This is a genomic window from Sphingobacterium composti, assembly GCF_009829075.1.
Lineage (GTDB): Bacteria > Bacteroidota > Bacteroidia > Sphingobacteriales > Sphingobacteriaceae > Sphingobacterium > Sphingobacterium composti.
Genome location: NZ_WUQZ01000007.1, coordinates 57672 through 115342 on the forward strand (window position 1 = coordinate 57672; position 57671 = coordinate 115342).

Sequence of the window (57671 nt, forward strand, 5' to 3'; positions counted from 1 at the left end):
AACACGACTGCTGGAGGAACTACGATAAATGACGCTATGCTACATATTATGCATCCAAATTTACCTTTTGGCGGTGTCAATAATTCTGGAATAGGACAATCTTTAGGTTTGTATGGCTTCAAATCTTTCTCTCATGAACGCGCGGTTCTGAGAGCAAACTTTTTTCCGATGAGTAAGTTCTTTTGGTATCCCTACAATAGTAAGACTAAACAAGTCCTTAATCTCATCAAAAAGATTTTCTAAAAAAAGTCCCTTGAGCCAAAGCACAAAGGGACATGAGTGTAGTTTTATAGTAATTATATTATTTTTCGTCGCCTCCAACTTTACCAATAATCATTTCTAATACTGCCACGACAATAGCAAATAAGGTAGCATTCCAAAAGCCTCCCACATCAAACTTAGACCCCAATAAGGAATCACTCAACATCACCATCAATACAGTAATAATAAAGGAAATTAATCCAAAGGTAAGCCAGTTTAGCGGGAAAGTGAATAGTCTTAAAAGTCCGCCAACTAAAGCATTAACCAAGCCTATTACTAAGCCTGTTATAATTGCCCAACCAAAACCTGCTACTTGAGCACCTGGAACTAAATACGCCGCTACTGCAACGACTAAGCCAGTAAGAAGTAAAGAAATAATGAATCTCATAATGCCAAATTTATTTAAAATCAAGTTAATTTCTAGTTTTCAAACTCAAAAGTAATGCCAAGACAAAATGTTTTAGACCATAAAAATCTACATATAAATAAATATACTATGCTTGCATAATTTTTATTTTTTTATATTTACATATACTAATTAGGGAAAATTATGAAAAAGACACTTATAACATGCTGCATACTACTGTTCGCATTTTTCGCGCAAGCGCAGTCTAACGATATATTGGGCAAATGGATGACAATCGATGATGAGTCCGGACAAGCAAAGTCTATCGTAGAAATATTTAAAAAATCCGATGGTAAATATTATGGAAAAATTGTAAAGTTGCTACAAAAACCCGAGAATGAAAACTGTGTAAACTGTAAGGATGATCGCAAGAATAAGCCTTTGTTAAGTTTGGAAATAATTCGAGGATTGAAGAAAGATGGTAAGGAATTCACTGGAGGTAATATCACTGATCCAAAAAGTGGAAAAACTTACAAATGTACGATCACACGCGATGGAGACAAATTAAATGTACGTGGATATTTAGGGTTTTCACTTATTGGGCGAACCCAAACTTGGACAATAACTAAATAAACAAAAACATCCCATATTACTGGATTAAGGTGACAAAACTATTTGTCACCTTCTTTATTTAAAATCACACAAACGATTTCACAAATTTGGAGTAGGGAATTATATTATCTTTGTAAAAGTAGTTCATACTTAATTTCATATACTATGTATAAAACATTGAAGCCTGCACTAGAAAAAGAGTTAGCAGCGATTAAAGAAGCTGGATTATATAAAGAAGAGCGTATTATCACCACGCCACAAGGTGCAGACATCAAAGTCAGTACTGGTCAAGAAGTAATTAATTTTTGTGCGAACAATTATCTAGGTCTTTCTTCACACCCTAAAGTAATCGAAGCTGCTAAAAAAGCAATCGACACGCATGGTTATGGCATGTCATCAGTACGCTTTATCTGTGGTACACAAGATATTCACAAAGAATTAGAAGCAAAATTGTCTAAATTCTTAGGCACAGAAGATACTATTTTGTACGCTGCTGCATTTGATGCGAATGGAGGAGTATTCGAACCTTTATTAGGTGCAGAAGATGCTATTATTTCAGATGAATTGAACCATGCCTCAATTATCGATGGTGTTCGTTTGTGTAAAGCGCAGCGCTTCCGTTACAAAAACTGTGACATGGAGGATTTAGAAGTTCAGTTGAAAGCTGCTGCTGGCGCTAGACATAGAATCATTGTGACAGATGGCGCTTTCTCTATGGATGGTTCGGTTGCTCCTTTGGACAAAATCTGTGACTTAGCTGACAAATACGAAGCATTGGTGATGATTGATGAGTCTCACTGTTCAGGTTTTATTGGCAAAACAGGTCGTGGAACACACGAATTGTTTAATGTAATTGACCGTGTAGATATCATTACTGGAACACTAGGCAAAGCTTTAGGTGGTGCTTCAGGTGGTTTTACTTCTGGTAAAAAAGAAATTATTGATATGTTGCGTCAGCGCTCTCGTCCATACTTATTTTCAAATACATTGGCTCCAGCAATCGCAGGCGCATCAGTAGCCGTATTAGATATGTTGAGTGAAACAACCGAATTACGTGATAAATTAGAATCTAATACGAAATATTTCCGCGAGAAAATGACAGAAGTTGGTTTTGATATCAAACCTGGTTTCCATCCTATCGTACCAGTAATGTTGTATGATGCCAAATTAGCGCAAGTATTCGCGGCTAAAATGCTACAAGAAGGAATCTATGTCATTGGTTTCTACTACCCTGTTGTTCCTCAAGGCAAAGCACGTATTCGTACGCAAATTTCCGCTGGACACGACATTGCACATTTGGATAAAGCTATTGCTGCATTTACCAAAGTTGGTAAAGAATTAGGTGTGATTAATTAAGACATAATATTGATTTAAATCACATAAGAATGCTTTTTTCGATATTTCTATCTTAACTATTTGAAAATGAAATTGAAAAGATGAAAAAATAATATTGAAAATACTAAAATTTGAGGTCCAAAATAATTATCTTTGCACCTCAAATTTTATATATAATACATTATCGCTCAATGCAAAAAATCAGAAATATCGCGATTATCGCACACGTTGACCACGGTAAAACTACCCTAGTCGATAAAATCTTACACTTTACAAATCAATTCAGAGAAAATGAAAATTCAGGAGAATTAATCCTGGACAACAATGATTTGGAGCGTGAGCGTGGTATTACAATCGTTTCTAAAAACGTATCCGTTAAATACAAAGACGTTAAAATCAATATTATCGACACCCCTGGTCACGCCGATTTCGGTGGTGAAGTAGAACGTGTATTGAAAATGGCTGACGGAGTTGTACTTTTAGTAGATGCTTTCGAAGGTCCAATGCCTCAAACTCGTTTCGTAACAGGTAAAGCTTTAGCATTAGGTATCAAACCTATCGTAGTGGTAAACAAAGTTGATAAAGAAAACTGTCGTCCTGACGAAGTTTACGAAAATGTATTTGACTTATTCTTCAACTTAGGTGCTACTGAAGAACAATTAGACTTCCCAGTATTGTACGGTTCATCTAAACAAGGATGGATGTCTAAAGATTGGAAAAACCCTTCTGAAGATTTCACTCCATTATTAGAAGCTATCGTAGAACATATCCCTGCACCTAAAGTATCAGAAGGTACTTTACAGATGCAAGTTACTTCATTAGACTACTCTACATTTGTAGGCCGTATCGCTATCGGTCGTGTAGCACGTGGAACAATTAAAGAAAACCAACCTGTTTCGTTAATGAAACGTGATGGCAAAATTGTAAAATCTCGTGTTAAAGAATTGCAAGTATTCGAAGGTTTAGGTCGTATCAAAGTGTCAGAAGTACACGCAGGTGATATCACTGCAGTGGTGGGAATCGAAGGTTTTGATATTGGTGATACTATCGCTGATTTTGAAAATCCAGAACAATTAGAAGTTATCAGCATTGATGAGCCAACAATGAACATGCTGTTCACCATCAATAACTCTCCTTTCTTTGGTAAAGAGGGTAAATTGGTAACATCTCGTAATATTTATGACCGTTTACAAAAAGAATTAGAGAAAAACTTAGCATTACGTGTAGTGCCTACAGAATCTCCTGATGCTTGGTTAGTATATGGTCGTGGTATCCTTCACTTGTCCGTATTAATCGAGACTATGCGTCGCGAAGGTTACGAATTGCAAGTAGGTCAACCTCAAGTAATCTTAAAAGAAATCGACGGTCAAAAATGTGAACCTATCGAAGAATTGGTAGTTGATGTACCGGGTGATGTAGCTGGTAAGGTTATTGAATTAGTAACACAACGTAAAGGGGAGTTATTAATCATGGAATCTAAAGGCGAAATGCAACACTTAGAATTCTCTATCCCTTCACGTGGTATCATCGGTTTACGTAACAACGTATTGACAGCTACAGCAGGTGAAGCTGTAATGGCACACCGTCTAAAAGGTTACGAGCCTTGGAAAGGAACTATTCCAGGTCGTTTACATGGTGTATTGATTTCTTTAGATACAGGTTCTACAACAGCTTATTCTATTGATAAATTACAAGACCGTGGTAAATTCTTCGTTGATCCAGGAGTGGAAGTTTACGAAGGACAGATCTTGGGTGAGCACATCCGTGATAACGATTTAACAATCAATGTTACAAAAGGTAAGCAATTGACAAATATGCGTGCATCTGGTTCAGATGATAACACTCGTATCGCTCCAGCTATTAAGTTCTCTTTGGAAGAGTGTATGGAATACATTCAAGCTGACGAATATATCGAGGTTACTCCTCAATCTATGCGTTTGCGTAAGATATACTTAACAGAAAATGAGCGTAAAGTAAATGCTAAAAAATTCCAATAATATTGGAATGTATATAAAAGATAAAGCCTCGAATCAATGATTCGAGGCTTTATCTTTTATATCCTTCCGTCATTGGGAGGGACGAAGCAATCTAAACAATAGAGAAACATTAGCTTTCAACAAAATTTAGATATCTCCTCCCTACGGTCGATATGGTGTGTATAATTTAGTAGGCACTACTTACTAATTTCCTCAGCAGCCCAATATGTATCCTCTTCTGCTTTGTATATCTTGAATTGGACATCATATCCCTCAGGAACATAAATCACAATCGGTAATTTACCGTTATAACGCACAATTTCGGGTTGAGCCGTTACGAAAAGATTCCTCTTCTCCGCATCAGGACAACCCATCATCGTAGAAGTTACTTGACCATTTGTTTTGAACACATAATAGTTGTATCCCCAACCTTGTAGATCTTTAGTCTCCAAAGTACCTTGCAAATTAAAGAAGTTACAGCCATCTACTTCCATCCATTTGCCTACCGAAAATTCTATCTTCTTTTTATTATCCTTATCTGAGTGGGGGACTTCAATTACTACTTTTTTATATCCTGCCTCAGGCTTTGGAAATATAGATAGATCTTGTTTTGTAATCACTTGCTGCGCCATTACTTGAACTGTGAATGTGATAAATGCCACTAATAAGCCTAAAAATTTAATTCTATTCTGTTTCATAATTTCTTTCTTTTATTATAAGACGATAACAAAAGACAAAAGATTACAGTGGGCGCCCAAAATTAGTTGTTTTTAACATTATTTAACAAGTGCACTTAATTTCTTGTTACTCACCGCAGGAAATCTATACTTTGTCTACCAGCAATTTTTATTAATTTCGCTTAATGGCAAAATCAAAATCAGCATATTTCTGTCAATCCTGCGGCAATGAATCTCCGAAATGGTTGGGACAATGTCCTTCATGCAAACAGTGGAATACTTTTGTGGAAGAAATCGTCGCTCCAGCATCTTCACGCGTACCCGAATGGAGAAGTACCACGATCAGTTCATCTTCCAAAAGACAGAATAAGGCAGCCATTATTCATGAAATAGTCTATGCCGAAGAACAGCGCATCATTACGCCTGATAAAGAACTGAATCGTGTATTAGGAGGAGGAATTGTTCCTGGATCGCTCGTGTTAATTGGTGGCGAACCTGGAATAGGCAAGTCCACATTGATGTTGCAATTAGCGCTTTCTATACCGCAAATAAAGGTTTTGTACATTTCTGGAGAAGAAAGCGAACAGCAAATTAAAATGCGTGCTGAACGACTTTCACAACAGTCAAAAGCTAACTGTTACATCTTAACAGAAACTTCTACGCAAAATATATTCAAACAAGCAGAATCCGTTGAGCCGAACTTAGTCGTCATTGATTCTATCCAAACGTTACATTCGCAACAAATAGAATCTGCGCCAGGCTCTGTGTCACAAGTTCGTGAATGTACGGCTGAACTGTTACGTTATGCTAAAGAAAGTAATGTGCCTGTTTTTATTGTTGGACACATCACCAAAGATGGTTCGATAGCAGGACCAAAAGTCTTGGAACATATGGTGGATACGGTTCTTCAATTTGAAGGCGATCGTCATCACGTGTACCGCATCTTACGTGCCGTGAAGAACAGATTTGGTTCTTCGTCTGAACTTGGCATTTACGAAATGCAAGGTTCGGGATTACGCGAAGTTTCGAATCCTTCGGAAATCATGATTTCCCAACGCGAAGAACCGACAAGTGGTGTAGCAATTGCCACGATGTTAGAAGGTATTCGTCCTTTGATGATTGAAGTACAGGCTTTGGTCGGAAATTCAGCATTTGGCACACCACAACGTAGTTCTACAGGTTTTGACACCAAAAGATTGAACATGCTTTTAGCCGTTTTGGAAAAACGTTTTGGCTTTCGTTTGAGTGCACAAGATGTGTTTTTAAATATTACAGGAGGTTTACGTGTAGAAGATCCAGCGATAGATTTGGCTGTCATCGCAGCTATTATCTCTTCACAACAAGATATCGCTTTGCCAACAAATATTACTTTTGCGGGTGAAGTAGGATTATCTGGTGAAATACGTGCAGTAAACCGCATTGAGCAACGTATCGCAGAAGCCGAGAAATTGGGTTTTGAAGGAATTTTTATTCCAAAACACAATACCAAAGGACTCGACGCGAAGAAATACAATATCGCAATCCGACCAGTAGCAAAATTAGAAGATATCTTTAGGGCATTGTTTGGGTAAAAGAAAAGTGCATTTAATTAAATGCACTTTTCTTTTAATAACAGCTTGTCTTTACCTCAACACCTCTTCCAATTTCTTTTTCAAATCATCGCCGTGCAAATTGCGAGCAATAATAATTCCGTTAGGATCGACTAAGACATTTTGTGGAATAGCTTTGATACCGTAGACTCCTGCAGCGCCATTATTCCAATGTTGTAGATCAGATATATGCTTCCAAGTCAATTTATCATCTTCAATGGCTTTCTTCCACGCATTAATATCCTTGTCAAATGACACGCCTAGAATCTCAAAATTCTTGTGTTTAAAATCATTGTAAATCGCTACCAATTTTGGATTCTCTTCACGACATGGTGGACACCATGATGCCCAAAAATCCACCAATACATATTGACCTTTCAAATCTTGGAGCGAATAAACGTTTCCTGCAGGGTCAAATTGTGTAATACCAGGCGCTTTTTTTCCTACAGATGAATTTTCCAATGCTTTCAAGTACCTATCAAAAATCTTTCCTTGAGTGGATTTTCGAACTTTTTTATCCAGCTTTTTAAAATATGTACGCATTTCCTTATAATCCGGATTGTACGTATCTAGACGTTGAATAAGTTGAAGCACATTTGGATCTTTTGGATTTTCCAATATCTGCTTTATCTTTTCTTCCTTAGTCTGTGCAAATAATAATACAGGGAAAATAAATGCGAATATTAATAGTATTTTTTTCATTCCAGTGAGATTTATTGTTCAAATATAAAATAATCTACTACTTTAGTATAGTAATAAAATCAAAAATGACACAAAGTTTTCAAAGCAATTTCAAATCTAAGCTACCAAACTCTACAGTAAGTATTTTTTCAAAAATGTCGCTCCTCGCACAACAGCATCAAGCGATTAACTTATCTCAGGGATTTCCTGACTTTGATATAGATCCAAAACTAACTGCACTTGTGACTAAATATATGCAGCAAGGGTTTAATCAATATGCGCCCATGCCTGGCACTATTGAACTTCGAAAAGCGATTAGCGAGAAATATAAGCATTACTATAAAATAGCTGTGGATCCTAGCGAAGAAATTACCATCACAGCTGGAGGAACAGAAGGATTGTATTCGGTGATTGGCACTTTGATACATCCGGGCGATGAGGTCATAACTTTTGAACCCGCGTATGATTCTTACAGCCCCAGCATACAATCTTTTGGGGGCAAAGTTGTTCCAATTGAACTTTGTGCCCCGAACTTTGCTATTGATTGGAATGATGTAAAAGCAAAGATTACGGAACGTACAAAACTGATTATTATTAATAATCCCAACAACCCTACTGGAAGGATCTTGTCCCAAGATGACATCAAAGCGTTGGAAAATATAATAGAAGGAACGGGCGTTTATATTCTAAGCGATGAAGTATACGAACATTTGGTCTTTGATGGTAAACAGCATATTTCTGTACTGCAATCAGATATACTTAGACAGCGCGCATTTGTGGTGGCATCATTTGGTAAAGTGCTACATGCTACGGGTTGGAAAATGGGCTATGTCATAACAAATCCATTGTTAACCTCTGAATTTCGAAAAATCCACCAGTTCAATGTATTCTCCGTCAATACACCCATACAATATGCGGTAGCGGAATACCTGGATGATCCCCTTTATTATAGCACGTTAGCTCCATTATTTGAGCAGAAGAGAGACTTTGTAATAGAAGAGCTAAAGGCTACACCATTTAAGGTATTGCCGTGTGAAGGCACCTATTTTCTATTGGTGGATTATAGTGCAATTACCCAAGAGCAAGAATTAAATTTTGCGGAGAAACTTACCATAGAAAATAAAGTAGCTACTATTCCCGTTTCTGCGTTTTACACAAACAGTTTAAACCAGAATCTTTTACGTATTTGTTTTGCTAAAAAAGAAGGTACGCTTAAGCTCGCCTTACAAAATCTACGAAATATTTAAGTACGCAACGGATTGACTTAATATATTTTTTATCAAATATTAATTATTTGCCTTTTTATTTATTAACACGGGCTTTTTATTGTTAAATTTGCAATTCACGATTTATCATATATATACACCTCATAAATGGCAAGATTAAATTTATTAGAGGAAACACGTTTTGAAAAAGTACCCGTAAAGGTATACCCAAATCAAGACGTTGCTTCGATTCAAGTTGCAAATCGTATTGCTTCTATCATCAAAGAGAAGCAAGCTAATGGCGAAACAGCTGTTTTAGGATTAGCGACAGGTGCTACTCCGATCAAAGTGTACAAGGAGTTAGTACGTCTTCACAAAGAAGAAGGATTGAGCTTCAAAAATGTAGTTACTTTCAACTTGGATGAATATTATCCAATGCAACCTACAGCTGCTCAAAGTTATGTTGTCTTCATGAACAAAAACTTATTTGATCATGTAGATATCCCTCGCGAGAATATCAATATCCCTGATGGAACATTGGCAGAAGATCAAGTTCAAGCATTCTGCGAAGCTTACGAGCAAAAGATTTCTAATTTGGGTGGATTAGATATTCAGATTTTGGGTATTGGTCGTACTGGACACATCGGTTTCAACGAACCTGGTTCTGCACCAAACTCAGGAACGCGTATCGTAACTCTGGACGATTTGACACGTCGTGATGCCTCTCATGATTTTGGAGGTAAAGAAAATGTGCCTACCAAAGCAATCACAATGGGCGTAGGTACGATCTTCAAAGCTAGAGAGATTATCTTGATGGCTTGGAATGAGAAAAAAGCTGAAATCGTTAAGAAAGCTGTTGAAGGCGAAATCTCTTCTGATATCCCTGCTACATTCTTACAACTTTCGGACAATGTAGAATTCATCTTAGATGAAGGAGCGGCTTGTTTATTGACACGCTTTGATACACCTTGGTTAGCGCATGATGTAGAATGGACTGATAGTTTAATCAAGAAAGCGGTAGTTTGGTTATCATTAAAATTGAACAAAGCAATTTTAAAATTAACGGACGACGATTATAACAACAACGGTATGGCTAGTCTTTCGACGACGAAAGGACCAGCTTACAACATCAATATCAGAATTTTCAACGAATTACAACGTACAATCACAGGTTGGCCAGGTGGTAAACCAGGTGTTGATGATTCTAATCGTCCTGAACGTGCAGAACCAGCGCGCAAAAATGCGATCTTGTTCTCTCCACACCCTGATGATGACGTAATCTCCATGGGTGGTACGTTCATTCGCTTAGCAGATCAAGGTCACAATGTACACGTTGCTTACCAAACTTCAGGTAACAATGCGGTATGGGATGATGATGCTAGAAGATTCTTAGAATTCGCAACTGATATTACAAAAGAATTAGGCGATGATACTTCTAAATTAGAATCGTTATACAATGAATCTAATGCTTATTTCGCGAAAAAACAACCTAAAGAAATCGATCCAGAAATCATCCGCAAGGTGAAAGCTTATATCCGTAAAGGTGAAGCTATCGCTGGAGCTCGTTTCGTAGGTTTACCTGACGAGAATATTCACTTCCAAGATTTGCCGTTCTACGATCGTCAAAAATTCTCGAAAGACGTTTCTTTTGAAGACGATATCCAACAAACAATGGAGTTGATGCGACAAGTAAAACCGCATCAAGTATTTGCTGCTGGTGACTTCCACGATCCACACGGTACACACAAAGTATGTTTTGATATTATCTTAGAAGCGTTGACAAGATTGCGCGCGACTGAAGAATGGGCTAAAGATTGTTGGTTGTGGTTATACCGTGGTGCTTGGTACGAATTCCCAATGCACGAAATCGAGATGGCTGTTCCTCTTTCTCCACAAGAAGTAAAACGTAAACGTTTGGCTATCTTCAAACACCAATCACAAAAAGATCTTCCTGTATTCCCAGGTGACGATCCACGTGAATTCTGGGTGCGTGCTGAAGACAGAACTACGTACACTGCTGGACTTTACCGTCAATTAGGTTTAGCAGATTACGAAGCTATCGAAGCTTTTGTAAGATGGAAATTTGACTAATAAGTCAATTATATATAGGAAAGCCGTTCAAATAATTGAACGGCTTTTTTCTTGACGCTATATTTTCTTTTGTTTTTTTCCGATTGTTAAACTTTTTATCCGATTATTTATTTTTTCATGCTTCATCCTCCTTTACATTTGCTCTAGTTTAGAATTAGTTTAAATAAAATGAAAAAGATATATTTTGCGCTCGCAGCTTCCATGACAATCGGCACCTTAGTACATGCCCAAACTACAATAAAAGGCAAACTTGTAGACAATCAAGGGAAAGAATTACCCAATATCACGATTAAAAGCGGAAACAAACTGACCCAGTCGGATAGCAAAGGTTTGTTTCAACTGTACATTCCTCAAAAAGACGCTTTTGCTATTGACCTGTCAGGTATAGGTTATCGTCGACAAACATTACAAATAAATCCTGATGGAGAAATAACAGATTTAAAGACTATTACACTTATCAAATCGGACAACGAAATCGACCAAGTAGAAGTCTTCGGATATAACACCATAAATAATAAGAAAGTTGGTGTTGCAAAATCGGGCATTGATAACAAAGACCTGCCGCAATCTGTTCAAATTATTAACAAGCAAGTAATTTCTGACCAGCAGATTAATACATTGGGCGACGCCTTAAAAAACGCAAATGGTATAGCGCTAGGTGCAAACCGTGGTGGTGTAGGAGAGAATTTCTTCGCTAGAGGTTACAGTTTAGGCGGAAATAATATCTTCAAAAATGGTATTCGTACAAACAATGGAGGACGTATTGAAGCCAGCACATTGGAATCGGTAGAAATATTGAAAGGTTCTGCTGCTCTACTTTATGGTGGCGTGACAGGTGGTGCAGTGGTAAATTTGGTAACAAAGAAGCCTCAATTTCACACGGGTGGCGAAGTATCATTCCGATATGGCTCTTGGGATACGTACAAACCGACATTGGATATCTATGGTCCTTTGTCTAATAAAGTAGCTTTTCGATTTATTGGAACTGGCGAATCAGCCAACAGTTACCGCGATGTCGTCAAATCAGAAAGAGTATATATCAATCCTTCGGTATTGTACAAAATATCTGACCGCACGGAATTAAACTTTAATTTCGATTATCTAAAATCAGATTATACTCCAGATTTTGGAATTGGTTCTGTAGAGGGCAAAATCAATGACGCCGTGGGGAGAGGAACTTTTTTAAATGTAAATGGAGCATTCAATAAGACAAATTCGACTAACGGAAACGTATCCTTCGACCATAACTTTAATGATAATTGGAAAATTTCATTAGTGGCAGGTATTCAAAATTATCTTCGTAACTATTATGGTTCGGACAGAATCCAAGCAAATGCACAAGGTCTGGCACCGCGTGCATTAAGTAGAAGTGCTACGGAGGAATTTACTAAAAACCAACAAATAAATTTGACAGGTCATTTTAATACTGGCGGTCTTCAACATCAATTATTGTTTGGTGGAGATGCTGACCAATCTTCGACTAAAGCGTATGCTTACAATATTTTTGCAAATCTGTCAAATCCTAACACACCGAGTACAGCTTATGACCAAATTGATGTTTTCAAACTCGTAGCTGGTCGTCAAGATATTCCTCTTGCAGAAAAAAACACGTGGACCAAAACTGATATTAACAGATATGGTGCGTTTGTTCAGGATTTGATTTCCTTGACAGATAAATTCAAAGTATTAGCTGGAGTAAGGTATACTTATCAACGTACTCCTTATTCGGAGAAATACACTTATAAAACAGGATTGAAAGAGGAGGCTGTAAACAAAGATGCCAAAGGCAATGAATTAGGCGCCAAAATAGATAAAGCGTGGTCACCTAAGTTTGCCTTAATCTATCAGCCAACAGCCACATCATCCATTTATGCGAGTTATACCAATAATTTTATAACAAATAGCGGGTACGACATAAACTTCCAACCGTTAGCGCCATCGTTAGTAGACCATTATGAAGCTGGTATCAAAAATGACTTTATGCATGGGAAATTATCAGCCAACCTAACTGCATATCGCATTGATAATAATAAATTTACACAAATGGCTATTGTCACTGCTAATGGAAGTGCCAATGGTGACACTAATATGAAAGAATTCACAGGCAAGACATCGTCGGAAGGTGTTGAACTAGATGTTACCGGAAGATTGTTGCCAGGATTGGAAATATTGGGTGGTTATGCGTACAATTATATGCGCTACAAAGAAACTATGGGAATCTATTCATACACCGCTGTAGATGGCAAACAAGCTGAAGCATCGGGAAGTGAAGAAGGTGTTCGTTTGGTTGGAACGACTGCACATACTGGAAATATGACAACTTTCTATACGGTACAAGAAGGTGGTTTCAAAGGTTTCAAAATTGGTGCATCAGCCTTTTATACTGGTAAAAGAAATGCAGGATGGAACAATAGCAAAATTAACGTACGTGATGGTGTAAATAGATTAATTCCTGTTGACCCATTTACAACTATTGATTTATCCTTAGGATATGAAGCCAAGAGATTCAGCATTCTAGCTAAAGTAGCCAACATTACGGACGAGTTGAGTTATTACATTCACGAGAATTACTCGGTAAACCCAATTCCTCCACGAAATTTTATAACTACTATATCCTATAAGTTTTAGAGTAAGTCAGTAAAAACATAAAGCTTCACAAAAAATGTGAAGCTTTATGTTTTATAATATGGTGATAAAACCTTCTATATCAGCTAGAACTTGCGAGGCACTATGTGCAATTAAATAGGTGTAGCGTAGAGAGTTGGGGATAAATCCAAAATACTTCTTAAATGCTGTAGTGAAATGTGTTGAATGCTTGTAACCAGTCATGCGTGCAACATCCACAACACGATATTCTCCCGAAACAATCAACTCCTTCGCATAAGTCATCTTGCGCTCGGTAATGTAAGTAGATACTGTTTTTCCGAAATATTCTTTAAAATACTTCTTTAAATACTGCTCATTCGTACCTACTTCTTTTGCCAATTCAGCAATTGTGAAATTCTTTGATACATCGGCATCAATCATTTTCTTTGCCAACATAATCTTATCGTAATGACTTTTGACGGTGATTACCTGCTGGCTTTCATTTTCCACCATCAGACCATCAATTTGATGGGCAATGATTTCTATTAAGATTGACTGAATTTTAAGCTGAATGAGTAAAGATGGTTGATGATAAAGTTCGAGCAATTGACTCTGTAACAATTGCATCCTGTTATCACTAGAAGTCAATAATCCATCTTTAAATCGTGTGTTATTCTGTTTTAGTTTTAGGTGAAATTCTTCTATATACCCTTGAGGAATGAATATTATTAAGCCAACATTATGTTCGTAAATATTTTTCCATTCAAAAATATCTCCTTCTGATACTGGATGTATGACATTCTCGCCTCCTCGAATTACAAAAGAACTGTGATTAATAAAATATGGGCATATACAATTATCATTATTTCTAAGCAAAAGAACATTTAGAAATCCATTGAGGGGCGATGAAATATGTACAGCACCTTCTTTCTTCAACAACAAATAATGCAAATCAAGATGAAATTGCTGTAGCATATTTTGCATATGCCCAACATCTTCTCTATTATTTTCCGATTGTATAATATTATCTCCCGATTGCGTCATTTTGTTATTTAGATTAAATCTACATTTGCATCGTAATATTTATTTAGACTTGTTCTAAAGAGTGTTCGAAATTACAAGATTAATCTGATATAATGAAAAATATTTTCTTGCTAATCATTTTCTTAGTTATACAAGTTGCTGCTGTAGCTCAGCAAAATCATTTTGTAAAAGGCAAAGTACATAAAGAAAATGGTCAACCTGTTTCGCATGTCACTATTAAACTAGAAGGAACTAATCTAATCGCTGTGACAGATGAAAACGGACTTTACGAATTTAAAAATGTCCCAGCTGGAAAGTATAAAGTTGTAATCTCATCTATAGAAATAGAAAGCAAAGTCTTGCAGTTGAACGTTAATAAAAACTATCCTGACCTACATATTCATATCGACGAAAAAGGAGGATTTTCTATAGATGAAGTTCGTATAGAGCGTAAAACTGCGAAGAAAGAACTAGAAACTTCAGGATTTGCGGTAGCTGTCATCGAGACTAAAGAGGCTTCTCTCCGTAATCTTACGACAAATGAATTACTAGACAGAGCTGTAGGTGTACGAGTTCGTCAAAACGGCGGTGAAGGATCACCAATCGAATACAACTTAAACGGTATGTCGGGAAGTACTATTGGCATCTTTTTGGACGGATTAGAAATATCTACATATGGCTCTTCATTCAACCTGAATAATATTCCACCTGCCATGATTGAACGTATTGAGGTATATAAAGGTGTACTTCCTTCACATTTATCAGGCAATTATATTGGTGGAGCTATCAATGTGGTGATGAAAAAAGATGCTTCTGCTAATAATATTACCGCTGCAGTTTCTTACGGCTCATTCAATACGTACCGCGCTGATATTTCGGGCATGTATCGCAATCAGAAATCAGGCTTTACAACACGCGTATCTGGATTTTATAGTCATTCGGACAATAACTACGAAATGTGGGGTAAATTCTCTAAGTACACAACATCGGGAGGAAATACACTTAGATACAACAAAACCCGAAGACCAAATGACAAATTCGAAACTGTTGGCGGACGATTTGAGTTTGGTTTTACAGATGTGAACTGGGCTGACCAATTCTTTATTGGTTACAATGTTTCTGATTCGTACAAGGATATTCCACATGGATTGACAATGACTCGTGCATATAAAGGGCGTTTCAATGAATATCAAGCACATGTTTTAAATTTAAATTATAACAAAAGGAATCTTTTTGTTGATGGTTTATCTCTGAATGTTAATGCTGCAAGAAGTTATAGAAATACTTACCTACAGGACACTGTTAGTCAAAAATACAACTGGGCTAAAGAAGGCAGTAATTCATATGAATTAGAATTAATGCTTGCTCCACCCAATAGCCAAGGCGAGGTACTTCCCTATCCGCATGAAGTAGGACGTGGCCAACAGGGAGAGGCAGTGATTTCTGATATTGACCGTACCATCACAAATATCCGTTCAAATCTATCTTACATGCTTTACTCGGGTCACAAACTTTCTTTGAACCACAAATACGAATCTACCACTAGAGATGACAAAGATTTACTAAGACCTGATAGAAGTAAGTGGATTACTCAAAATGATGTGAGTAACAATATTTTCGCTTTAAATTATGAAGCCGAAACATTTGGCGGAAAATTAAGAACTAATTTTTTTGGGAAATATGGTATATATAATACTGTTCAAAATATTCCGGTTAGCGAAGCTAATGGACAGATGATTTACAATAACAAAAAGACCACACGTGATAATAGTGGTTTTGGAGGAACAGCGTCATATGAGGCAATTAAAAATGGTTTCTTAATTGTTTCCGCTGAAAAATCTTTTATAATGCCTACTGAGCGACACATTTTTGGTTCGCCAGAAGAGAACTTATTGCCAAATGAGAATATTTTACCCGAGTTGGCAGTCAATTACAATTTAGGCGCTCGATATACTATATCAAATGTTGAGAAACATAAACTTTCCTTATATGGAAACTTCTTTTGGAGAAATGGATATGATAAAATCATACAACAGACAAGAACGGAAGAGGTATTACCAGGACGTGAAAATCAAATAGAAGATATCCAAGTCACACAGTTCGTGAATTTAGAAAAAACACAGGCTGTAGGTTTTGAAACAGAACTAAATTATATATACGATAATAAGTTAAATGCAGTTTTCAACTTATCGAAATTCAATTCCTTATTTAAAGTAAAAAATGATGATTGGGGAAATCCTCACTCGCTCTATAATTTGCAAGTACCTAATGAGCCATTTTTTACGATGAATGCAAACGTGCAATATCGTATAAATAACCTTGTACAAAAAAAATCTGTTGTAAATGTTTATTACAACATGGGCTATGTCGCGCCATTCAAAACTATTTGGTACGATTCGGATTGGTTTACAACACCAACGCAATTCACACATGATATAGGTGTGAACTATAGATTCCCTAAATCTAATGTTATAGTCAGTCTGGATAGCAAAAACATTTTCAATTCTGAAGTATACGACAACTTCGGTGTACAAAAACCAGGAAGAGCATTTTACGTAAAATTAAACTATACAATAAATAATTTTAAATAATAAACGATGAGAAATAATATATTTAGAACACTAATCTGCGGTACTGCTGTAGCTATAGGAACTCTTACTAGCTGTGAAAAAACAAATGATGATGGGCCTAATTTTATTACAGGACCAGATTTGGGTGCAAGACAATTTATAACCTTAACAGGCGCATTTCCAGATGCTAGTGGCGAAGCTGGGAATGGAGGTACGAGAGCTTTGGCTATTTCATTAGCTGATGCGGAGAACCCAAATTTTGAAGCAAATGTCTTTGCAAATGGCTATACTTTACGTTCGCAACGTACTGCACGTGTGCAAGGTTCTCCAAACGGAAACTTCTTATACAACATACAATACACAGGTGATGATGGTGGTATTTTCAACAAATATCATGTACAAGGTGGTAAAAACTTTATTGACACACGCGAAGAAGTGAATACAGAACCTATATTAGGAAGTGCTCCTCGCTGGGTAATTGCAGCAAATGGAATTGGTGTTGGGGTATATGCTTCTGCACAAGTACAAGGAAGTTCTGAAGGTGCTGGTGCTGATTTCGTAGATGTAAAAAGTACAGCAAAAATCTTAGCATTAGATTTAGATAATCCTACAATATTACGCCAAACAGAATTTACCATTCCATTGACAGAAGCGCAAACTAAAGCTGGATATCAAATTGGACGTATTGATGTTCCTGTTTTAAATGCAGCTAAAAACAAAGTACTTATAGGTTGCAACTTAACAAAGATTGATTTATCTAAGAAATCAACAGTTAATGACAATGGAGTTCAGACTTGGGCAACAAATAATTCTGGTAGAGATTTAGGAACAGCTACTTTAGTTGTTGATTATCCAAGCCTAGCTAATCCTAAATTAATTTATTCTGGTGTTAGCAAAACAAACAACCACTCCTACCGTACAATGACACAATGGATTGGTTCTAACGGTGACATTTACCAAGCCACTGCAACTGGAGGTTCTCAAATATTAAAAATTTCATCGAGCTCGAATACCTATGATGATTCGTACAACTTTGATTTAAAAATCGCATTAGGTTCATCAGCTAATATTGCAATTAGAGCTTGGAGATTAATCAAAGACGATATTGGATTGGTATTATATACAATAACAGGTACTGATGGTGGTTACTTGGCATTAGTTGATTTGAAAGCGAAGACAGCAACAAAATTGTCTACAGAACAAGAAACTAATATCGGATTCAGCGGTCGCTCAGCAAACACAGCCACTGGTATTACTGCTTTAGTAGGTACATTTGGTCAATTCCAAAACATTGGTGTTTATGGCGACAATGTATATGTTCCGATGACTCCAAATGGATTAGACGGAAATCTTTACATCATCAACTACAAAACTAAATCAATAACAAAAGGAGCAAAATTGAAAAACCAATCAGGTAGCTTCTATATTGGAGCATATTAAGAATTTCTTTTTCCTAAAGCAAACCCCTCGATGATAAGTCGAGGGGTTTGCTTATTTAGAGCACATTTATTATTCAATTAAAAAAAATTAAATGCCAGTTGTAACAATATCTCCCTATTTTCGACATATAAGCAATTATGAACAAAAACAACGAAATAGAATTTGCAAGACTCTTGGAACAACACCAAAACATCCTGCATAAAATCTGCAAACTCTACACGTATGATATTGATTCACATAAAGATCTATTTCAAGAGATGGTTATCCAAATATGGAAAGCTTATCCAAACTTCAAGGGAGAAGCAAAGTTTACCACATGGGCTTACCGCATAGGGCTGAATACAGCAATATCACTCTATAGAAGTTCAAAGCATAGGATAACAACCGTGAATTGGGATATTTCTTTAGAAAACATCACATACGAAGATTATAATTCGGAAGAAGAGCAGCAACTTCAACAGATTTACAAAGCAGTGAAACAGTTGAGCGACATCGAAAAAGCACTGATTTACATGTATCTGGAAGATAAAGATTACGCAGAAATCGCGGAGACATTGGGGATATCAGAGGTCAATGCCCGCGTAAAAATGAACCGTATCAAAACAAAAATTAAAAACATAATTGCACAACAAGGAGGTAATAAATGAACGAATTAGATTTATTAAAAACACATTGGCAAAAAGACCAAGATTATATAAAATTTAAGAAAGAAGATATTCTCGGCATGTTGCATAAAAGCTCTTCTTCTATTGTAAAATGGATATTTATTATATGCTGTTTGGAGTTATTACTTGGAATATTATTAAATGTTGCTTTTCCAACAAAACATAATCCTAACATATACTTTAAGATTAAACAGGTACTAATTGATATAATTGGATATAGTATTCCCATTTATTTCATTTATAAGTTTTTCACCTTATTTAGAAAGATAAAAAGCATAAATAACACAAAGCTTTTATTAGAAAACATTGCTGCAGTTAGAAATAATGCAGAACTATATATCAGCTATAATTTACTTTTCTATACATTTCTTATGATTATTCAATCAATAGAAAAGCTAGTTGGAAGTAATGGAAAATATTTTGGGGATGATTTCCTTACTCATGGTTGGACTTATTTGGGTATTTTGATTTTTGGTCTATTAACTGCTATAATATTTACTAGCCTAACAATTTTATTGGCAAGATTTATATTTAAATTATACTACAAAATTATTTACGGTTTTCTATTAAAAAAACTCAATAAAAATTACGAAGAATTAGTTGCTATAGAAGCTGGAGAATAACACAATAAATCAAAAGAGTAGAAATTTAACAACATGATTAAATTTCTACTCTTTTCAATTTATAAATAAGTGCCAAGACCTAATAAAAGATGCGAACTAGAATCTATTTGTAATGTACTTATATTCAGAACAAATTTATACTCAAATTAGAAAGCATCAATTATTCTTCATTTTCTTTCATTATACGAAGAAAATTAAGACCCATTATCTTAGCTGTATCGTCCTTTTGATAACCTCTTTCTAACAATGACTTTGTCAATATCGGAAGTTTAGAAACATCTTCTAAATACTGCGGTGTAGACTCAATCCCGTCGTAATCGGATCCAATGGCAACGTGATCTATACCGACTTTGCTAACCAAATAATCAATATGATCTAATAATAAATCCAATTTTGCATCAGCCTGAAACTTCAATTCTTTAGGTAGTTTGTGATACTTTCTAGAAGCAGACATTTTTTCTGTTGGCTTACCAAAATGGTTATCATAAAGTTGATGAATTCTAGATTCAAAAGCTGTATCCAAAAATCCTGAATAAAAGTTTACACCTACCACCCCTTTATTCTCTTTAAGAGCTGCCAATTGTGCATCATCTAAATTTCGTGAGTGGGGAGTTAAAGCTGCTGCATTACTATGAGAAACTAGGATAGGCTTTGTAGAAACCTCCAATACATCATAAAATGTTTTCTTACTAACATGAGATAGATCAACCATCATTCCTAGTTCATTCATTTTACGGATGATCTCTCGCCCTTTTTCAGAAAGGCCTCGTTGCTCATTAGTAGGTTTACCATCTTCTAGTGAAGCTGCTGTAGCCCAAGACAAATTATAGTTCCAGGTCAATGTTAAATATTTCGCTCCACGTTTGTGAAGCTTCACCAGATAAGGTATACTCTCCTCGATCATATTACCTCCTTCGATACCTATAACCGCAGCGATTTTACCCTTCTTTTGGAGTTTGTATATCTCATCGACAGATTTAGCAATAGCAATTTTGCCCTTATTCTTCTTAATAACTTTTTCTAAAGCATCAATCTGATCATTGGCATGCTTGAAAGCATTGGTTTTCCATTTTTTGTCATCAGACCAAACTGCAAAAACTTGAACATCAACCCCACCCTCTATCAAACGAGGAATATCAGTATGTCCAGTTGTGAGTCTATTTGAAATATCATGTCCATCAAGAATGCTAGAAATAATCACATCATTGTGTCCATCAACCACGATAATATCCTTGTGAATCATTTTATAATCTTCCTGAGCTTTGACCATGTGTACAAAAGAACACATTGCTAAGAAATTAATGACTAAATACTTTTTCATTATTTCGCTTCGTTGATGGTTTCGTATATAGCATCTTGAATACGACTACGAATATTCAGATTCAGCAATTTCGTAGATACTTGTGGATGCACACGATTAGACAAAAAGATATAAATCAACTGATGCTTTGGATCAATCCAAATACATGTACCGGTATAGCCAGTATGTCCATATACAGATGCATTAGCCAGTTTAGATGGATATTCTTTTTTAGGATCTGGATCGAAACGGTCGAATCCTAACCCTCGTCTACTTGTTTTGGATTGATTCGATGTAAACAGATCTACTGTATTTCCTTTGAAGTATTGCGCACCACCGTATTCTCCTCGATTTAGTAACAATTGCCCATATATTGCCAGATCATTTGCGGAGGCAAATAAACCTGCATGTCCAGCCACACCACCTGCCATTGCAGCTCCCTGATCGTGTACAAAACCTTCTAATAATACTTTTCTGAATGCCGTATCATGTTCCGTAGGAACAATACGAGATTTATCAAAACGCGTACGCGGATTATAACCCGCAGTTTTCATCCCAATAGGTCTATACAAGATCTGCTGTACATACTCATCCATAGGAATGCTCGTGATATGCTCCGCCACTTCTTTCATTACGTACATACTGATGTCCGAATACACATAATTGCCTGTTGGTTTGACAGCCGAATTCATCATTTGCGGCCACATTACTTCCTCATAATAGTTGTTTTTCAAGTAGGAACTATCTGCCAACTGCACTTGATGTGTAGCTGATGGAAAACGCTGTACATCACCAGCTTTTAGATTTCTATAGAAAGGTATATAAGGTGTAAATCCAGCCTCATGGAGGAGCACCGTTCTTAATGTAATATCCTTTTTATTCGTAGAACGCACATCCCACAAATAACGTCCCATTGTGCTATCCAAATGGATGGCCTTAGTCTCTTGCAATTTCATTATGACAGGAGTTGTACCTGCAATTTTGCTTATCGATGCCAAATCAAAAATATCATTGACCGTTGTTTTTTGTTTTGCTTCATAGGTGTGGTTACCATAGGCCTTTTCAAAAATAACCTGTCCATTTTTAACAGCCATGACCACCAATCCAGGAGTTGCTTGTTCGCGAATAGCTTCAGCTGCAATTGCATCAATTTTTTGTGTCATCTTTGACAAATTCAATCCAGAGCCAGCTCCTTGAGAATATTGAAGACGTGTTTGAACGGTTTTCAATTTCGTGTTACCTTCTGTAATCGCTAATCCACCAAATAAACTCATCGCCAAATTACGTTGAGCCTCATCATTGAATACTGGATAAATTAACTCCGTCAACTTCCCTCCAAATAGCGATGTAGTTTGAAGTCTACTCGATTCAGAATCTAAAAATCGACACAATACCAGATTTTTATTATTCGAAACAGCTTGATTCAACAAAGCAACATTGGTGTATGCCAGCTCAGATGCTGTACCTACTACGATAATCGTATTTGCTAACTTGCCCTGCTCATTCAATTGATTAAAGTCAATTACAGAAATGTCCGCATAACGCTCTGCCTGCTCTATAAAAGTATGATATTTTGTTTTGTCTGATACAGCAATAGCAATTTTCAACTCATCCAATTTACCAAAAGGTATGGTTTGATTTTTATTGAATAAAAGTTGAGTTTTATTAGGAATAGTTTGTTTATACTGCGCTTGTACTCCAGTTGAAAGAACAAGAAAACATAATAAGAGGCTAGGTAGTTTGAATTTTATTTTCATTATAGTATCAAGGTTTCTAACGTAAATGTAATAATAAAACGCATAAAACCGCAATAAGATTTAGTAACATATTCATTTCTTTTTTTCGAAAATTTTAATTAACTTATATTTGATTTATGCCAGAAAAAGCCAACGATAAGACCATTTTTTCGCTATTGGAAGTGACCAAGAGCATACAAAAAACATTAGCAGATCGCTATAAAAGTTTGTATTGGATCAAAGCCGAGATGAATAAACTGAATCATTATAAGCATTCAGGACATTGTTATCCAGAATTGGTCGAAAAAAAAGAGGGCAAAATTGTGGCGGAGATTCGTTCCATCCTCTGGAAATCCGACTTCGAAAGAGTCAATAATTCATTTATTAAATTGTTGAATGAACCTCTTCGTGATGGCATCACGATTTTATTTCAAGCGGGTATATCCTACGATCCGTTGCATGGATTGAGTTTGCGCATAGTCGATATTGATCCAACCTTTGTCTTGGGCGAATTAGAACGGGAGAAAAAAGAAAGTATTGAAAGACTTCAACTAGAAGGACTCTTTTATGCGAATAAATCATTACCTTTCCCCGTAATCCCAAAACGATTAGCCATCATTTCTGTAGAAACAAGTAAAGGTCTTTCTGATTTTTATAAAATAATAAACAACAATCCGTGGGGATATAAAATTGAGACAACTTTATATCCAGCACTATTGCAGGGAGATAAATCTATACCTTCTATCATCAAACAACTAGCTGTTATCGCCGAAAGAACAAAAGCGTATGATGCCGTAGCCATTATCCGTGGTGGCGGCGGCGAAGTTGGTCTTTCCTCGTATAACAATTACAATTTAGCTAAAGCAATCACAATATTTCCGATTCCAGTTTTGACAGGAATTGGACACTCGACTAATGAAACTGTCAGTGAAATGGTAGCGTACAAAAATGCTATTACTCCAAGTGAATTAGCAGATTTTTTAATTCAAAAGTTTCACAATTTCGCCATCCCTCTTGACCAATTACAAAATCAATTGATTTCCTTGTCAAAAGGAAAATTTGAAACAGAAAAGTTGAAACTTCAAGACCTTGCTCTATCGCTTTCTTGGAATAGTAAGAATAAGCTGCAGTCAGAAAAACATAATATTCAAATTCAAACACAGCGACTTCAACTATTCAGCAGACAATACCTCAAGGAGCAGTATGGTGAATTGGCAAACATATTACGCTTAATAAAAATGGCAGATCCTTCTCAACTTTTGAAAAGAGGATTCTCAATAACCCGATTAAATGGTAAAGCAGTAAATTCAATACAAGATGTGAAAGTAGGCGATATCGTCGAAACAATTTTAGTAGATGGCACAATCACGAGTCAGGTAACTTCAAAAAATAAATAATCATGGAATCAAACTACACCTATATAGACGCATTCAACGAATTGCAACAAATCGTAACGGATATCGAAACTGGCGAAATCAATGTAGATGACCTTGCTTCAAAAATCAAAAGAGCTTCAGAACTCATTGCGGTATGTAAAGCTAAACTTGTGGCATCAGAAGAAGAAGTAGACAGATTATTAATGCAACTTAACGTTGAGACAGAGGATACTCTTTCAACCGACGAAGAAGAGTAATTTTACATTCAACAAGGAATTCCGATCGAATTTGCTTCACATATTGTAAAATATTCAAATTATATTTGCTTTGCTTTATTAAATTAGAAAATTACACTAGACATGAAAAACATATTCAGTTTACTTGTATTGGCGCTTGTCATATTGCAATCCAATGCACAGAAAGAACCTGTAGAAGCGAAGAGAAGAACTGTTCCTACTGCAGAATTGCAAATTAAGATGGCTGTACAAGCAGCACCAGTAGAATTTAGAGATAGTGCTAAAGTTTACGGCTATAATAGTGAAGGTGAGTTTGTAACACTAAGAGAAGGTACAAATGGCTATATCTGTTTGGCACCTAATTATAAAATGTCGGTTTATTATGCTTATTGCTATCCAGAAAGTTTGGAGCCTTTGATGGCTCGTGGTAGAGAATTAATCGCTGAAGGTAAACGCAAAGAAAGAGATAAAATTCGTGAACAAGAATTCAAAGAAGGTAAACTTTTTATTCCGCAACAACCAACTACACTTTACGGCTACTGGGGAGAAGCTAAAGATGTAAACCCAGAGACAGGCGAAATCAAAGATGCTAAACGCAGATATGTGATTTATGTTCCTTTTGCTAAAGCGGCTGATTTAGGTCTTTCGAACAAACACAATAACCTTGGCATGCCATGGCTAATGGACGAAGGAACTTACAAAGCGCATATCATGATTACTCCCCCTTTAGAAGCACACAAACATTAAAATATCATTAGATACATAGAGTAGGAAGGTAATCATTATTTGATTACCTGACCCCTCACACCACCGTACGTGCCGTTCGGCATACGGCGGTTCATTAAACATTAACAGTTTTTTTTGGGGGACTATTATATCGGTAAGATATAGTAGTCCTTCTTTCTTTAAGAATGCATTGGTAAGCGTTCGTTTCAAGATTGGGCTATTTACCGTTCGCCACGGACCTTTACGGGTATTACCCCATTGATAAGCTTTGTTAGAAGTCACCCCTAGTTTCTTAAGCTCCTTCACACGGGTCTTGATCCGTTTCCATTGGCTCCAGTAGCAGAGTCTAACACGGCTACGTGTCCACTCGTCTAGGATTTCAAATATGCTTCGCGATTCACTTAACTTGAAGTAACTACCCCATCCTTGGTTCAATCGTCGGATTTGTATCATCCGTTTCCCCATAGACACAGGGCTTCTGCGACTAGTAATCTTACGGATTGTATCCTTGTAGATACTAATACTTTTACCGTGTACACTAATGCCTTTGCTGCCCTTCTTATGGTAAAACGTAAACCCAAGTAACCGCGTGCGCCAAGGACGAGTAACAACACTCTTTTCTAAATTTACTTTCAGTTTTAGTTCCTTTTCAATGTACTTACTAATGCTTTCCATTACACGATCCCCAGCACGTTTACTTCTAACATAAATACTACAGTCGTCTGCATAGCGAACAAAACGGTGACCACGGCTTTCCAGTTCCTTATCTAGTTTATCTATAAACAAATAAACCCGTCATATTCTGACGGGTTTATTTGTTTATGGTATATGTCTTAAATCTTATGTGAATTTCCTTTGATTCTATTTTTTGTTTTCAAAGCTTCTTTCTTAATAGCCTCCGATGATTGTGATTTCAGAATATCATCACAGGCTTTCACTATTTCATCTCTTTGATACGATAAGGTAAACCATCCCATCGCTTCCAATCCTGCAACACGAAGAGCCTCTGATTCTGAATTATCTTTTGCCAACTTAATAACATTTGGAATTACATTGTGATTTCTATACAAACGTAAGGAGTTGATAGCAGACAGACGTTCCTTTTCGACTACAGACTTATCTGTTAAGTTCTGGTTCAATTCCTCTGTTTTCTTTTGATAATATTCAACATCTTTATCCAATTTATCTGCCAAATCTTTACCCCCAAACAAAGAGTTATTTTGTCTGATCACTTCATTAATTTGCCTTTTGGCTTCCGTTGGATCCATAAATTGTAAAGCCCAACGTATACGGTAAGCTACGCGTTCAGAATGCGGATCCGACACATAAAATTGAATTAAATCCTTCACAAATTCATTAGACCCAAAATCTGTCAAATCATAAATAGCACGACGACGAATATATTCATATGAATCATTTTTAGCAGCGTGCAATACATCAATATAATCTTGATTTTCGAATTGACTCAACAGTTGAAACGCTTGCATACGCGTAGATTCAAAAGCAGAATTGAAATAATATGACTTCAATATTGGTGAAACTTCTTTTTCAGACAATAATTGTGTCAATTTATCCAGAGCCAATGCTTGTAAACTCGCGTCATTCTCTTTTAATAAAGACTTCCAGTAAGAAGATTTTTTATTCAATACAGTGGCTTCATTTAATTCTTTCGCTCTATTTGATGCAAAATAAAATGTCGGATCACCTAAAATATGAGTTTCTAAATATGCAATATGCTTTAACCAATTACCTACACGGTATCCTTGTCCCAATAATCCCATCAATTCACTCGGATATAGGTCTTGTAATACCCCAATCGAATTAGCTACCGCAGCAATATTCTGATTATCAGAAAAAGGATAATATCCCGCGATATAATTGTCCAAGTGAAATGAACCAGTTAAACAAGAATTTAGGTAAACTAATTTAGCTTGTATATTTGCATTCTTGATATCACTCATCTGTACATCCATATTGATATTATAGATTGAATCCGCCTCAATAGATGCTTGATCAAATGAATCTTCAAACCATTTGTCCGACAATCCCAAAGACTTTTGAAACCCTTCCTTTACGACTTCCAGATCACGACCATCTTCTTTTGCCGCACGCATTTTACTTCGTATATAACGAGCTACATTTTGCATAGAAGGCTGTGGACTTGACACATTAGGGTACCCACTCAATAATTGCATTCTAGCGGTACCATGTCCAGTCATATAGGCAAAATCAATTCCATCACGCTTTAATTCAGAAAGCAAATTAAACTTGATAAATTCAGCTGAACGGAAATTAAGAAACTTAATAGATCCACCAGGCTGAAACAAGTTGGGAAATTGTGTTTTCAAAGCAATTGCTTCTCCCATTACGGAGTTAACAGAATTTGAATTATATCCATGACCTACTGAAACAATCATATCATCTAGAGGGAATGATTGTGATCTCAATTTGACAATTTTAGATAGATATGTCTTAATTTTCAGCGTCATATCCTCACCATCAACAACGGGCGGTTTGATACGTGCGGAATAAATGTCCATATCAATAAATTGAGGAGATTCAGCTTTTAAGCTATAATAATGATAGGATTCACGACCTTTGGCAGTATCTTGTTTCAAATAATCGAATTGTAAATCAAAATCATCGTAATAACGGTCAGAAGGAACTGAAGAGCTATCCCATCGAAAACGTTGATTCATTTTAAATGCTGATGTCAAATACTGCGCATCACGAATCATAGGCACGGGAATATTACCCACTAGAACAACACCTTCTAAAGGTGAAGATTTGTCCAGATACAATTTATGTAGTGTTTCCCTAATTTTCTCTGGCGACGTCCAATTATCTGTGATTATATATGTTCCTAAGCCATCTTTCTCGACAACTTGTCTATAAGCTTTTAGCTCAGTTTCAGCTGCTTTATACGTTTTATCATCGACAACAATAGCAAATGTAGTTTTTGATTTTATAGTAGGTTTTTCTACCTGTTGGGCAAATGACTGCAAACTTCCAACTAGGAATAATGCTCCTAGTATCAATCTCATGTTTTTCATATGTAATGCCAAAATTATATAATTAATGTGATTATAATCTACTTAAAATGTCAATAAACCCAAGGAAAATTGCCACTCTACTCGGTCTGAGCCCGAATTAAAATACAAGGAAGTATTGTCACTTGTTAGTTTAGAATAGTTTTCAGCCAATTTTATATATAACTGCGTATTGTTTTTAGAAGACTTTTTAAAGTTATACTGTATATTGGCCCCTAATCCAAAGTAATCCGCACCTAGGTAAGCATTTGTTGGATATAATATGTTATTTGCGACAAAATTGCTAGAATAACTCTTCTCATCATATAGGAATGCGGAGTTGAATGCTTTACTAAAAAATGGCGTAAGCTCTAGTTTCAAAGCACTCATATTCTTAAAATTGAAGTATTTCTTAAAATCAATTTTATAGCTTAGCCTATCTACAGTTTGCTGACTTTCGTTTAGAGCATATTTATTGTCCCAGCCCATATATGATACACCAGCACCGAGTACCCAGCTTAATTCATCATTTTTGCTATTAATAAATGAATAATTCAATGATGAATTGGTAACTAAATTGGTGTTAAATTTCTCAGAAAACAAGGTAATATATGCTTTGGAAGTTGCGTCTTGATATTGATGAAACTCCGTGTTTTCAATATCATATTGATTCCACGAAGCCTTAACAGCATGTAGATGACCTTGGCTACCAAATTTCGATTCGGCATTCAAACCATAATGTAAGTATGCATGTTGACCAGCCTGTTGAGGATATATTGTGCCATCTATAGCATTTTCTTTATTACCTTGGATAAAACCCTCTAGAAAAAGACGATTCCCTTCTCCCTTATACACATACTGTAGCGCACCTCCATACTGATTTCCTGTGTATCTTCTTGTTAATGAACCAGAAGATATAAAAAGAGGAGAACTGCCGATGTACTCGCCAACACCTATAAGTTTATATAAATTATGAACAGTCGTTGTGTTTTTATTTTCTAAAGAAAAATCTTCTACAAAATGACTATATAAAACGTTTAGCCCAATAGCATTAATTTCATTAATCAAATAAGTCATTGATGGCGTTAATACAACAGTATTACTTGTATTTAATGGTCGTGGATCACGTTGTCTTGCTCCTGTGGCTACATTATATTTAAGTCCAATACCAAACACAAATTGTTCACGTACAATCGGAGAAGAAATTTTTCCTTCAACATTATAGTGTTGTTTGTTCCAATCACCAGCTAGAGAATCAGCTATAATATATGGATTTAATCGTAATGGATTCAACTGTGTTGTATGTTTTACATCTTTGTCCTTACCGAATGATAAATCAAACTTACCATACAATTTCCAATTATTAATGCGTTGATATCGTGCTGTAGCAAATCCTCCAAAATCACTTTTTTCTGCTATTAATGGATGCTTAAATGTCCCTTTTACGCTATTATAATAAAGATTTGATTCACCAACATTTTGTACATCATTCGTTACCAATAATGCAGCATTCGAACTTGACAGACCTACATCAGTTAATTTTATTTTATCGAAATCAAATGAGTATTGCGCTTGTGCTAAACCGACACTCGACACTGCCAAAAGACTCCAAATTATATTTTTATGTATCATTCTTAATTCCATTTACGAGGTGAAGGTGAATTGTTCACTTCAAAATCATTGGATGAATTATTCGTGTCTACGAATATTGTTCTACCATTTATCACAGATTTGACTTTTCTACGGACCGATTTTCCGCTGTAATTTGCTCCTACAGTAATCATTCCAGCGTCTATCATGATTGGCAATCTCTTGCTTGCTGCAGTAATAGCTGCTGATCCCACAGTCTCTACCCCATCTATTATATCCGTAACTGGGACAGCCTTGTATAATGTTGCAGAAGTCACACCAGGCTCACGTCGCACAGGAAGTTCTTCAAAATTAGCTGAATTGAAGATTACTAAACCGCAACCAGCTACTCCAGGCAACCAGTCAAATCCTGCTGTTCCACTTGCATACGCATGAATTAAATTTGGTACATCTGGTTCATCTGTATCTCTATTTGTATAAGGCCAATACGTTTCATAATCTGCGACACCCGGACCAAGATTCACAGGAGAATTAGGGTTGCCATTAGGATCGGACTTGTGATTGATTCCATCCATAGCCAATACCAGAGATTCGCCTGGTTCTAAATATCGAGCTTGCCCTTCATAAGGCACCATCCATACATGAGATAAATAAACAGAATCTTGGTTGTCACCTATGAAGCCATAGGCAGCAGCAGAAGCTGTTTTTGTATTGCCCATATATAGACTATCCACACGTATAGACTGATTGGAGTTATTGTATATTTCGATGAATAAATCATAAAAATACGCAGATGGCACACCTGAGTAATAATATTCACGAATCACCAAATCTCCAGTTTTACTACCGCTCAATTTTACATTGACCGATTTATTTTCAGTAATAACGACGGGTGTAACATTTGCATTGACAAAAGATTCTTGCTCATATCCAGTCAGAAGAAGAGCTTCCTCAGCGGAGTATGATTTAGATGCAATCAATGAATAAGTACCTGGTAAAACCGAAGCTGCTACACGACCATCAGCATCTGATGTCATAGTCTTTACATCTCCCGTGATATTATTTTTAAGTTGTATTGTAATATCTTGAGGTACAGAGCCAGGAATATAATTATCGGGAAACTCTAATTGAAATACGACATCCACTGTTGTTATTTCCTTAAAGTCTTTGCGACAACTACTAACTATGTATGTAATGACTATAAGACAAAGTATATGTAAAATTCTCATCTGAATAAGTATTAAAATTTAATAGTTAATTCACTACCGAAAAAAATCGGAATGTTACGTTTCTCATATTGCGTAGGGTTACGCTTACTTTGCACATATGGTCGACTATTCGTAATATTATTTACATAAAAAGAGAAACCATAGTTCATACCAAACTCCTTCGTCACCTTCGTATTGAATAACCAAAGAGGTTTCCAAGATTCTTCCTTATAATAATCATCGCTTACACTAAGATACAAGCCTGATGTTTCTGGAATTGCCGCTATTTCAGATGCAGACAGCATTCTAACACTTCCATCATTACCCTTTAGTACATCAATGACACCGTACGGACGGTTCGTGTAATTCAAATATTTATTTTTATCAGACCAAATCGTTTGTGCGGTAAGTGTGACTAATAACCGTATTTCTGGAATTTGGTGAACTGTTCTTAATGTAGTCAAGAATCGAGAATATTCTCTTCCGCGTCCTTCAAATACACCCAATTGATTATAAGGCTGATTAGCTACGCGACGCGCATATACATAAGGATTATTGTCCAAACGCTTCGTATAAGAATACGCTCCATTCAAAATAAATGAAGTACGTATAGCTTTCCATCTACCAAAGTCAAAGTCGAATTCTATGCCTTTATTTTCAATATTAACCCCATTCGTTGCACGGTTGTAGTCTACAATATATAATGAATCCTTTATATCGGCACTTAATTCCGGCTTCTGTCCAGGCAATTGATTCGCTACCGAATACATCGGCACATTAGCAAAATTATAATATGGATATAAATCAAAACCGTTATCCACTTTCTCTTTGTACAAGGTAACGGAGAACTTTTTGTAGTCTACCCCTATTTCTGCTTTCTTGGAAACAGCCATTTCCAAATCTTTATTTTCCGCAGAAAAAACTCGTGTGGTCATCAATGCCAAACGTTCGTTTGGATCTTGTTTGTAATAATTTAAACTGAAAATATCCACGAACACAGGATCAGGATATAAATAGATTAATGATGGCGCTTTTGCACTCAATCCATAACCTCCTCTAAGCGTTACATTATCGAAAATATCATAAGACGCATTTATTCGTGGAGATAGAGCTGATTTCTTGTCATCACGTCCAAGCTGAATCACATCATAACGCAAGCCGGCTAAAATATTTAGTGGCTTACCAAATAAATCCACATTCACTTTATCTTCTGCATAAAAAGCTAATTGATTTAATGCCGGTATATCACTGAACTTTCGTGGTCTATAGCCAAGACCATCATTTGTTCTCGGTTGTAAGCCTTCGCCGAATGACCTTCCTTCGCCCAAGTTTTTGTCCATGGTGTAAGAAGCACCAATCATAAATGCATGTCGCGCCTCTCCTGTGAATAGATAAAAATTATCTGAAATTTTGGCCTGAATATTTAGAGGCTTGCCCTTTAAATAAATCTGTTGCAAATAGCTAGAAGGTAAATATTCTACTTCTTTTGTCGCATCTACGATCGAATTCGATACCGCAGATATTTCTCCTCTATTAATTTGCTGCTGAAAACCATTTTGGAACCCAAGTTGACTTGACAAAACATAATTTATGCTCCTAGCAAATTTTTTATCTAAAGTCCATCTTCCATTCGTTGAAAAACGTAAGTCATAATTTTCAGCCTTATTAATTACCTGATTTATTTCTAAATCTGGATCAATTTTAGCATCATCGTAATAACCACCTAGCGCAAGCGTTGTATTCGTATATAGGTTTTTATTCGATCCAAATCTATTGGTATATTGAAATGATGTGTTAAATCGTTGATAAGACTCACTTGCAGTTCTTTGGGAACTCGCCGCATGGGTATAATCAACGTCGACAAACAAAGCTCCTTGATCTTTACCGATAGCAAAACCCTGACCTACCCACACTTGTTTCGCTGTTGGATTAAGACGAAATTTTGCTTGCAAAGGCTCAACACTTGCCTTAGTCTTCACATCAATCACTCCCGAAGTAAGCTCTCCGTATTCGACAGAAGGAATACCACGAATCACCTCAATAGATTCCACATTATCGGCTGAAATCTGTCGTAAATCTGTGCCTAAACCTGTTGAATTATTAAAACTCGACAGGGTTCCTCCCACAGATGTATTAACCGCTTGCATATCCGCATTATTAGAAAGTTGTGCTCCATTTATAATTATAGAAGTGCCAATAGATGACACCTTTCTAGCGTTAGCATCAGCAGTACCCGAAGAGGGATCACTACTTATTTGACGAATATTAGGGGAGTTCATTCTTGAGAAATCCGGATTAGTTATCGTTTGTCCTGGGAGCAATTGCAGAACTTCCGCAATACTCGTTGCTTGAAGATGTTCAATTGCCTGACGTGAGATATGTGTTGATGTAGCTCCTTTGACAGTCGATCGCTCTCCTACAACTTGCACACCATCAATATCAATAGTATTGCCTTGTAGATCTATTCGAATTGGTTGACTTAGATTGACTTTTGCTGTTTGCGACTTCATCCCAGTATATTGAACTAGAATAGAGTAATTTCCTTTTGGCAAATTATTAAAGGTAAACTCGCCTTTCGCATTTGTGGCTGTTACGATCTGTAATTCGACCAAAGTTACAGTAGCACCACTTAACGCTTTACCATCAGCATGTACCGATCCGTTTATTACAACATCTTGCTTTATAAATAAAGAATCAAAGTTGTATTTGGTTGCATTAGCCAACAACTGATTTGTATTTAAAACACCACTAAGGATAGCAACGGTTAAGAACTTATTTTTCATAGTAACAGAAAGTTGCGGCAAATATACATTATTTAGAATTATTTTAAATAATAATTTACTCCTTAGTAGATGTCGGACAAAAATTAAACCTTGACTCACCAAATATTGCTAGGCAACTACTAAATACGGTATTATTTCTCAACAACAATTATTTATAAACCTGCTACACAGATCACAAGCATATTAAGCAATCAATAAGTCATTAAACCAAATGATAGGGAGAGTAACAACATTTATAGCTAATAATCCACCAACTCCTGAATTTGAATAAGTTGGGCAGGTATAGATTTTTTGAATTTTACCTTTTGATGATTTTCTTCAACCAAAAATCCAGAAATAATTACGGATATATTAGCAAAATCCGACAAATTTGAGTCTTCTGTTCGCTTAACACCTACAGATAATACAACACCCTCATGTTTGAGCGGTGAACTGACATGTAGGCTATTGAAATTTCTCAAACTAAGCTTTGATGTGTTGAACCTAATCTTCTCTATAAAAAATGATTTACAACCCTCATTAATATTATGGATTTTGAAAAGAAGAGAACCGTATTTGTTATCTAATTTTAGCTGTGTTTGGCTAAAATCTAAATTGACCGATAGATTAATTTTTTTATCAAACACTTTGGCGGAATTACAATTTTTTGAATAAATAAGGAATATAAGAAGGGAGACTCCTATTGAGATAGCTAAAATAATGATTGTCATGTTTCGGTAGTTGTATTACACAAACATACCATAACAAACAACTAATTTACTAAGAAAAAATAAAAATACCTACTTATAAGAGCATGGTTAGTTAAATATATTAAGCCACGCAACAATACACAAATATTCTATTACTCTCCATAGATAAAAAAACTAGAATCATTTACGTTCATTTAACCATCAACTTATTAGAAATGATTAACTTTGTTGGTTATGCAAAAAAATAAGGATTTTAATCCCAAATCATATATCCAAATCAAAGGTGCTCGTGTCAATAATCTAAAAAATATTGATGTCGAAATCCCGAAAAATAAGTTAGTCGTTATTACAGGTATGTCGGGTTCTGGAAAATCTTCCTTGGCTTTTGACACTTTATATGCAGAAGGGCAACGACGTTATGTAGAAAGCCTTTCCTCCTATGCGCGACAATTTATGGGGCGTATGAATAAGCCAGAGGTGGATTATATCAAAGGTATTGCTCCTGCAATTGCAATCGAGCAAAAGGTCATCACGTCCAACCCGCGTTCTACGGTGGGAACTTCTACTGAGATTTATGATTATTTAAAATTACTCTTTGCACGTGTTGGAACAACTTATTCTCCGATTTCAGGAGACATAGTAACTAAAGATTCAGTTTCGAGTATAGTTAGCCATATTCTTAAAAATGAGGTTGGCTCAACCGTAACGGTATACAGTCCGCTCCTTCCTTCTAATCGCAAATTGAAAGAAGAACTAAGTCTATTACTTCAAAAAGGATTTGTTCGTGTACTTTTCGAAGATGCTATACAAAAGATTGAAAGTATTATCGATGATAAATCCATTTCTAATAAAAGCTTCAAAACGGGAGACATTCGCATTGTGATTGACAGGATTCGACTAGATGATGAAGAGGAAACCATGTCACGTCTTGCTGACTCCATTCAAACAGCTTATTTCGAAGGCAAAGGCGAATGTTACATTGATATAAATGGAGATGTCCAACATTTTTCTGAAAAATTTGAACTGGATGGGATTGCTTTCGAAGAGCCGTCACCTAATTTTTTTAGTTTTAACAATCCGTATGGAGCCTGCAAACGTTGTGAAGGATATGGTAAAATCATTGGTATAGACCCTGATTTAGTCGTTCCGGATAAAAGTAAATCGGTATATGATGGCGCTATTGCGCCTTGGCGAGGAGAAAAAATGGGGCAATGGCTGGATGTCTTGATTAGTAAGGCAATTAAATTCGATTTTCCAATTCATCGCGCCTATTCGGACCTCACGTCTGAGCAGCAAGAATTGTTGTGGACTGGAAATAAATATTTTCGTGGATTAAATGATTTCTTTACTGAACTCGAAGAACAGACATACAAAATACAATACCGTGTAATGCTATCAAGATATCGAGGTAAAACGGATTGTCCAGAATGTAAAGGTACGCGCCTACGAAAAGATGCTGCTTATGTAAAAATTGGTGACAAATCAATATTGGATCTCGTGCTACTTCCAATAGATGAGCTCCTTGTTTTTTTCAAAAATATCGAGTTAAGTAAAAATGAGCAGATCATTGCAAAACGTCTACTTGCCGAAATTACAAATCGTATTCAATTTCTATGTGATGTGGGATTACGCTATTTAACGCTGAATCGCCTGAGCAACACCTTATCTGGAGGGGAGTCTCAACGTATTAATCTAGCAACCTCTTTGGGAAGTTCTCTAGTCGGTTCGATCTATGTACTTGATGAACCAAGCATTGGTCTTCATCCAAAAGATACAAATAGACTGATTGGCGTTTTGAAATCTCTACGTGATATAGGCAATACTGTAATTGTGGTAGAACACGAACAAGAAATGATGGAAGCTGCTGATTACCTTATAGATATTGGTCCTGAAGCAGGCATCAATGGAGGACAGTTAATATTCGCGGGAGATTACACGCAAATTATCCAAGATAACAACTCCCTTACTGGGAAGTACTTAAGTGGCGAAATGGAAATTGCTGTTCCCAAATCACGACGCAAATGGACGGACAAAATAACTATCAAAGGCGCCAGAGAGAATAATCTAAGAAATATTACTGTTGATTTTCCATTAAATGTGTTTACTGTTGTCACGGGCGTATCAGGATCTGGTAAAACATCATTGGTAAAACGTGTGCTCTATCCCGCTTTACAGAAGTCCTTGGGTAACTATTCTGGTGAGCAAACTGGGCAATTTGATGGTATTGATGGTGATATTACACAAATAGAGCAAGTTGAATTAGTAGACCAAAATCCTATCGGACGATCTTCTCGTTCCAATCCTGTAACATATGTGAAAGCTTGGGATGAAATCCGCACCTTGTATTCAGGATTGCCAGCAGCCAAGGCAAATGGCTTAAAACCAGCCGCGTTTTCATTCAATATTGAGGGAGGGCGATGTGACGTTTGTCAAGGAGATGGTGAGGTTAAGATCGAAATGCAATTTATGGCGGATATTGTGCTGCCTTGTGAAGCTTGTGGTGGAAAACGCTTTAAACCACATGTCTTGGATGTTAATTATAAAGAGAAATCTGTTTCTGATATCTTAGATTTAAGTGTTGACGAAGCCTTAACTTTTTTTATAGATCAACCAAAGATCCTTGCAAAATTAAAACCACTACAAGATGTTGGCTTGGGATACGTCAAATTAGGTCAGTCGTCTAGTACTTTATCTGGGGGAGAAGCGCAGCGAATAAAACTCGCTTCTTTCTTAATAAAAGGAAACAACAGCAAAAAAACATTGTTCATATTTGATGAGCCAACGACAGGGTTACATTTTCATGATATCAAAAAGCTTTTGCGTTCATTCAATGATTTAATAGCTCTCGGCAACAGTATCCTGGTGATTGAACATAATATGGATATGATTAAATCTGCTGATTGGGTTATTGATATTGGTCCCGAAGGTGGCCAGCGTGGCGGAAATGTTGTCTTTACAGGTATTCCTGAAGATTTATTGAAATGTAAGGAAAGTTTTACGGGACATTATTTAACCAACCACCTTAAATAAGCTTTAATTTTATTATTTTTAGTTTCTAATTGTTTTAAAATGAAAAGATTATTAATAGCAGTAGTTTCGCTTTTTGCAACTTCAAGCGCGCTTATAGCACAAGTAGAAAGGCCAAAGTTAGTTGTTGGTTTGATGGTGGATCAAATGCGATGGGATTATTTATATCAATTTGCAGACAGGTATGGTAATGATGGTTTCAAAAGAATATTAAACGAAGGTTTTTCTTGCGAAAATACACTGATTCCCTACATCCCAACTTATACCGCTATAGGACACAGCACAGTATATACAGGATCTGTTCCATCCATACATGGTATTGCGGGTAATGATTGGGTAATACAGTCAAGTGGGCAAGAAATGTATTGCACGCAAGATGATAATGTGAAAGGTGTTGGAACTCAAGAAAGGGAAGGCAAACAATCACCACGCAACTTATTAGCCTCAACTATAACCGATCAACTCAAATTAGCTACCAATTTCAGATCAAAAGTTATTGGAATAGCGATTAAAGATAGAGGAGGAATATTGCCTGCTGGGCATTTTGCTGATGCCGCCTATTGGTTTGAATCAAAATCTGGAGATTGGATAAGTAGTACTTTCTACATGGAAAATTTGCCTAACTGGGTAGGAAAATTCAATAAGCAGCATTTAGCTGAAAAATATTTAAAGCAAGATTGGAATACGTTATATCCTATTGAAACTTACGTTAACAGCATCACTGACGATAACATATACGAAGGAAAGTGGGCTGGCGAAAAATCACCTACTTTTCCACGCAAAACATCTGCACTAATGAAAGATGCAGGTTTGGAATTGATCAAAACTACACCCCAAGGCAATACGTTTACATTGGATTTTGCAAAAGCAGCTATTGAAAATGAAAATCTAGGAAATAACCCCACGAAAAGTACTGATTTTCTATGTGTCAGCTTGTCTGCAACAGATTATGTAGGTCACCGTTATTCGTTATCTTCTATTGAAATCGAAGATACCTATTTGCGTTTGGATAGAGATATCGCAGAATTCTTAAAATATTTAGATAATAAAGTTGGAAAAGGAAACTATACATTTTTCTTAACCTCTGATCACGCAGCCTCTTATAATCCTTTATTCTATACTGATCAAAAAGGCAGTGGTGGCTATTTATTTTTGAGACAGATCCAAAAAGAAATTGATGCTGAATTGACTTCCAAATTTGGTCATAAAGGACTTGTAATAAGCATGATGAATTATCAAGTTCATCTCAATAATAAATTGATTGACTCTTTAAATCTTGATGATCAAGAAATTAAAAAGACTATAATTAAAAATCTAAAAAAACAAGACGGCATAGCTTACGTAGTGGATATGGAGAATGCGGAAAATATGTTTATTCCTGCCCCGATTCGTGAAAAAATAATCAATGGCTACAACCGAAAAAATAGTGGAGTGATCCAAATAGTTGCTGAACCTCAGTGGTATTCAGGTACGCCACGCAGTACTGGGACTACTCATGGTGTTTGGTCCTCATACGATTCACATATCCCATTGGTATTCATGGGTTGGGGAATCAAACCGGGCAAGAGCAATAAAGAAGTGTATAGCACAGATATTGCTCCTACATTGGCTTCGCTATTGCATGTAATGGAACCTAATGGCTCTATTGGAAAGCCAATTGTGGAAGTCTTAGGGCAATAAACAATAAAATTTTGTATTTTTGAGGTTAAAATCACAAAACTTATGATTTCTAAAAAGACAAAATACGCCATTAAAGCTTTAATGGTATTGGGAAGAAACTATGGAAAGGAGCCTATGCAAATCATTAAAATTGCAGAAGAAGAACGTATTCCAAAAAAGTTTCTTGAACAAATCTTATTAGAAATGCGTAATGCAGGTATATTATATTCTAAAAAAGGTGCCGGTGGCGGATACAGTTTAAATAAAGCTCCTGAAGATATTTTTCTATCTCAAGTAATGCGTTTAATTGACGGCCCTATTGCATTATTACCTTGCGTAAGCTTAAATTTCTATCGTTCTTGTGATGAATGTACAGAAGAGCACGCTTGCGGTATCCGTGATACTTTTGTCGATGTGCGCAATGCGATGTTGCAAATCTTGAATGACACAAGTATTGCATCTTTGATAAACAAAGAAAAAGAATTAGGCTTTAGCTTAGACTCTTAAATGTCTGAAATACGTTATAAAAGGAAATGCACTTGTAATAATATCACAAGCGCATTTCCTTTTATACTCTCTGCTCTTCAAATTATTAAAAAGCATTCTTCCACATCATACTTTCTACTGGACGGATAGTTTTATTGTTGTATTTAGCATTACCTTTACTGTTGTACAACGTTTCAATATCTCCTTCCACTACAAAATAAATCAATTGTCCGATCGGCATTCCCGCATATACACGAACAGGTTGAGCTACAGAAATTTCAAGCGTCCATGTATTACAAAAGCCTACATCACCTTTACCAGCTGTCGCATGAATATCAATACCCAGACGACCAGTACTTGACTTTCCTTCCAAAAATGGTACGTGACCATGTGTTTCCGTATATTCTAAAGTAACACCCAAGTATAATTTACCAGGCTCCAAGACGAATCCTTCTGCTGGAATCTCAAAATGTACAATCTCATTATGCTTTTTCGCATCCAAGACAGCGTCCTTATAAGTAGCTAAGTACTTTCCCAAATGAACATCATATGAGTTCGTCCCTAGACATTTTCTGTCAAATGGCTCGATTACGATGCTACCATTTTCTATTTCTTCAAGAATTCTTTTATCGGATAAAATCATACGGATTAATATTACATTGGCAATAAACCAAATAGGTTTCAAAAATACAGTATTAACCGTAGCCAAGCAAATCAAAAGCCGACGATATGTACTTTTTTATTTACTTAATTTGTACATTTGAGTATGGCGCTAGTTTATCTCAGAGAATTAAATACCCAAACAAAATTTGCGATTTGGAAAATTGAAGAATCAGCAGACGAATTGTTAAGCAAATTGCAATTGGATGAAATAGAACAAGAAAAACTTCGCCAATTGAGTAAAGGGAAGCGCACCTTACACTGGTTAGCCACTCGTGTTTTACTACGTTACTTGCTACAAACTCATCAGTACATCAACTGCCCATCTGATAGTAATGGAAAACCTTATTTACCCGATTATCCTTATAAAATTTCCCTAACACATTCTTTCGAGTATGCCGGCGTAATGTTGAGTACGCAAGGCGAATGTGGAATGGATTTGGAATTGGTCATGGACAAAGTCGTACGTATAAAAGAAAAATTCCTCAAAGCCGAAGAATTAAAATTTATAAATCCCGAACACGATATTCTTCAACTGTACGCATGCTGGTGTGCTAAAGAAGCCGTATATAAACTTCAGGGGAATAAGGGAGTCTCCTTTTTAGAAGACATGACCATAAAGCCATTTAATTACAAACCACAAGGTGTGATGTTATTAGAGTTGACAAAAGAAGGAAAGACAGTTACATACGAAGTTTATTACGAACAATTTCAGAATTATATGCTTGGCTATGCTGTAGAATAGCTACTTCAGACTATCTTCCAACATTTGTTTCTTGAGTGCCAATCGTTTATTTGCTTTATAAATTTTTACTGCAATAATGAAATAAGACAAGAGTAAAGGCCCGTATACTAGTCCCATAAGTCCAAATAAAGGAATCCCGATCACCACACCCACAACTGTAATAATGGGATGTATATCGCCGACCTTTTTAGCAATTACCAACCGTAATACGTTATCGATATTGATCACCAGACCAAATCCCCAAAGTAGCAACCCTATACCCTGCCAGGTCATACCTTGAGAGATCAAAATAACTGATGCGGGAACAAAAATTAATGGAGGACCAAGCAATGGTATAAAAGAAAGAATTGCACAAATGACCCCCCAAAAGAACCCATCTTTTGCGCCAAAAATCCAGAAACCTATAGCTAGACATGTCCCCTGTACAATAGCAATAAATGTCTGACCAATAATATTGGAATAAGTAATGTTCTTTAATTCTTCTCCAAAAGCAGCTGCATTTTCCTCATCAAAAGGCATATAATGCACAAAGCTATTTTCAAAACCTTTGTAGTTAATGAACAAAAAGTACAAAATGAAATACATGACCGAAACTTCCAAAAAAACATTTGCAGCTCCCCCTAGCACAATGGTCATAAGCCCTCCTAAATATGCCGCACTTGATTCTAATTGTTCTTTGAGCAGGTCAGGCTTGCCTACTATGTCCCCAACAAAATTATTGATAGCATCAATAAGCTTAGTGAGCCATTCTGGATTGTTTTTTAGCTCCACAGCCTTATTCACCAGCATAGCTCCTATTCCTGCAAAAGGAAGGACAATGATTACTAAAGAAAGAAGTATAATAAAAACAGAGGATAATGATCGAGGCCAACGCCATTTCTCAATCAAGAAAATATTTAGATTTCTAAAGAGCGCGTACATCACAAACGTACCCAAAAAAGCACCATAGATACCTTTCATGGCATACAATAGGATACCACCAAGCACAAGAACAATAAGCAAAATGATGATATTACGTTCTTTTTGCGAAAAAACAGGGTTATTCATAGAAGCTAGTCTTTATGAATAACAACAAACGATTAAAAGTTTGGTTTGCGCTTCTCTAAAAATGCTGCAACGCCTTCTTTCATATCAGCTGATCCAAAGCATTTCCCAAACAATTCTATTTCCCTTTCAAATCCTTTGTCCACATCAACAATACCTACATTTACCGCATCAATTGCTGCCGTAATAGCGGTAAAAGAGCGTGTATAGGTTCGCTCCAATAATGCAATACATTTTGCCAAAAGCTCACTTTGAGTTGCGACGACATGATTCACCAACCCCCATTGATATGCATCTTGTGCGTCAACCATATCTCCTGTCAATATCATTTCCAAAGCCTTACTTTTACCCACTAATTGTGGTAAGCGCTGCGTGCCCCCATATCCAGGAATAATACCCAAAGACACTTCTGGGAGTCCCATTTTGGCGGACTCAACCGCAACACGTATATGACAAGCTAGCGCAAGTTCTAAACCTCCTCCTAAAGCAAATCCATTAATAGCGGCAATAATAGGCTTCGGAAAATGTTGAATTTTATTCATCACATTTTGCTGCCCTGAACGCGATAACTCACTTGCTTCAGCAGAATTCAAACTCAAAAACTCCTTAATATCTGCTCCTGCAACAAAAGCTTTTTCGCCCTTACCCGTCAAAACAATCCCTCGCACAGTCGCATCTTCCGACAACTTGTCAAACACTTCAGACAACTCTTTAAGAGTCTGAGAGTTCAATGCATTTAATTTGTCTTCTCTATTGATTGTGATAATAGCCGTTTTGTCTTGTTGATTTACAAGGATATTTTCATATGTAGCCATACTTAAAAACTAAAATGTAATGATAATCTAAATCGATCTTTGATAGGTTCTTTCACCTCATTATATGTCATTCGTAAATAATATTGAACGCGCAAAATTCGGAATATATTATCCAATCCTACATATCCCTCCCAATAAGGTTCTTTGCCCATTACCTTTGTCATGATTTTACCCTCTTTATCTTTATCAAAATAAACTACTTCATTGCTCATGTATGGATTATTTGTACTAGATAAATCTCCCCAAAACATTCTTGTCCCGAAGATTTCTCTTAATTTAAGTCGCTTGACCAAAGGAATTTTATTGAGCAAAAATCCGTTCAATCTATGATCGTAGGCTAATTTCAAATACTGATCTGCAACGAACTCCATAGAATTTACTCGCTGATAAGAAATTGTATGTCGATCATTTTGTTCTTGAATATTTGGCATTTCTAATAGCGGATAAGGCAAGGTTCCCCAAATTTTTCCTGCGGATGCTGTAACGTCTCCAAATCCCAATTGATTCAAAAAGAAACGCTTTGATACAGAAAATCGCAACGCATCATAGTTGTATTGTCCGCCCAAAAATCCATTCAACCCTCTATTATATTGCAGATTGAATACCGGATAATTCTCAATTATTGTATTACGCGTCAAATTGCGATAATAGAATTTTTCATTAGGCGCCCATCGCAATATAAACTGTAAATCCGAAGTATTGATATTATCAAGAAATTTTGAGGAATCTGCAGATAATGCAAATCGCAAATCACCGATCGGATTGCGACGTTGTAAGGTCATCTGAGATGATAAACTGAAATGATTACCAAACTCTATTAAATGCCCCAATCGATATGCATCCGTATTCAAAAATTTTGTTGGCCTATTTGATCGAAAACTCCTGAAGAAACTATCTCCTTTCAGAAATCCAATTCCTTTGCCAGGTTCGAAAATATCATGCTGCACAGAGCCTTCAAGATAGTGCGCCGGAAAGGTCGTAATTGATTTTCCGTTTAAAGACACAGCCGTTCTGAGATTATACTTAAAGTCCTGATCTCGAAGCCCATAAGCCATATAGCCTTCTAGGTATACTTTTTCTGAAAAAGCTGCAGTAGAACGACCTCCTATTCGAATTCTGTTTCCTTCTACACTATTTCTGTGATATAAATATTCTAAAGGCCCCAACTCAAATTTTCCCAAAGAATAATAGCCTTGTGATAACAAATACCCCATAGCCATCATAGTTCGGAAAGAAGAGAGGTTGTTAAGGCTATCAATGTTTTTATAAGTATTTTGTTCTGTCAGTGATAATTGTACCGGTCTATATCCTTGTAGGGAAAAACTTGACGACAACCGTTTTTCAATAGGAGCTCCAGCAAATACATTATCAACAGGATTATTACTTACATCATAATTACTATTAATACTCAGCCTACGACCAAATAAGGCATCTTTAGAGCCTCTTCCAAAAAGCACCGTTATATCCGAGGTATCCTGTAACATCACGCCTGAGTCATCCTTGAAATAGGAAAGTTTCAACTTTAAATCATTTACCCAACTTACATTAGCCTTTTCGTCTAACTGCATCTGAGCTGCCTTCACCGCATATCGCCCATCCATAGAAATAGTCAGCTGACCTTTGAACAACAAATCTGTAGGATTGCGTGGCTCAAATTCTAAGCGCACAAAAAAGTCCTTTTCCGTCCGAATAGTATCTTTCACATAATACTTATAATACATCTTTGCATTACTCGCTATCGGACTTAGGAATTGCTTATTAATGAAATAAATACTCTCCTCATATACATCAATGGGCTGAAACATATATCCCATAAAAGATTCAATATTGGGATTATTTACATATCTAGAATCAAATTCAGTTTTTTCTTCGGCTTTAATTATCTTCTTAGTCCGAGTTGGATTCTGTTGCACATAATTGTCGGATAAGGTTTCTTGCATATAAATGCTTAATGCCTCCTTATTATCAGCAACAGAGCTATCTACATTGGTATAGAAAAACTTAAGATCCTTTCCTCCCTTTGCAAAAACAGTTTTGGGATCCATTAAACCAAACTTAAGTTTAGAGTATTCCTCAAAATAAAGGCTATCCTTTTTTTCCAATTTGTTGAGGTTTTTATTTTTGATAACCAAATCGATGAGTTCCGTTGCAGGATTTCGATTGACATATTTACGTCTTCTATTTACCTCAACAGCGTCTATTATAAAATTTTTATGATCTAATGCAATTTCCAAATAGGACACAGTAGAGTCAATAGAGACAACTTTCGCCTCATAACCGAGAGCAGTTACCATAATTTCCTTTGATGGCTTGGGGAGAATTAATAAAAAATTACCTGATTTATCTGTTGCCGTCCCAACATTTTCTGCATTCGCCTTTATACTAGCCGTCACAATCGCCTCTTTCGTGGCAGCATCGATAACTTTACCGCGAATACGCACTTGTCCCTGTACAGTTATTACTGAAAGTAGCAAAACGAGAATAGCATATATAAATCGTATCTGACTGTAATCCGCTCTTTTCATATACCTTAAGGCTCAATTATAAAGATACAATTTGTGCTTAAAGTTCAAAATTATTCTAAACAAAAAAGCTCTTCAAAATGAAGAGCTTGTCGCTTAAAATTTATATATCTTATAATAATGATATGACGCAATTTGGATATATACCTATCAAAACTGTTAGCAAAAGCGTAAGAATTAAAACCACATTAAAACTTGTCGGAACAGCAACAGTATCTTCTCCAGTAATACTCGGATAGAAGTACATATGTACAACAACGCGTAAATAGTAATATACACCAATTGCTGCATTTACCACAGCCAATGCTAGCAAGATAATATGGTAATCTGCCATTGCACTTCTAAATAACATAAACTTACCGATAAATCCTGCTGTCAATGGAATACCTGCCAAAGACAACATCGATACAGTAATAACTAGAGCTAATAATGGATTCGTCTTTCCTAAACCATCAAACGCTACAAACTGATCAGAACCATGACTTCTTTTCACTAAAATCAACCCTGCAAATGCGGCTACAGATGCTAACGAATACGCAAAACCGTAAGTCAAAATACTTGAGTTTGCATTCGCTCCCAACGAAATAATAGCAAAAAGCATATAACCTGCATGTGAAATACTTGAATATGCCAACATTCGCTTGAAGCTGGATTGCATTAATGCCGTTATATTTCCTACAAATAATGTAATGACTATTATCAACAATAATATAGGTGTCCAGAAATCTTGTAATGGAGAAAAGACATAACTAAATAGCTTGATAAAACCCGCGAATGAAGCCACTTTTACTACTGTACTCATGTAAGAAGTAATCAAGATTGGCGCCCCATCATACACATCTGGTGTCCAAAAATGGAATGGCGCTGCACCGACTTTGAATAACAATCCTACTAACAACAATAGTATTCCACCATAGAATAATGGAGATAGAGCTGTTGGATTATCTATCAAATAATTTTTTATACCCGTAATATCAAATGTGCCTGTTGCTCCGTATAATAACGTAATACCGAATAGTAAAAATCCTGTCGAGAACGCTCCCATTAAGAAGTACTTCAATGCTGCTTCATTCGATGCAAAATCTGTCTTACGAATACCTACCAAAATATATAACGCTACTGACATTACTTCTATACCAATAAAAAGCATAGCAAGATTGTGGTATGAACATACCATCAATGCACCAGTTAGCGAGAACAGTATCAAGCAATAATATTCAGCGACATTATTACTTATCGCACGAAAATATTCTTTGCTCAGAAATAAAATAAGCCCAGTAATAACGATACAAAGAATGGAAAAGGCTAAGGCAAAATTATCAAATAAGACCATGCCATTATAAATAGGACTTACGCCCTTATTCCAAGCCGAGATTTCGAATCCCAATGCGACTACCAATCCCAACATGGTAACAGGCAACAGCAAAGATTTCGCTTTATATAAGCCTAAATATAAAACCAGAATTCCCAAAAGTGACAGTGTAATAATCGCACCCATAAATGATTGTGTATTTTGACTTATTTTAAAACTTAACTGATTGAACTAATTGTGTGACCGATGCCTCTGATAATTTCAAGATACTATTTGGAAATATTCCTAAAGCTATTATCAAAGCACAAATGATTACTAATACAAGTACTTCTACACCTTTTACGTCTGTTACTTTTACATAACTACTATCCACCGTACCTAACATTGACTTTTGGAATAATCGTAGCATATATACAGCCCCAAAAATTAATGTAAGACCTGCAAATGCAGCATACCAAATATTGATGCTGTACAATGATTTCAACAACAAGAATTCCCCAATAAAACCATTAGTCAGAGGCAATCCTACAGCCCCCATCATAATGATAACAAACAAAGTTGCCAACACTGGCATATTGTACGCAAGGCCACCTAACTCATTTAATGTATTGGTTCCAGTTCGTGATTTGATAATATCTAATACCAAGAATAATCCAATTACACTTATACCATGATTCACCATTTGTAAAATAGCCCCTTGCAGTCCCTCTTGATTCCAAGCGAAAATACCTGCCGTAATCAAACCTACGTGAGCAATAGAAGAATATGCGATAAGACGTTTTGCATTTTGTTGCTTAAAAGCAATTATGGAGGCATACACAATACCGATAATACACAATATTAAAGCTACAGTTCCATACGTGCTAGCTCCAAAAGGAACAACCGGAATTAACCAACGAATAACACCATAAGTACCCATTTTCAACATAATACCCGCCAACAGCATCGTTCCTGCTGTAGGTGCATTTGTATATGTATCGGGTTGCCAAGTGTGAAATGGGAAAATCGGAATTTTTATCGCAAAAGCAATAAAGAAAGCCCAGAACAACCAGCGTTGTGCATATTCACTTAAGTCTAATGCCACGAATGATGTCCATTCGTAGTCTTTATTTGGTGTTTGCTGACCTAGATATAGAATCGCAATCAACATAAATAAACTTCCGAAGAATGTATAAATAAAGAATTTTAGGTTTACTTTGATTCTATCTCCATCTCCCCACAGCGCACAGATAAAATAGATTGGAATTAATGCCGCTTCCCAGCCTACATAGAATGTAAACGCATCCAAAGCCATAAACACCAACAGCAATCCTGCTTGCATAAAACTAGCCAATGCGTAGAAACTATGTTTTATCTCCTTGCTAAATGTGGACAAGATAATCAAAGGAAATAATCCATTGGTTAATAATACCAAAGGAAAACTAATGCCATCTAATCCAATATGGAAATGAATATTTAAACTTGAAATCCATGCAAAAGATTGTTCAAATTGAACTGAAGCATCAGGTACAAAAGCACATACAAAAGGTATGGTTAATGCAACTTGAACGAGAGACAATACAAGAGCTATCCACTTCGCCGTAGAAGAGGATTTTGCGAATGCCAATAAAACAGCACTTGCAACAGGTAGTAATAGCAGTATAAAAAGGTTATTCATTGATTATCTTCTATTTCAAATCTATTTAAATATTCAAAAGACCATACAATAATATGGCAGCCGCTCCGATGACCATCATGATGATATAAAATCCAACATAGCCACTTTGTAATTGGCGGATACCTCGTCCTGACGCATTGATCAAATCGGCTACACCATGTACCAAACCATCGATACCTGCCTTATCCACTACTTTGTAGAAAAATTTAGATAATCCATTGAGTGGTTTTACAAATAAAGTCGCATACAACTCGTCAACATATAATTTCTTGTAAGAAAGGTTATACAAAGTACCTTGCTCCACACCATCCTCTTGAGGCACTTCTGACTTTTTCACATATTTTTGATAAGCTACTACAGCCATAATTATTGCTGCTAAAGCAGAAACAGCCATCAATATATATTCGGTTGTGTGGTTTAAATGTACTTCAGCTACTCTCGCATTGCTATAGCTAAATATTGGGCTAAGGAAGTTTGCCAACCAATTTCCTCCTCCAAGCGCCGAAGGCAAATTGATTATTCCTCCAAGGACAGATAAAACTGCCAATACAATCAACGGTAAAGTCATTTGAATTGGTGACTCATGTAAGTGATGTGCCTGTTCCTCTGTTCCTCTGAACTTCCCGAAGAAAGTCAAAAACAACATTCTGAACATATAAAATGCCGTAAACAACGCCCCCACAAACCCTAATCCCCAGAGCAATGTGCTCGATTCAAATGTAAACGCTAAAATTTCGTCTTTGGAGAAAAATCCAGATAATGGCGGAATACCAGCAATAGCAATGGTTCCTAGTAACATAGTCGCATAGGTAATAGGCATATATTTTTTCAACCCACCCATTTTGCGCATATCTTGCTCGTGGTGCATACCATGAATCACTGATCCTGCTCCCAAGAACAACAATGCCTTGAAGAATGCATGTGTCAACACATGAAAGAACGCAGCTGTATAAGCACCTACGCCCAAGCCTAAGAACATATATCCCAATTGTGATACTGTCGAATAAGCCAATACTTTCTTAATATCATTTTGAGTCACTGCAATAAATGCAGCCACCAAAGCAGTAACTACGCCAATTACCGCAATTATTTGCAATGTCAATGGAGATAACGTAAATAAGATATTCGAACGAATAATCATGTATATACCAGCCGTCACCATCGTCGCTGCGTGGATTAATGCAGACACTGGAGTTGGTCCAGCCATTGCATCAGGTAACCAAGTGAACAAAGGAATTTGCGCTGATTTACCCGTTGCTGCCACAAATAATAGTAACGTGATTAACAGTAATGTAGCATCTCCTATTGGAAATTGTGAAGCCAAACCAAATACTTCAGCATATTCAACAGTTCCGAAAGTAGCAATGATTGCAAATACGGCTATTAAAAAACCTAAATCTCCTATCCTATTCATTACAAATGCCTTTTTTGCAGCACTTGCGTATGATGAATTTTTATACCAAAAGCCTATTAACAAGTAAGAACATAGTCCTACTCCTTCCCAACCAATAAACATGATTAGATAATTTGACCCCAATACCAACAATAACATGAAGAAGATAAATAGGTTCAAATAAGCAAAGAAGCGACCAAAAGATTCGTCTGTATGCATATACGAATACGAATACAAATGAATTAAGAAGCCAATTCCAGTTACAATAAGTAACATCAATGAGCTTAGAGGGTCTAGTAGAAAAGAGAATTTCAGATTGAAATCCCCTACCGTCAACCAATCAAATAAGTGGTAAATAGTAGTCGCATCCTCGCCTGCATTTCTAGCTTGCAATACCTGTCCAAACAAGATACAGCTTATCAAGAAAGCTCCTAAAACGGTACCACAACCAATAAGTCCAATAACAAACTTCGAAAAATTATACTGCCCTAGTCCATTAATTATAAAACCTAATAAAGGTATCAACGGTATCAGCCAGATTAGTTCCATCATATAATTTAGGTTTTACTTATTTTACCAACGTAATTTACTCAACGACTCAATATCCACAGACTTCGTATTTCTGTACACCATAATCACAATCGCCAAACCCACAGCGACTTCTGCCGCCGCTAATGCCATGACGAAGAATACAAATACTTGTCCACTCGCATCACCATAATATGCCGAAAATGCAGCTAACAATAAATTCACTGAATTCAACATCAACTCTATCGACATCATAATGATAATAACATTACGACGTATCAATACACCAATAACTCCGATAGCGAATATCACACTACAGAATATCAAGTAGTGATTTAAAGGAATACCTTGTATATTTTGAATAATATCTACCATTATCCTTCTTTCGTTTCTTTTTTAGCTAATAATATGGCACCTACCATTGCCGTCAACAACAAAATTGAAGACAATTCAAAAGGCAACAAAAACTCATCGAACAATACCTTTCCTAAATTCTTCACCAATCCAACATCCGTATTGCCTGTTACAAATTCATTTTGTCCTTCCAATACACGAAATGCTCCTAAGAAAGTCGCCAACAAACACATCCCTGCGATTGCCCCCATAACTTTTACAACGGTAGACTTCATTGGTTCTGTATCTTTATTGAGATTGAGCAACATCAATACAAATAAGAACAACACCATAATTGCCCCCATATAAACAATAAAGTTTACGACAGCCAAAAATTGGGCATTCAATAAAATATAGTGAATTGTAAACGTGAAAAACGTAATGACTAAATAAAGTACGCTATGTACTGGGTTCTTTGTGAAGATGGTCATCAACGCAAAGAAAATGGACAAAAATGCTACAAAATAAAATATACCCATTATGCTTATCCGTTTACATTTAGTTTAGTGATATCAAACTTTGGTTCGACCAATTTATCCTTACCGTAGATAAAATCCTTACGCACATACTCCGCCGTCACGTGTGGACCGTCCAAATAAATCGCTTCTTTCGGACACGCCTCTTCACACAAACCACAGAAGATACAACGCAACATATTGATTTCATATACAGCTGCATATTTCTCTTCACGATACAAGTGCTCCTCGCCTTTCTGACGTTCGGCAGCCGTCATCGTAATCGCTTCGGCAGGACATGACAACGCACACAATCCACATGCTGTGCAGCGCTCTCTACCTTGTTCGTCACGTTTCAAAGAATGTTGACCTCTAAAGTTTTTGGAATAAGGTCTAATTTCTTCAGGATATTTTATCGTAGGAATCTTCTTGAAAAAATGTCGTATTGTAATAGAAAGTCCCTTCACGATAGCTGGAAGATACATACGTTCCCATATGTTCATTGGCTTTTGCTCGATGACTTTTTTTCGATTAGTTAATGATTGCATATCCCGACTTATTGAAAGTAAGTATCCTTAATTAATGTTATTATACCTGTCAATACAATATTGGCAATTGCCAATGGAATCAAAATTTTCCAGCCCAAATTCATCAATTGGTCATAACGGAAGCGTGGTAATGTCCAGCGAATCCACATGAAGAAGAAGATGAAACCAAATATTTTTAAGAAGAAGACAAGTACGCCTATAATGGTTATCCAGTTTTCGGATAAACCCAAATCATACATGAATGGGAAATTGTATCCACCGAAATACAATGCAGCCATCAAAGCTGATGATACAAACATATTGATGTATTCCGAGAACATATATAGTCCCAATTTCATGGAAGAATATTCGGTATGGTATCCACCGACTAATTCCGTCTCACATTCAGGCAGGTCAAAAGGAACACGATTACACTCTGCAAAAGCACAAGTTATGAAAATCAAAAATCCTAAAGGTTGCACAAAAATGTTCCAGTTCACGAAACCAGACTGTTGGGCTACGATTTCACCCAATTGTAATGAACCAGTAACCATCAATAATGCGATTAAAGATAGCCCCATTCCAATTTCGTACGAAATACTTTGTGATGCCGCACGAATAGCTCCCATCAGAGAGAACTTATTATTCGACGCCCATCCACCAAGCATAATACCGTAAACACCCAACGCTATTACACCGAATACGTACAAAACACCGATATTAACATCAGCCACTTGTAGTGGAATACTTTTGCCATCAATAACTAGATTTTGTCCCCATGGAATCACAGCAGAACTAATACATGCCGTAATAATAGCAATGACCGGACCTAAAATAAACAAAGTCTTGTGCGCTCCTGCCGGAATAATTTCTTCTTTGAAAAAGAATTTACCACCATCACATAGCGGTTGCAAAATCCCAAAAATACCAGCTCTATCTGGACCATGACGGTCTTGCATAAAGCCAGCAATCTTCCGCTCAGCAAGTGTAGAATACATCGCTATCACCAACGTAACAGTGAATACGATTACTACAAGTATAAGTTTCTCTAATATAAAAGCGACTTCCATCGAATATTATTTTAAACGTTCTGTTCTTTGCAATTGCTCTTCATTTGCAAGTTTCAATTTTTCATCCTCTCTAATTACTGGTGGCAGGTGGAATTGCTCATAGTGATTTGCACCAATCACAGATTCTTTCTCTACATCAGTCGGATGTTCTAGCACCCAATCAGAAGTACTTTTTGTATCAAAACGACACGTATTACAGATAAAATCTTCTACTTCACCAAATTCATCTTTACGCCCAGTTACACGCAAAACATCATCCCCTTTGTACCATAATGTTACTTTTCCCGAACATTTAGGACAATCACGATGCGCATCAATAGGCTTGGTAAACCATACTCTATTTTTGAAACGGAAAGTTTTGTCCGTCAACGCCCCTACAGGACATACGTCAATCACATTCCCAATAAAATCATGGTCTAATGCTTTTTCGATATGTGTTGATATTTCAGAATGATCTCCACGATATAATACACCATGCTCACGTTCCTCGGTCAGTTGATTCGCCACATAGACACATCTGTAGCATAAGATACAGCGGTTCATATGTAGTTGAATCTTATCACCTAAGTCAACGCGCTCAAACGTACGTCGCTCGAATTCATATCGCGTGCCTTCAGAACCGTGCTCATAACCCAAATCTTGAAGTTTACACTCACCAGCTTGGTCACAAATTGGACAATCCAAAGGATGATTTATCAAAAGAATCTCTACAACACCTTTACGCGCTTCTTCTACTTCAGGAGAAGTGATATTTTGCACTTCCATGCCATCCATCACTGTCGTACGACACGAAGCGACTAGCTTTGGCATCGGACGAGGGTCTTTTTCCGAACCTTTAGAAACCTTCACTAGACAGGTACGGCATTTACCTCCAGAACCTTCTAATTTGGAATAATAACACATCGCAGGGGGAACAATATCACCTCCAATCTGACGTGCAGCATTCAATATTGTTGATCCCGGAGCTACTTCTACCGGAATACCATCTATTGTGACTTTAAAATTTACAACTTCGTCTGCCATCGTATCTGCTTCTAAATATCTATTGAACTACAGGTGCTAAAGGGTCAGCATAATGTGCCAAACCGTAATTACGTGTCTGCGATTCTTGTGGATTAAGAACATGCCATTCAAATTCATCACGAAAATGTCTGATTGCTGCCGCAACAGGCCATGCCGCCGCATCTCCTAATGGACAAATGGTATTTCCCTCTATCTTGCGTTGAATATCCCATAAAAGGTCTATATCTTCCATAGTACCATGACCTAGTTCTATTTTGTGCAATACCTTTTCCATCCATCCTGTTCCTTCACGACAAGGCGAACACTGTCCGCAACTTTCATGATGGTAGAATCTCGCGAAATTCCAAGTATTACGCACAATGCATTGGTCTTCATCATAAACGATAAAGCCACCTGAACCCAACATCGTACCTGTTTGGAAACCACCATCGGCTAATGATTCATACGTCATCAAACGCGCATTTCCAGCAGCTGTCTTTGTTATTAAATTTGCTGGCAAAATTGGAACAGAAGAACCTCCGGCCACTAAAGCCTTTAGTCTTTTCCCATTCGCAATACCACCACAGTATTCATCTGAATAAATAAATTCTTCAACAGAAACCCCTAGCTCAATTTCATAAACACCTGGCTTATTAATGTTACCTGACGCAGAAATTAACTTAGTTCCTGTACTACGCTCAATACCAATTTTTGCATATTCTTCACCACCATCATTCACAATAGGAACGACAGAAGCTATTGACTCTACATTATTGACTACAGTAGGGCAACCATACAAACCTGCTATAGCAGGAAATGGTGGTTTGATACGTGGATTACCACGTTTTCCCTCAAGAGATTCCAATAATGCCGTTTCTTCTCCGCAGATGTAAGCACCGCCACCCGGTTGAACGTATATTTCTAAATTATAACCTGATCCTAAAATATTATTGCCAAGAAATCCCGCTGCTTTAGCTTCTGCAATTGCTTTTTCCAAAATTCTAATTTGTGGCATCATCTCGCCACGCACGTAGATATAGGAAGTATTCGCGCCTAATGCGTAACTAGACACAATCATTCCTTCCACCAAAGCGTGAGGAATATGCGTCATCAAAAAACGGTCTTTGAATGTACCTGGCTCCGACTCATCACCATTACATACCAAATAACGTGGCACACCTTCTGGCTTAGCCAAAAATCCCCACTTCATGCCCGTTGGAAAACCAGCCCCACCACGGCCACGCAATCCTGATTTTTTAACTTCTTCGACAACATCATCGGGCGACATTGTTTTCAAAGCTTTTTCTACAGCACGATAACCACCCTTTTGACGATACACGTCAAAAGTGTTAATTCCCGGCTCATTGATATGCTCTAATAATAATTTACGTCCCATCTTGATTATGCCTCTTTAGCTTTATTACGTAAAGTCTCAATCAAATTATCGACACTTTCTTCTGTTAGATTTTCATAAAAAGTATATTCTGGACCAATCTGCAAAACTGGACCATAACCGCAAGCTGCCAAACATTCTACACCTCTCCATGAGAATAAACCATCAGCAGTCACTTCACCTTCCTTTACACCCAAGCGTTGCTCTATATGATTCATAATTTTCTCCGCGCCCACCAAACAACACGGTCCTGTTCTGCATATTTCTAACGCAAACTTACCCTGTGGTTTTAAGAAGTACATGGTATAAAAAGTAGCTACTTCATAGACTTCAATAGGCTTTATTTGCAAGAAAGCAGCAACTTTATCCATCGCATCCGTACTCAACCATCCGAATTCAGCCTGTACTTCATGCAAAATAGGTAACAATGCAGATTTTTGCTTACCTGCAGGATAGCGAGTCACAATCTCAGCACATTTTGCCAAGAGTGAAGCAGAAAATTCTACTGGAAGGTTCTCTTGTACACTAAGCATCTAATTCTCCTGCTATTACGTTTAAACTACTCATATTAATAATCGCATCCGATATCAACATGCCAGCACTCATCGGCGCAAACATCTGATAATTAATAAATGAAGGCCTTCTGAAGTGAAGTCTATATGGAGTACGACCTCCATCATGAATCAGGTAAAAACCCAATTCTCCATTTGCTCCTTCTACGGAATGATAAACTTCCGATTTTGGCGTTTCCCATTCACCCATTACAATTTTGAAATGGTAAATAAGAGCTTCCATATTATTGTACACTTGCTCCTTCGGAGGAAGATAAAATTCTGGAACATCAGCATGAAAAACTCCTGCCGGCTCGTTCTTAATTTTGTCTAATGCTTGACGAATAATACTCAACGATTGCCACATCTCCGCATTTCGCACCATGAACCTATCGTATACATCACCATTTGTCCCTACCGGAACTTCAAAATCAAATTCTTCATAAGAACAATAAGGTGATACAACGCGTACATCATAATCTACGCCTGTCGCTCTCAATATTGGTCCCGACCAACTATACTCTAGAGCTTCCTCTGGTGTTACAGCTGCCACTCCCGATGTTCTTTCTATAAATATTCTGTTGCGAACGAATAACTCCTCAAATTCTCTTAAAACTGGAGGGTATCGCTCTAAAAACTCTTCTATTTTCTTAAATGCTATATCGTTGAAATCTCTTTCGAAACCGCCAATACGACCAATATTAGTCGTCAGACGAGCTCCACAGATTTCTTCATAAATTTCGTATATAAATTCACGCTCTTGCATCACATACAAGAATCCCGAAAATGCTCCTGTATCCACCCCCAAAATACCATTACAGATAATATGGTCCGCTATTCGTGCCAGCTCCATAACGATAATACGCATATATTGCACACGCTTCGGTATCTCAATATTCAGCAGTTTTTCAACCGTCATATGCCAGCCCATATTATTAATAGGCGACGAACAGTAGTTCAAACGGTCTGTCAATGGCGTGATTTGATAGAAAGGACGTCGCTCTGCTATTTTTTCAAAAGCACGATGTATATAGCCAATAGTAGAAACACCACTGACAATACGTTCTCCATCAATCTGAATGACATTCTGAAAAACACCATGCGTAGCTGGGTGAGTAGGACCAAGATTTAAGGTTATTAAATCATCTTGCGGGTCATTGTCCTCAAAAATGGGTTTATTAGGTGTTATTTTGGTAATCGGATTGCTCATCTACGTAAATTCAAGTTATCGGCCAAAATAAAAATCTTTCTTATCTACCTTGTTAGGGTCTTCCAATGGGTATTCTTTACGCATTGGAAACACTTCCATTTCATCCATATTCAGAATGCGTCGCAAGTCTGGATGTCCTTCGAATATAATACCATAGAAATCGTATGTTTCTCTCTCCATCCAATTTGCTCCTTTCCACAAAGTCGTCGCCGTTGGAATAGTTGGATTTTCACCTTCTAAAAATACCTTAATACGAACCCTAAAATTTTGAAAAAGATTATGAAGATGATAAACTACAGCAAAAGGTTTAGCTTGATTCGGATAATGTACTGCCGTAATATCGGTTAGATAATTGAATCGAAAGGATTCCTCATTTTTCAAATAAGACAGCAATTCGATAATTGATTCTGCTGATGTAGAAATGGTCAACAGCCCATGAGGCTCGCCAATAATTTCCACTATCTCACCAAACTTTTCCTTTAAATTTTCTACTATATATTGGTTGGTTAATTTATCCATTGTCTGTCGCTATTCCATATTTCTCCAACAATGCCTTATATTCAGGTGTATTTCTTCTATTCAGTGATTCATTCTTCACAATATCTTGCAATTTCAACACACCATCCAAAATCGCTTCAGGTCTAGGAGGACACCCTGGTACATACACATCCACTGGTATAATCTCATCTATTCCCTGCAACACCGAATATGTATCAAAAATTCCACCGCTAGAAGCACAAGCCCCAACTGCTATTACCCAACGTGGCTCTGCCATTTGCAGATAAACTTGCTTCAATACTGGAGCCATTTTCTTCGCTATAGTCCCCATTACCAAAAGCATATCCGCTTGACGAGGAGAAAAACTTGGT

48 protein-coding genes (2 of these 48 cut by a window edge) are annotated in these 57671 nt (G+C 36.7%); 19 read left to right on the top strand and 29 right to left on the bottom strand.

Features of this window, described 5'->3' with window-relative positions:
* Window positions 1–243, top strand: the final stretch of a protein-coding gene (locus GOQ17_RS06765) for an aldehyde dehydrogenase family protein (protein WP_159636524.1). Its footprint begins 1167 nt before the window's first position; only the last 243 of its 1410 coding nucleotides appear in the window; its start codon lies beyond the left edge, outside the window; it ends in the stop codon at window positions 241–243.
* Between the two features lie 58 nt (window positions 244–301).
* On the opposite strand, the gene GOQ17_RS06770 is transcribed toward GOQ17_RS06765, so the two are convergent.
* Window positions 302–649, bottom strand: a complete 348-nt coding sequence (locus GOQ17_RS06770; protein WP_159636525.1) for a phage holin family protein — start codon at window positions 647–649, stop codon at window positions 302–304.
* Between the two features lie 162 nt (window positions 650–811).
* Here GOQ17_RS06770 and GOQ17_RS06775 point away from each other — a divergent pair, with 162 nt between their 5' ends.
* From GOQ17_RS06775 to typA, 3 genes are all read left to right on the top strand, one after another.
* Window positions 812–1240 carry a DUF2147 domain-containing protein gene (locus GOQ17_RS06775; RefSeq protein ID WP_159636527.1) on the top strand — a complete coding sequence of 143 codons (429 nt, stop codon included), beginning with the start codon at window positions 812–814 and terminating at the stop codon, window positions 1238–1240.
* Window positions 1241–1384: 144 nt separating this feature from the next.
* Window positions 1385–2575 (top strand): glycine C-acetyltransferase, encoded by a 1191-nt coding sequence (gene kbl / locus GOQ17_RS06780; RefSeq protein ID WP_159636528.1) that lies wholly within the window; start codon window positions 1385–1387, stop codon window positions 2573–2575.
* A gap of 170 nt (window positions 2576–2745) precedes the next feature.
* Window positions 2746–4551, top strand: a complete 1806-nt coding sequence (gene typA, locus GOQ17_RS06785; RefSeq protein ID WP_159636529.1) for a translational GTPase TypA — start codon at window positions 2746–2748, stop codon at window positions 4549–4551.
* A 176-nt stretch (window positions 4552–4727) separates the two neighbouring features.
* Here the strand turns inward: typA and GOQ17_RS06790 are convergent, their stop codons facing one another.
* On the bottom strand, window positions 4728–5228 hold the full coding sequence (locus GOQ17_RS06790; protein ID WP_159636530.1) for an ecotin: 501 nt from the start codon (window positions 5226–5228) through the stop codon (window positions 4728–4730).
* 164 nt (window positions 5229–5392) lie between these two features.
* Here GOQ17_RS06790 and radA point away from each other — a divergent pair, with 164 nt between their 5' ends.
* Window positions 5393–6778, top strand: coding sequence for a DNA repair protein RadA (gene radA, locus GOQ17_RS06795; protein ID WP_159636531.1), 1386 nt, complete (start codon window positions 5393–5395; stop codon window positions 6776–6778).
* 51 nt (window positions 6779–6829) lie between these two features.
* Here radA and GOQ17_RS06800 read toward each other — a convergent pair whose 3' ends face one another.
* Window positions 6830–7498: a TlpA family protein disulfide reductase gene (locus tag GOQ17_RS06800; RefSeq protein ID WP_159636533.1), complete on the bottom strand. Its 669-nt coding sequence runs from the start codon at window positions 7496–7498 to the stop codon at window positions 6830–6832.
* A 65-nt stretch (window positions 7499–7563) separates the two neighbouring features.
* Between GOQ17_RS06800 and GOQ17_RS06805 the strand changes: the two genes are divergently transcribed.
* The 3 genes from GOQ17_RS06805 to GOQ17_RS06815 all read left to right on the top strand — a co-directional run bounded on the left by GOQ17_RS06805 (window position 7564) and on the right by GOQ17_RS06815 (window position 13401).
* On the top strand, window positions 7564–8724 hold the full coding sequence (locus tag GOQ17_RS06805) for a methionine aminotransferase (protein WP_159636534.1): 1161 nt from the start codon (window positions 7564–7566) through the stop codon (window positions 8722–8724).
* Between the two features lie 126 nt (window positions 8725–8850).
* On the top strand, window positions 8851–10773 hold the full coding sequence (gene nagB / locus GOQ17_RS06810) for a glucosamine-6-phosphate deaminase (protein WP_159636535.1): 1923 nt from the start codon (window positions 8851–8853) through the stop codon (window positions 10771–10773).
* Between the two features lie 168 nt (window positions 10774–10941).
* The gene (locus GOQ17_RS06815) at window positions 10942–13401 is read left to right on the top strand and encodes a TonB-dependent siderophore receptor (RefSeq protein WP_159636536.1); all 2460 of its coding nucleotides are present in this window, start codon (window positions 10942–10944) and stop codon (window positions 13399–13401) included.
* A 51-nt stretch (window positions 13402–13452) separates the two neighbouring features.
* Here the strand turns inward: GOQ17_RS06815 and GOQ17_RS06820 are convergent, their stop codons facing one another.
* Window positions 13453–14403 carry a helix-turn-helix transcriptional regulator gene (locus tag GOQ17_RS06820; RefSeq protein WP_159636537.1) on the bottom strand — a complete coding sequence of 317 codons (951 nt, stop codon included), beginning with the start codon at window positions 14401–14403 and terminating at the stop codon, window positions 13453–13455.
* 92 nt (window positions 14404–14495) lie between these two features.
* Here GOQ17_RS06820 and GOQ17_RS06825 point away from each other — a divergent pair, with 92 nt between their 5' ends.
* From GOQ17_RS06825 to GOQ17_RS06840, 4 genes are all read left to right on the top strand, one after another.
* Window positions 14496–16973, top strand: a complete 2478-nt coding sequence (locus GOQ17_RS06825) for a TonB-dependent receptor (protein ID WP_159636539.1) — start codon at window positions 14496–14498, stop codon at window positions 16971–16973.
* Between the two features lie 6 nt (window positions 16974–16979).
* A complete protein-coding gene (locus GOQ17_RS06830; protein ID WP_159636540.1) occupies window positions 16980–18392 on the top strand; it encodes a DUF4374 domain-containing protein in 1413 nt (470 codons plus the stop codon).
* Window positions 18393–18529: 137 nt separating this feature from the next.
* Window positions 18530–19039: an RNA polymerase sigma factor gene (locus GOQ17_RS06835; protein WP_159636541.1), complete on the top strand. Its 510-nt coding sequence runs from the start codon at window positions 18530–18532 to the stop codon at window positions 19037–19039.
* Window positions 19036–19680, top strand: a complete 645-nt coding sequence (locus GOQ17_RS06840; protein ID WP_159636542.1) for a DUF8845 family protein — start codon at window positions 19036–19038, stop codon at window positions 19678–19680. The genes GOQ17_RS06835 and GOQ17_RS06840 overlap by 4 nt, the downstream gene beginning before the upstream one ends.
* A gap of 160 nt (window positions 19681–19840) precedes the next feature.
* Here the strand turns inward: GOQ17_RS06840 and GOQ17_RS06845 are convergent, their stop codons facing one another.
* Both GOQ17_RS06845 and GOQ17_RS06850 read right to left on the bottom strand, forming a co-directional pair.
* The gene (locus tag GOQ17_RS06845) at window positions 19841–21001 is read right to left on the bottom strand and encodes a dipeptidase (protein ID WP_159636543.1); all 1161 of its coding nucleotides are present in this window, start codon (window positions 20999–21001) and stop codon (window positions 19841–19843) included.
* Window positions 21001–22737, bottom strand: a complete 1737-nt coding sequence (locus tag GOQ17_RS06850) for a serine hydrolase domain-containing protein (protein ID WP_159636544.1) — start codon at window positions 22735–22737, stop codon at window positions 21001–21003. The genes GOQ17_RS06845 and GOQ17_RS06850 overlap by 1 nt, the downstream gene beginning before the upstream one ends.
* A gap of 116 nt (window positions 22738–22853) precedes the next feature.
* On the opposite strand from GOQ17_RS06850, the gene xseA reads away from it, so the two are divergent.
* From xseA to GOQ17_RS06865, 3 genes are all read left to right on the top strand, one after another.
* Entirely contained in the window at window positions 22854–24113 is a 1260-nt protein-coding gene (gene xseA / locus GOQ17_RS06855) for an exodeoxyribonuclease VII large subunit (protein WP_159636545.1), read from the top strand.
* 2 nt (window positions 24114–24115) lie between these two features.
* Complete coding sequence (gene xseB / locus GOQ17_RS06860; protein ID WP_159636546.1) at window positions 24116–24349, top strand: exodeoxyribonuclease VII small subunit; 234 nt, start codon at window positions 24116–24118, stop codon at window positions 24347–24349.
* Between the two features lie 102 nt (window positions 24350–24451).
* The gene (locus GOQ17_RS06865; RefSeq protein ID WP_159636547.1) at window positions 24452–25075 is read left to right on the top strand and encodes a hypothetical protein; all 624 of its coding nucleotides are present in this window, start codon (window positions 24452–24454) and stop codon (window positions 25073–25075) included.
* Here GOQ17_RS06865 and GOQ17_RS16575 read toward each other — a convergent pair.
* From GOQ17_RS16575 to GOQ17_RS06895, 6 genes are all read right to left on the bottom strand, one after another.
* Entirely contained in the window at window positions 25055–25840 is a 786-nt protein-coding gene (locus GOQ17_RS16575) for a group II intron maturase-specific domain-containing protein (RefSeq protein ID WP_159636548.1), read from the bottom strand. The two genes, GOQ17_RS06865 and GOQ17_RS16575, sit on opposite strands and share 21 nt — an antisense overlap.
* A 47-nt stretch (window positions 25841–25887) precedes the next feature.
* Window positions 25888–28098, bottom strand: coding sequence for a HEAT repeat domain-containing protein (locus tag GOQ17_RS06875; protein WP_236537085.1), 2211 nt, complete (start codon window positions 28096–28098; stop codon window positions 25888–25890).
* Between the two features lie 51 nt (window positions 28099–28149).
* Window positions 28150–29715, bottom strand: a complete 1566-nt coding sequence (locus GOQ17_RS06880; protein WP_159636550.1) for a DUF6850 family outer membrane beta-barrel protein — start codon at window positions 29713–29715, stop codon at window positions 28150–28152.
* 2 nt (window positions 29716–29717) lie between these two features.
* On the bottom strand, window positions 29718–30818 hold the full coding sequence (locus tag GOQ17_RS06885) for a DUF4876 domain-containing protein (RefSeq protein ID WP_236537086.1): 1101 nt from the start codon (window positions 30816–30818) through the stop codon (window positions 29718–29720).
* A 95-nt stretch (window positions 30819–30913) separates the two neighbouring features.
* On the bottom strand, window positions 30914–33664 hold the full coding sequence (locus GOQ17_RS06890; RefSeq protein ID WP_159636552.1) for a TonB-dependent receptor: 2751 nt from the start codon (window positions 33662–33664) through the stop codon (window positions 30914–30916).
* Window positions 33665–33903: 239 nt separating this feature from the next.
* A complete protein-coding gene (locus GOQ17_RS06895; RefSeq protein ID WP_159636554.1) occupies window positions 33904–34374 on the bottom strand; it encodes a hypothetical protein in 471 nt (156 codons plus the stop codon).
* Window positions 34375–34587: 213 nt separating this feature from the next.
* Here GOQ17_RS06895 and uvrA point away from each other — a divergent pair, with 213 nt between their 5' ends.
* From uvrA to GOQ17_RS06910, 3 genes are read left to right on the top strand one after another with little or no spacing between them, the layout of a single operon-like run.
* Window positions 34588–37383: an excinuclease ABC subunit UvrA gene (gene uvrA, locus GOQ17_RS06900; protein ID WP_159636555.1), complete on the top strand. Its 2796-nt coding sequence runs from the start codon at window positions 34588–34590 to the stop codon at window positions 37381–37383.
* Window positions 37384–37422: 39 nt separating this feature from the next.
* Complete coding sequence (pafA, locus tag GOQ17_RS06905; protein WP_159636556.1) at window positions 37423–39060, top strand: alkaline phosphatase PafA; 1638 nt, start codon at window positions 37423–37425, stop codon at window positions 39058–39060.
* A 42-nt stretch (window positions 39061–39102) separates the two neighbouring features.
* Entirely contained in the window at window positions 39103–39546 is a 444-nt protein-coding gene (locus GOQ17_RS06910; RefSeq protein WP_159636557.1) for an RrF2 family transcriptional regulator, read from the top strand.
* Between the two features lie 85 nt (window positions 39547–39631).
* On the opposite strand, the gene dcd is transcribed toward GOQ17_RS06910, so the two are convergent.
* On the bottom strand, window positions 39632–40168 hold the full coding sequence (gene dcd, locus GOQ17_RS06915) for a dCTP deaminase (protein WP_159636558.1): 537 nt from the start codon (window positions 40166–40168) through the stop codon (window positions 39632–39634).
* Between the two features lie 123 nt (window positions 40169–40291).
* Here dcd and GOQ17_RS06920 point away from each other — a divergent pair, with 123 nt between their 5' ends.
* A complete protein-coding gene (locus tag GOQ17_RS06920) occupies window positions 40292–40930 on the top strand; it encodes a 4'-phosphopantetheinyl transferase family protein (RefSeq protein ID WP_159636560.1) in 639 nt (212 codons plus the stop codon).
* Here the strand turns inward: GOQ17_RS06920 and GOQ17_RS06925 are convergent, their stop codons facing one another.
* The 16 genes from GOQ17_RS06925 to GOQ17_RS07000 all read right to left on the bottom strand — a co-directional run.
* Window positions 40931–41977: an AI-2E family transporter gene (locus GOQ17_RS06925; RefSeq protein WP_159636561.1), complete on the bottom strand. Its 1047-nt coding sequence runs from the start codon at window positions 41975–41977 to the stop codon at window positions 40931–40933.
* 32 nt (window positions 41978–42009) lie between these two features.
* Window positions 42010–42789, bottom strand: a complete 780-nt coding sequence (locus tag GOQ17_RS06930) for an enoyl-CoA hydratase-related protein (RefSeq protein ID WP_159636562.1) — start codon at window positions 42787–42789, stop codon at window positions 42010–42012.
* 2 nt (window positions 42790–42791) lie between these two features.
* A complete protein-coding gene (locus GOQ17_RS06935) occupies window positions 42792–45314 on the bottom strand; it encodes a DUF5686 family protein (RefSeq protein ID WP_159636563.1) in 2523 nt (840 codons plus the stop codon).
* Window positions 45315–45423: 109 nt separating this feature from the next.
* Window positions 45424–46809 (bottom strand): NADH-quinone oxidoreductase subunit N, encoded by a 1386-nt coding sequence (locus GOQ17_RS06940; RefSeq protein WP_159636564.1) that lies wholly within the window; start codon window positions 46807–46809, stop codon window positions 45424–45426.
* A gap of 25 nt (window positions 46810–46834) precedes the next feature.
* The gene (locus tag GOQ17_RS06945; protein ID WP_159636566.1) at window positions 46835–48280 is read right to left on the bottom strand and encodes a complex I subunit 4 family protein; all 1446 of its coding nucleotides are present in this window, start codon (window positions 48278–48280) and stop codon (window positions 46835–46837) included.
* Window positions 48281–48305: 25 nt separating this feature from the next.
* Entirely contained in the window at window positions 48306–50225 is a 1920-nt protein-coding gene (gene nuoL, locus GOQ17_RS06950) for an NADH-quinone oxidoreductase subunit L (RefSeq protein ID WP_159636567.1), read from the bottom strand.
* 21 nt (window positions 50226–50246) lie between these two features.
* Window positions 50247–50576, bottom strand: coding sequence for an NADH-quinone oxidoreductase subunit NuoK (gene nuoK, locus GOQ17_RS06955; RefSeq protein WP_159636568.1), 330 nt, complete (start codon window positions 50574–50576; stop codon window positions 50247–50249).
* Entirely contained in the window at window positions 50576–51073 is a 498-nt protein-coding gene (locus GOQ17_RS06960; RefSeq protein WP_159636569.1) for an NADH-quinone oxidoreductase subunit J family protein, read from the bottom strand. Before GOQ17_RS06960 ends, nuoK begins: the two co-directional genes overlap by 1 nt.
* 5 nt (window positions 51074–51078) lie before the next feature.
* The gene (locus GOQ17_RS06965; RefSeq protein WP_159636570.1) at window positions 51079–51597 is read right to left on the bottom strand and encodes a NuoI/complex I 23 kDa subunit family protein; all 519 of its coding nucleotides are present in this window, start codon (window positions 51595–51597) and stop codon (window positions 51079–51081) included.
* 8 nt (window positions 51598–51605) lie between these two features.
* Window positions 51606–52646 (bottom strand): NADH-quinone oxidoreductase subunit NuoH, encoded by a 1041-nt coding sequence (gene nuoH, locus GOQ17_RS06970; protein ID WP_159636572.1) that lies wholly within the window; start codon window positions 52644–52646, stop codon window positions 51606–51608.
* Window positions 52647–52652: 6 nt separating this feature from the next.
* Window positions 52653–53669, bottom strand: coding sequence for an NADH-quinone oxidoreductase subunit G (locus tag GOQ17_RS06975; RefSeq protein WP_159636573.1), 1017 nt, complete (start codon window positions 53667–53669; stop codon window positions 52653–52655).
* Window positions 53670–53688: 19 nt separating this feature from the next.
* Entirely contained in the window at window positions 53689–55044 is a 1356-nt protein-coding gene (nuoF, locus tag GOQ17_RS06980) for an NADH-quinone oxidoreductase subunit NuoF (RefSeq protein WP_159636574.1), read from the bottom strand.
* Between the two features lie 5 nt (window positions 55045–55049).
* On the bottom strand, window positions 55050–55574 hold the full coding sequence (locus GOQ17_RS06985; protein WP_159636575.1) for an NADH-quinone oxidoreductase subunit NuoE family protein: 525 nt from the start codon (window positions 55572–55574) through the stop codon (window positions 55050–55052).
* A complete protein-coding gene (locus tag GOQ17_RS06990) occupies window positions 55567–56802 on the bottom strand; it encodes an NADH-quinone oxidoreductase subunit D (RefSeq protein WP_201288568.1) in 1236 nt (411 codons plus the stop codon). Before GOQ17_RS06990 ends, GOQ17_RS06985 begins: the two co-directional genes overlap by 8 nt.
* A gap of 15 nt (window positions 56803–56817) precedes the next feature.
* Window positions 56818–57321: an NADH-quinone oxidoreductase subunit C gene (locus GOQ17_RS06995; protein WP_159636576.1), complete on the bottom strand. Its 504-nt coding sequence runs from the start codon at window positions 57319–57321 to the stop codon at window positions 56818–56820.
* Window positions 57314–57671: the 3' portion of an NADH-quinone oxidoreductase subunit B gene (locus tag GOQ17_RS07000; protein WP_159636577.1), read on the bottom strand. The gene runs 197 nt beyond the window's last position; the window shows 358 of its 555 coding nt (coding positions 198–555); its start codon lies off the right edge, out of view; it ends in the stop codon at window positions 57314–57316. Before GOQ17_RS07000 ends, GOQ17_RS06995 begins: the two co-directional genes overlap by 8 nt.

What these genes read in the sequence shown, in the direction of transcription:
- GOQ17_RS06770 (WP_159636525.1), bottom strand. Translation starts at nt 649, where the DNA reads ATGAGATTCATTATTTCTTTACTTCTTACTGGCTTAGTCGTTGCAGTA.
- GOQ17_RS06775 (WP_159636527.1), top strand. Translation starts at nt 812, where the DNA reads ATGAAAAAGACACTTATAACATGCTGCATACTACTGTTCGCATTTTTC.
- kbl (WP_159636528.1), top strand. Translation starts at nt 1,385, where the DNA reads ATGTATAAAACATTGAAGCCTGCACTAGAAAAAGAGTTAGCAGCGATT.
- typA (WP_159636529.1), top strand. Translation starts at nt 2,746, where the DNA reads ATGCAAAAAATCAGAAATATCGCGATTATCGCACACGTTGACCACGGT.
- GOQ17_RS06790 (WP_159636530.1), bottom strand. Translation starts at nt 5,228, where the DNA reads ATGAAACAGAATAGAATTAAATTTTTAGGCTTATTAGTGGCATTTATC.
- radA (WP_159636531.1), top strand. Translation starts at nt 5,393, where the DNA reads ATGGCAAAATCAAAATCAGCATATTTCTGTCAATCCTGCGGCAATGAA.
- GOQ17_RS06800 (WP_159636533.1), bottom strand. Translation starts at nt 7,498, where the DNA reads ATGAAAAAAATACTATTAATATTCGCATTTATTTTCCCTGTATTATTA.
- GOQ17_RS06805 (WP_159636534.1), top strand. Translation starts at nt 7,564, where the DNA reads ATGACACAAAGTTTTCAAAGCAATTTCAAATCTAAGCTACCAAACTCT.
- nagB (WP_159636535.1), top strand. Translation starts at nt 8,851, where the DNA reads ATGGCAAGATTAAATTTATTAGAGGAAACACGTTTTGAAAAAGTACCC.
- GOQ17_RS06815 (WP_159636536.1), top strand. Translation starts at nt 10,942, where the DNA reads ATGAAAAAGATATATTTTGCGCTCGCAGCTTCCATGACAATCGGCACC.
- GOQ17_RS06820 (WP_159636537.1), bottom strand. Translation starts at nt 14,403, where the DNA reads ATGACGCAATCGGGAGATAATATTATACAATCGGAAAATAATAGAGAA.
- GOQ17_RS06825 (WP_159636539.1), top strand. Translation starts at nt 14,496, where the DNA reads ATGAAAAATATTTTCTTGCTAATCATTTTCTTAGTTATACAAGTTGCT.
- GOQ17_RS06830 (WP_159636540.1), top strand. Translation starts at nt 16,980, where the DNA reads ATGAGAAATAATATATTTAGAACACTAATCTGCGGTACTGCTGTAGCT.
- GOQ17_RS06835 (WP_159636541.1), top strand. Translation starts at nt 18,530, where the DNA reads ATGAACAAAAACAACGAAATAGAATTTGCAAGACTCTTGGAACAACAC.
- GOQ17_RS06840 (WP_159636542.1), top strand. Translation starts at nt 19,036, where the DNA reads ATGAACGAATTAGATTTATTAAAAACACATTGGCAAAAAGACCAAGAT.
- GOQ17_RS06845 (WP_159636543.1), bottom strand. Translation starts at nt 21,001, where the DNA reads ATGAAAAAGTATTTAGTCATTAATTTCTTAGCAATGTGTTCTTTTGTA.
- GOQ17_RS06850 (WP_159636544.1), bottom strand. Translation starts at nt 22,737, where the DNA reads ATGAAAATAAAATTCAAACTACCTAGCCTCTTATTATGTTTTCTTGTT.
- xseA (WP_159636545.1), top strand. Translation starts at nt 22,854, where the DNA reads ATGCCAGAAAAAGCCAACGATAAGACCATTTTTTCGCTATTGGAAGTG.
- xseB (WP_159636546.1), top strand. Translation starts at nt 24,116, where the DNA reads ATGGAATCAAACTACACCTATATAGACGCATTCAACGAATTGCAACAA.
- GOQ17_RS06865 (WP_159636547.1), top strand. Translation starts at nt 24,452, where the DNA reads ATGAAAAACATATTCAGTTTACTTGTATTGGCGCTTGTCATATTGCAA.
- GOQ17_RS06875 (WP_236537085.1), bottom strand. Translation starts at nt 28,098, where the DNA reads ATGAGATTGATACTAGGAGCATTATTCCTAGTTGGAAGTTTGCAGTCA.
- GOQ17_RS06880 (WP_159636550.1), bottom strand. Translation starts at nt 29,715, where the DNA reads ATGATACATAAAAATATAATTTGGAGTCTTTTGGCAGTGTCGAGTGTC.
- GOQ17_RS06890 (WP_159636552.1), bottom strand. Translation starts at nt 33,664, where the DNA reads ATGAAAAATAAGTTCTTAACCGTTGCTATCCTTAGTGGTGTTTTAAAT.
- GOQ17_RS06895 (WP_159636554.1), bottom strand. Translation starts at nt 34,374, where the DNA reads ATGACAATCATTATTTTAGCTATCTCAATAGGAGTCTCCCTTCTTATA.
- uvrA (WP_159636555.1), top strand. Translation starts at nt 34,588, where the DNA reads ATGCAAAAAAATAAGGATTTTAATCCCAAATCATATATCCAAATCAAA.
- pafA (WP_159636556.1), top strand. Translation starts at nt 37,423, where the DNA reads ATGAAAAGATTATTAATAGCAGTAGTTTCGCTTTTTGCAACTTCAAGC.
- GOQ17_RS06910 (WP_159636557.1), top strand. Translation starts at nt 39,103, where the DNA reads ATGATTTCTAAAAAGACAAAATACGCCATTAAAGCTTTAATGGTATTG.
- dcd (WP_159636558.1), bottom strand. Translation starts at nt 40,168, where the DNA reads ATGATTTTATCCGATAAAAGAATTCTTGAAGAAATAGAAAATGGTAGC.
- GOQ17_RS06920 (WP_159636560.1), top strand. Translation starts at nt 40,292, where the DNA reads ATGGCGCTAGTTTATCTCAGAGAATTAAATACCCAAACAAAATTTGCG.
- GOQ17_RS06925 (WP_159636561.1), bottom strand. Translation starts at nt 41,977, where the DNA reads ATGAATAACCCTGTTTTTTCGCAAAAAGAACGTAATATCATCATTTTG.
- GOQ17_RS06930 (WP_159636562.1), bottom strand. Translation starts at nt 42,789, where the DNA reads ATGGCTACATATGAAAATATCCTTGTAAATCAACAAGACAAAACGGCT.
- GOQ17_RS06935 (WP_159636563.1), bottom strand. Translation starts at nt 45,314, where the DNA reads ATGAAAAGAGCGGATTACAGTCAGATACGATTTATATATGCTATTCTC.
- GOQ17_RS06940 (WP_159636564.1), bottom strand. Translation starts at nt 46,809, where the DNA reads ATGGGTGCGATTATTACACTGTCACTTTTGGGAATTCTGGTTTTATAT.
- GOQ17_RS06945 (WP_159636566.1), bottom strand. Translation starts at nt 48,280, where the DNA reads ATGAATAACCTTTTTATACTGCTATTACTACCTGTTGCAAGTGCTGTT.
- nuoL (WP_159636567.1), bottom strand. Translation starts at nt 50,225, where the DNA reads ATGATGGAACTAATCTGGCTGATACCGTTGATACCTTTATTAGGTTTT.
- nuoK (WP_159636568.1), bottom strand. Translation starts at nt 50,576, where the DNA reads ATGGTAGATATTATTCAAAATATACAAGGTATTCCTTTAAATCACTAC.
- GOQ17_RS06960 (WP_159636569.1), bottom strand. Translation starts at nt 51,073, where the DNA reads ATGGGTATATTTTATTTTGTAGCATTTTTGTCCATTTTCTTTGCGTTG.
- GOQ17_RS06965 (WP_159636570.1), bottom strand. Translation starts at nt 51,597, where the DNA reads ATGCAATCATTAACTAATCGAAAAAAAGTCATCGAGCAAAAGCCAATG.
- nuoH (WP_159636572.1), bottom strand. Translation starts at nt 52,646, where the DNA reads ATGGAAGTCGCTTTTATATTAGAGAAACTTATACTTGTAGTAATCGTA.
- GOQ17_RS06975 (WP_159636573.1), bottom strand. Translation starts at nt 53,669, where the DNA reads ATGGCAGACGAAGTTGTAAATTTTAAAGTCACAATAGATGGTATTCCG.
- nuoF (WP_159636574.1), bottom strand. Translation starts at nt 55,044, where the DNA reads ATGGGACGTAAATTATTATTAGAGCATATCAATGAGCCGGGAATTAAC.
- GOQ17_RS06985 (WP_159636575.1), bottom strand. Translation starts at nt 55,574, where the DNA reads ATGCTTAGTGTACAAGAGAACCTTCCAGTAGAATTTTCTGCTTCACTC.
- GOQ17_RS06990 (WP_201288568.1), bottom strand. Translation starts at nt 56,802, where the DNA reads ATGAGCAATCCGATTACCAAAATAACACCTAATAAACCCATTTTTGAG.
- GOQ17_RS06995 (WP_159636576.1), bottom strand. Translation starts at nt 57,321, where the DNA reads ATGGATAAATTAACCAACCAATATATAGTAGAAAATTTAAAGGAAAAG.